The organism is Alteromonas oceanisediminis (genome assembly GCF_018474025.1).
GTDB classification, from domain to species: domain Bacteria; phylum Pseudomonadota; class Gammaproteobacteria; order Enterobacterales; family Alteromonadaceae; genus Alteromonas_E; species Alteromonas_E oceanisediminis.
In genome coordinates this window covers 562-58,232 of record NZ_JAHCTA010000002.1, presented here as the reverse complement: position 1 = coordinate 58,232, position 57,671 = coordinate 562, and the positions used below count along the sequence as shown (strand labels likewise).

Annotated in this window: 56 protein-coding genes, 1 tRNA gene and 1 pseudogene (1 of these 58 running past the window's edge); 30 read left to right on the top strand and 28 right to left on the bottom strand. The window is 48.0% G+C overall.

Features of this window, described 5'->3' with window-relative positions; genetic code table 11:
- Both KIU71_RS03450 and KIU71_RS03445 read right to left on the bottom strand, forming a co-directional pair.
- A protein-coding gene (locus KIU71_RS03450) for a lipase chaperone family protein (protein WP_214129788.1) crosses the window boundary here: on the bottom strand, positions 1–228 show its start. The gene continues 726 nt to the left of window position 1, outside the view; only the first 228 of its 954 coding nucleotides appear in the window; its start codon is at positions 226–228; its stop codon lies beyond the left edge, outside the window.
- 8 nt (positions 229–236) lie between these two features.
- Positions 237–1,166 carry a lipase family alpha/beta hydrolase gene (locus tag KIU71_RS03445; protein WP_214129787.1) on the bottom strand — a complete coding sequence of 310 codons (930 nt, stop codon included), beginning with the start codon at positions 1,164–1,166 and terminating at the stop codon, positions 237–239.
- Between the two features lie 368 nt (positions 1,167–1,534).
- Between KIU71_RS03445 and KIU71_RS03440 the strand changes: the two genes are divergently transcribed.
- Positions 1,535–1,927, top strand: coding sequence for a BlaI/MecI/CopY family transcriptional regulator (locus KIU71_RS03440; protein WP_214129786.1), 393 nt, complete (start codon positions 1,535–1,537; stop codon positions 1,925–1,927).
- A complete protein-coding gene (locus tag KIU71_RS03435; protein ID WP_214129785.1) occupies positions 1,920–3,086 on the top strand; it encodes a M56 family metallopeptidase in 1,167 nt (388 codons plus the stop codon). Before KIU71_RS03440 ends, KIU71_RS03435 begins: the two co-directional genes overlap by 8 nt.
- A gap of 58 nt (positions 3,087–3,144) precedes the next feature.
- Here KIU71_RS03435 and arcB read toward each other — a convergent pair whose 3' ends face one another.
- The 3 genes from arcB to KIU71_RS03420 all read right to left on the bottom strand — a co-directional run bounded on the left by arcB (position 3,145) and on the right by KIU71_RS03420 (position 6,964).
- The gene (arcB, locus tag KIU71_RS03430) at positions 3,145–5,511 is read right to left on the bottom strand and encodes an aerobic respiration two-component sensor histidine kinase ArcB (protein ID WP_214130147.1); all 2,367 of its coding nucleotides are present in this window, start codon (positions 5,509–5,511) and stop codon (positions 3,145–3,147) included.
- A 107-nt stretch (positions 5,512–5,618) separates the two neighbouring features.
- Positions 5,619–6,458: an N-acetylmuramoyl-L-alanine amidase gene (locus tag KIU71_RS03425; protein WP_315853238.1), complete on the bottom strand. Its 840-nt coding sequence runs from the start codon at positions 6,456–6,458 to the stop codon at positions 5,619–5,621.
- A 5-nt stretch (positions 6,459–6,463) separates the two neighbouring features.
- The gene (locus KIU71_RS03420) at positions 6,464–6,964 is read right to left on the bottom strand and encodes a 3TM-type holin (protein WP_214129783.1); all 501 of its coding nucleotides are present in this window, start codon (positions 6,962–6,964) and stop codon (positions 6,464–6,466) included.
- A 690-nt stretch (positions 6,965–7,654) separates the two neighbouring features.
- Here KIU71_RS03420 and gltB point away from each other — a divergent pair.
- Both gltB and KIU71_RS03410 read left to right on the top strand, forming a co-directional pair.
- Complete coding sequence (gene gltB, locus KIU71_RS03415; protein WP_214129782.1) at positions 7,655–12,121, top strand: glutamate synthase large subunit; 4,467 nt, start codon at positions 7,655–7,657, stop codon at positions 12,119–12,121.
- Between the two features lie 18 nt (positions 12,122–12,139).
- Entirely contained in the window at positions 12,140–13,555 is a 1,416-nt protein-coding gene (locus KIU71_RS03410) for an FAD-dependent oxidoreductase (RefSeq protein ID WP_214129781.1), read from the top strand.
- Positions 13,556–13,562: 7 nt separating this feature from the next.
- On the opposite strand, the gene KIU71_RS03405 is transcribed toward KIU71_RS03410, so the two are convergent.
- The 11 genes from KIU71_RS03405 to KIU71_RS03355 all read right to left on the bottom strand — a co-directional run bounded on the left by KIU71_RS03405 (position 13,563) and on the right by KIU71_RS03355 (position 21,405).
- Entirely contained in the window at positions 13,563–13,835 is a 273-nt protein-coding gene (locus tag KIU71_RS03405; protein ID WP_214129780.1) for an HPr family phosphocarrier protein, read from the bottom strand.
- A gap of 16 nt (positions 13,836–13,851) precedes the next feature.
- On the bottom strand, positions 13,852–14,697 hold the full coding sequence (gene rapZ / locus KIU71_RS03400; RefSeq protein ID WP_214129779.1) for an RNase adapter RapZ: 846 nt from the start codon (positions 14,695–14,697) through the stop codon (positions 13,852–13,854).
- Positions 14,698–14,723: 26 nt separating this feature from the next.
- Positions 14,724–15,167 (bottom strand): PTS IIA-like nitrogen regulatory protein PtsN, encoded by a 444-nt coding sequence (ptsN, locus tag KIU71_RS03395; RefSeq protein WP_214129778.1) that lies wholly within the window; start codon positions 15,165–15,167, stop codon positions 14,724–14,726.
- Between the two features lie 27 nt (positions 15,168–15,194).
- Complete coding sequence (hpf, locus tag KIU71_RS03390) at positions 15,195–15,482, bottom strand: ribosome hibernation promoting factor (protein WP_214129777.1); 288 nt, start codon at positions 15,480–15,482, stop codon at positions 15,195–15,197.
- Between the two features lie 25 nt (positions 15,483–15,507).
- Complete coding sequence (locus KIU71_RS03385) at positions 15,508–17,013, bottom strand: RNA polymerase factor sigma-54 (protein WP_214129776.1); 1,506 nt, start codon at positions 17,011–17,013, stop codon at positions 15,508–15,510.
- Between the two features lie 77 nt (positions 17,014–17,090).
- Positions 17,091–17,816: an LPS export ABC transporter ATP-binding protein gene (gene lptB, locus KIU71_RS03380; protein ID WP_214129775.1), complete on the bottom strand. Its 726-nt coding sequence runs from the start codon at positions 17,814–17,816 to the stop codon at positions 17,091–17,093.
- On the bottom strand, positions 17,816–18,358 hold the full coding sequence (gene lptA, locus KIU71_RS03375; RefSeq protein WP_214129774.1) for a lipopolysaccharide transport periplasmic protein LptA: 543 nt from the start codon (positions 18,356–18,358) through the stop codon (positions 17,816–17,818). Before lptA ends, lptB begins: the two co-directional genes overlap by 1 nt.
- A 1-nt stretch (position 18,359) precedes the next feature.
- Positions 18,360–18,932, bottom strand: coding sequence for an LPS export ABC transporter periplasmic protein LptC (lptC, locus tag KIU71_RS03370; protein ID WP_214129773.1), 573 nt, complete (start codon positions 18,930–18,932; stop codon positions 18,360–18,362).
- Positions 18,929–19,483 carry a 3-deoxy-manno-octulosonate-8-phosphatase KdsC gene (kdsC, locus tag KIU71_RS03365; protein WP_214129772.1) on the bottom strand — a complete coding sequence of 185 codons (555 nt, stop codon included), beginning with the start codon at positions 19,481–19,483 and terminating at the stop codon, positions 18,929–18,931. The genes lptC and kdsC overlap by 4 nt, the downstream gene beginning before the upstream one ends.
- The gene (locus KIU71_RS03360; protein ID WP_214129771.1) at positions 19,480–20,448 is read right to left on the bottom strand and encodes a KpsF/GutQ family sugar-phosphate isomerase; all 969 of its coding nucleotides are present in this window, start codon (positions 20,446–20,448) and stop codon (positions 19,480–19,482) included. Before KIU71_RS03360 ends, kdsC begins: the two co-directional genes overlap by 4 nt.
- Positions 20,449–21,405, bottom strand: a complete 957-nt coding sequence (locus KIU71_RS03355; protein WP_214129770.1) for a calcium/sodium antiporter — start codon at positions 21,403–21,405, stop codon at positions 20,449–20,451.
- Positions 21,406–21,750: 345 nt separating this feature from the next.
- Here KIU71_RS03355 and KIU71_RS03350 point away from each other — a divergent pair, with 345 nt between their 5' ends.
- The 7 genes from KIU71_RS03350 to murA are packed head-to-tail and all read left to right on the top strand — an operon-like array spanning position 21,751 to position 26,401.
- Positions 21,751–22,551, top strand: coding sequence for an ATP-binding cassette domain-containing protein (locus KIU71_RS03350; protein WP_214129769.1), 801 nt, complete (start codon positions 21,751–21,753; stop codon positions 22,549–22,551).
- The gene (gene mlaE / locus KIU71_RS03345) at positions 22,548–23,339 is read left to right on the top strand and encodes a lipid asymmetry maintenance ABC transporter permease subunit MlaE (RefSeq protein WP_250207239.1); all 792 of its coding nucleotides are present in this window, start codon (positions 22,548–22,550) and stop codon (positions 23,337–23,339) included. Before KIU71_RS03350 ends, mlaE begins: the two co-directional genes overlap by 4 nt.
- 8 nt (positions 23,340–23,347) lie before the next feature.
- Entirely contained in the window at positions 23,348–23,815 is a 468-nt protein-coding gene (gene mlaD, locus KIU71_RS03340) for an outer membrane lipid asymmetry maintenance protein MlaD (RefSeq protein WP_214129768.1), read from the top strand.
- Between the two features lie 4 nt (positions 23,816–23,819).
- Positions 23,820–24,485 carry an ABC transporter substrate-binding protein gene (locus KIU71_RS03335; protein WP_214129767.1) on the top strand — a complete coding sequence of 222 codons (666 nt, stop codon included), beginning with the start codon at positions 23,820–23,822 and terminating at the stop codon, positions 24,483–24,485.
- 2 nt (positions 24,486–24,487) lie between these two features.
- Positions 24,488–24,805, top strand: a complete 318-nt coding sequence (locus KIU71_RS03330; RefSeq protein WP_214129766.1) for an STAS domain-containing protein — start codon at positions 24,488–24,490, stop codon at positions 24,803–24,805.
- 44 nt (positions 24,806–24,849) lie between these two features.
- Complete coding sequence (locus KIU71_RS03325; protein ID WP_214129765.1) at positions 24,850–25,107, top strand: BolA family protein; 258 nt, start codon at positions 24,850–24,852, stop codon at positions 25,105–25,107.
- A gap of 28 nt (positions 25,108–25,135) precedes the next feature.
- Entirely contained in the window at positions 25,136–26,401 is a 1,266-nt protein-coding gene (murA, locus tag KIU71_RS03320) for a UDP-N-acetylglucosamine 1-carboxyvinyltransferase (protein WP_214129764.1), read from the top strand.
- A 1-nt stretch (position 26,402) separates the two neighbouring features.
- Here the strand turns inward: murA and KIU71_RS03315 are convergent, their stop codons facing one another.
- Positions 26,403–27,539 (bottom strand): HD-GYP domain-containing protein, encoded by a 1,137-nt coding sequence (locus tag KIU71_RS03315; protein WP_214129763.1) that lies wholly within the window; start codon positions 27,537–27,539, stop codon positions 26,403–26,405.
- Positions 27,540–27,744: 205 nt separating this feature from the next.
- Here KIU71_RS03315 and KIU71_RS03310 point away from each other — a divergent pair, with 205 nt between their 5' ends.
- The 3 genes from KIU71_RS03310 (at position 27,745) to KIU71_RS03300 (ending at position 29,708) form a co-directional block, all read left to right on the top strand.
- The gene (locus KIU71_RS03310) at positions 27,745–28,470 is read left to right on the top strand and encodes a 1-acylglycerol-3-phosphate O-acyltransferase (RefSeq protein WP_214130145.1); all 726 of its coding nucleotides are present in this window, start codon (positions 27,745–27,747) and stop codon (positions 28,468–28,470) included.
- 33 nt (positions 28,471–28,503) lie between these two features.
- Positions 28,504–28,890: a ribonuclease E inhibitor RraB gene (rraB, locus tag KIU71_RS03305; RefSeq protein ID WP_214129762.1), complete on the top strand. Its 387-nt coding sequence runs from the start codon at positions 28,504–28,506 to the stop codon at positions 28,888–28,890.
- 86 nt (positions 28,891–28,976) lie between these two features.
- Entirely contained in the window at positions 28,977–29,708 is a 732-nt protein-coding gene (locus KIU71_RS03300; protein ID WP_214129761.1) for a choice-of-anchor H family protein, read from the top strand.
- Here the strand turns inward: KIU71_RS03300 and KIU71_RS03295 are convergent.
- Positions 29,705–29,923 (bottom strand): hypothetical protein, encoded by a 219-nt coding sequence (locus tag KIU71_RS03295; protein ID WP_214129760.1) that lies wholly within the window; start codon positions 29,921–29,923, stop codon positions 29,705–29,707. The genes KIU71_RS03300 and KIU71_RS03295 overlap by 4 nt on opposite strands.
- 1 nt (position 29,924) lies before the next feature.
- Entirely contained in the window at positions 29,925–30,794 is an 870-nt protein-coding gene (locus KIU71_RS03290) for an SPFH domain-containing protein (RefSeq protein WP_250207238.1), read from the bottom strand.
- A gap of 316 nt (positions 30,795–31,110) precedes the next feature.
- Here KIU71_RS03290 and KIU71_RS03285 point away from each other — a divergent pair, with 316 nt between their 5' ends.
- Positions 31,111–31,698, top strand: a complete 588-nt coding sequence (locus tag KIU71_RS03285; protein ID WP_214129759.1) for a GNAT family N-acetyltransferase — start codon at positions 31,111–31,113, stop codon at positions 31,696–31,698.
- Positions 31,699–31,714: 16 nt separating this feature from the next.
- On the opposite strand, the gene KIU71_RS03280 is transcribed toward KIU71_RS03285, so the two are convergent.
- Entirely contained in the window at positions 31,715–32,371 is a 657-nt protein-coding gene (locus KIU71_RS03280) for a hypothetical protein (RefSeq protein WP_214129758.1), read from the bottom strand.
- Between the two features lie 117 nt (positions 32,372–32,488).
- On the opposite strand from KIU71_RS03280, the gene KIU71_RS03275 reads away from it, so the two are divergent.
- Positions 32,489–33,091, top strand: a complete 603-nt coding sequence (locus tag KIU71_RS03275) for an IMPACT family protein (RefSeq protein ID WP_214129757.1) — start codon at positions 32,489–32,491, stop codon at positions 33,089–33,091.
- Positions 33,092–33,110: 19 nt separating this feature from the next.
- On the opposite strand, the gene KIU71_RS03270 is transcribed toward KIU71_RS03275, so the two are convergent.
- The 3 genes from KIU71_RS03270 to pepA are packed head-to-tail and all read right to left on the bottom strand — an operon-like array spanning position 33,111 to position 37,826.
- Entirely contained in the window at positions 33,111–35,888 is a 2,778-nt protein-coding gene (locus tag KIU71_RS03270) for a valine--tRNA ligase (protein ID WP_214129756.1), read from the bottom strand.
- The gene (locus KIU71_RS03265; RefSeq protein WP_214129755.1) at positions 35,881–36,315 is read right to left on the bottom strand and encodes a DNA polymerase III subunit chi; all 435 of its coding nucleotides are present in this window, start codon (positions 36,313–36,315) and stop codon (positions 35,881–35,883) included. Before KIU71_RS03265 ends, KIU71_RS03270 begins: the two co-directional genes overlap by 8 nt.
- A 5-nt stretch (positions 36,316–36,320) precedes the next feature.
- Positions 36,321–37,826 (bottom strand): leucyl aminopeptidase, encoded by a 1,506-nt coding sequence (pepA, locus tag KIU71_RS03260; RefSeq protein WP_214129754.1) that lies wholly within the window; start codon positions 37,824–37,826, stop codon positions 36,321–36,323.
- A 212-nt stretch (positions 37,827–38,038) separates the two neighbouring features.
- Here pepA and lptF point away from each other — a divergent pair, with 212 nt between their 5' ends.
- Entirely contained in the window at positions 38,039–39,148 is a 1,110-nt protein-coding gene (lptF, locus tag KIU71_RS03255) for an LPS export ABC transporter permease LptF (RefSeq protein ID WP_214129753.1), read from the top strand.
- Entirely contained in the window at positions 39,148–40,209 is a 1,062-nt protein-coding gene (lptG, locus tag KIU71_RS03250) for an LPS export ABC transporter permease LptG (protein WP_214129752.1), read from the top strand. Before lptF ends, lptG begins: the two co-directional genes overlap by 1 nt.
- A 12-nt stretch (positions 40,210–40,221) precedes the next feature.
- On the opposite strand, the gene KIU71_RS03245 is transcribed toward lptG, so the two are convergent.
- Positions 40,222–40,734, bottom strand: coding sequence for an RDD family protein (locus KIU71_RS03245; protein WP_214129751.1), 513 nt, complete (start codon positions 40,732–40,734; stop codon positions 40,222–40,224).
- 172 nt (positions 40,735–40,906) lie between these two features.
- Positions 40,907–42,973 (bottom strand): annotated as a pseudogene (locus KIU71_RS03240) (hypothetical protein).
- Positions 42,974–43,275: 302 nt separating this feature from the next.
- Here KIU71_RS03240 and KIU71_RS03235 point away from each other — a divergent pair.
- The 9 genes from KIU71_RS03235 (at position 43,276) to KIU71_RS03195 (ending at position 52,416) form a co-directional block, all read left to right on the top strand.
- Positions 43,276–43,362: transfer RNA gene (locus tag KIU71_RS03235), tRNA-Leu, on the top strand.
- Positions 43,363–43,775: 413 nt separating this feature from the next.
- Positions 43,776–44,573 carry a DUF1206 domain-containing protein gene (locus KIU71_RS03230; RefSeq protein ID WP_214129750.1) on the top strand — a complete coding sequence of 266 codons (798 nt, stop codon included), beginning with the start codon at positions 43,776–43,778 and terminating at the stop codon, positions 44,571–44,573.
- Between the two features lie 183 nt (positions 44,574–44,756).
- Positions 44,757–46,517: a GGDEF domain-containing protein gene (locus KIU71_RS03225; RefSeq protein WP_214129749.1), complete on the top strand. Its 1,761-nt coding sequence runs from the start codon at positions 44,757–44,759 to the stop codon at positions 46,515–46,517.
- Positions 46,518–46,587: 70 nt separating this feature from the next.
- Positions 46,588–47,460: a hypothetical protein gene (locus KIU71_RS03220; protein WP_214129748.1), complete on the top strand. Its 873-nt coding sequence runs from the start codon at positions 46,588–46,590 to the stop codon at positions 47,458–47,460.
- 158 nt (positions 47,461–47,618) lie between these two features.
- Positions 47,619–48,146, top strand: a complete 528-nt coding sequence (locus KIU71_RS03215) for a sigma-70 family RNA polymerase sigma factor (RefSeq protein WP_214129747.1) — start codon at positions 47,619–47,621, stop codon at positions 48,144–48,146.
- A complete protein-coding gene (locus tag KIU71_RS03210) occupies positions 48,143–48,844 on the top strand; it encodes an anti-sigma factor (RefSeq protein WP_214129746.1) in 702 nt (233 codons plus the stop codon). The genes KIU71_RS03215 and KIU71_RS03210 overlap by 4 nt, the downstream gene beginning before the upstream one ends.
- 349 nt (positions 48,845–49,193) lie before the next feature.
- Positions 49,194–50,774: a DUF4331 domain-containing protein gene (locus tag KIU71_RS03205; RefSeq protein WP_214129745.1), complete on the top strand. Its 1,581-nt coding sequence runs from the start codon at positions 49,194–49,196 to the stop codon at positions 50,772–50,774.
- A 10-nt stretch (positions 50,775–50,784) separates the two neighbouring features.
- A complete protein-coding gene (locus KIU71_RS03200) occupies positions 50,785–51,285 on the top strand; it encodes an Ig-like domain-containing protein (RefSeq protein WP_214129744.1) in 501 nt (166 codons plus the stop codon).
- Between the two features lie 51 nt (positions 51,286–51,336).
- The gene (locus KIU71_RS03195) at positions 51,337–52,416 is read left to right on the top strand and encodes a tetratricopeptide repeat protein (protein ID WP_214129743.1); all 1,080 of its coding nucleotides are present in this window, start codon (positions 51,337–51,339) and stop codon (positions 52,414–52,416) included.
- Positions 52,417–52,511: 95 nt separating this feature from the next.
- On the opposite strand, the gene KIU71_RS03190 is transcribed toward KIU71_RS03195, so the two are convergent.
- Complete coding sequence (locus KIU71_RS03190; protein ID WP_214129742.1) at positions 52,512–53,063, bottom strand: redoxin domain-containing protein; 552 nt, start codon at positions 53,061–53,063, stop codon at positions 52,512–52,514.
- A gap of 170 nt (positions 53,064–53,233) precedes the next feature.
- Here KIU71_RS03190 and KIU71_RS03185 point away from each other — a divergent pair, with 170 nt between their 5' ends.
- Positions 53,234–53,677 (top strand): hypothetical protein, encoded by a 444-nt coding sequence (locus tag KIU71_RS03185; RefSeq protein ID WP_250207237.1) that lies wholly within the window; start codon positions 53,234–53,236, stop codon positions 53,675–53,677.
- A 41-nt stretch (positions 53,678–53,718) separates the two neighbouring features.
- Here the strand turns inward: KIU71_RS03185 and KIU71_RS03180 are convergent, their stop codons facing one another.
- Positions 53,719–54,750: a patatin-like phospholipase family protein gene (locus KIU71_RS03180; protein ID WP_214129741.1), complete on the bottom strand. Its 1,032-nt coding sequence runs from the start codon at positions 54,748–54,750 to the stop codon at positions 53,719–53,721.
- A gap of 344 nt (positions 54,751–55,094) precedes the next feature.
- Entirely contained in the window at positions 55,095–56,171 is a 1,077-nt protein-coding gene (locus KIU71_RS03175) for an MBL fold metallo-hydrolase (RefSeq protein WP_214129740.1), read from the bottom strand.
- Positions 56,172–56,365: 194 nt separating this feature from the next.
- Here KIU71_RS03175 and KIU71_RS03170 point away from each other — a divergent pair, with 194 nt between their 5' ends.
- A complete protein-coding gene (locus tag KIU71_RS03170; RefSeq protein WP_214129739.1) occupies positions 56,366–56,569 on the top strand; it encodes a hypothetical protein in 204 nt (67 codons plus the stop codon).
- 41 nt (positions 56,570–56,610) lie between these two features.
- Entirely contained in the window at positions 56,611–57,414 is an 804-nt protein-coding gene (locus KIU71_RS03165) for a substrate-binding periplasmic protein (RefSeq protein ID WP_214129738.1), read from the top strand.
- Positions 57,415–57,671: the final 257 nt, after the last annotated feature.

Genomic DNA, 57,671 nt, shown 5'->3' with positions numbered 1-57,671 from the left:
AGCTCGCGTCTCGTGATCAATGATGAAGTCTCGGGTATTCTCTGGCGTGGCGTTTGCGCTACCAGTAATGCTTGCCAGTGAATTAGACGCTTTGTCACTTGTGTCACGCCAAGCATCCTCTTCAGCCAACTGTTCATTGCCACCAAACCAATAGTCAGCCCCCAACAATGCACTGGCTAACAGAAAAACAATCAGCGCTAGAAGACGTCCCTTTGTTTTGCCTCGCATGAATGGACTTACAAACCAAGACCTTTCAATCTATTGGCATGGCGTACATACACCTGTGCTGGGTCAGTTTCAAATAGGTGCGTGATCCCAAGTGTTTGATTTACTTCATCCAGATGATTCATACGATAGTTGTCTTTAAGCACATTGCCTAGATGCGAACTGCAGCTGGACACAAGCCCATCGTTTGTTTCAGAAAATGCCAATCCAGTTAGCGCCAATAATGGGTCAGCCACATCGAAAACATTGGTATAAGTTTTACCACCACTCCATGAAAAATATTGAACGCCATTAGATTCACGCTGACGACCATCATTGGCGCAATAACGACTGGGCAATCCTTCTGGATAGCGTTGATTAAATTGGTTTGCTCCCTCCGTGGAGAGAGAACGTAGCGCTGCGAGTGAATCGGTTGGCAGCTGAGAAGGATTTGATCCCGATAAAAGCTCAAGAATATTTACGAAACCGTTAAAAACAGTGGCTGTAGTACCTTGCAGTACATCACTTCCACTTAAACCGGTCAAAACAATGTCTGCCACGGGGCTACCGCCGTTTACACCTGCCACCGTTGTCACCGAGGCAACTTTACTCGGCGCGACACTGGCGACATATCGCGCCGTTGGGCCACCGTGACTATGCCCTATTAAGTTCACTTTTTCGGCTCCGGAATGCGCCAGTACCTGATTAACGTACGATAGTAATTGTTCGCCCCTGACCTCGGTTGAGTTGGCAGGCGATACCGTTGCCGCATACACTTTCGCACCTTTGCGCTGCAATTTGTATGGGATCTTGTAGAAGTAATCGACCCACAGTACATCGTCGAAACCAAATAAACCATGCACCAATACAATTGGGTATTGCGTTTTGGCATAGGTTGATGCGTGAGATAAGGGCGCCCACAACAAGGCAACAGACATCATTAACAAAGCAAATTTTTTCATCGGGTTGTTCACTCCAGTGCTTATCACGAACTGAGAACAGGTCAGACAAGTGTTAAAATTGTGTTAACTATTGGTTAAATTTGCATTTTGCGCAACCCATGGGATGCGGATGATCACTGTAAAGGTAAGAAAGTTCTGCGCTAGTACACTTAGCGCACACGCTATACCGTCAAGGTGGTAGGGGTTTGAGCCGTATTTCATTTGCCATTGAGCTTTTCAAATAGCACTTTATCTAATTCATCTATAGCTAGCATTTTATGTATGAATGGTGCGTTTCGCGTTAGATAAATTTTTCATCGTAGTCCTTGCAATTAAGAATTACACATGTAATCTTATTTGGACTACAAACGTAATCATAGGTGAGTGAGATGAATGCAAAGTCCGATATCCCGGATATATCCAGCGCAGAGTATGACGTATTGGATGCTGTTTGGGATGGTTATCCTGTGACTTCAAACGAAGTGGTCAGCCGCCTGAATCAACGCAAGAGCTGGCATAATAAGACGGTGAAAACACTGTTAGGCCGCTTGGTCAAAAAGCAGGTACTCGCCTTCGAAAAACAACAACGCAAATACCTTTATCGCCCGTTGATCGCCCGAGAGGAATACACCAAAAACGAGACAACCAGCTTCGTGAGTAAGTTATTTAACGGTAAGATCGCACCAATGGTGGCAGGCTTTGCCAACCAAAACACGTTATCGAAACAGGATGTCAAAGAGTTAAAAGCGCTGATTGAAGAGTGGGAGAATCATCATGATTGATTGGTTGATGGATCAGCAAATTGTGCTTAGCGTGACGATTCTAATGGTCAGTAGCCTGTGTCTTTTCTTAATGCATCGATTGGATGGCACCATAGCGTATGGGCTGTGGATATGTGTCCCCCTGTCTCTCGCACTACACAACCTTCCACTGCAAACTCAAACACCGATCGGAGGTTTTACGCACTACGTCGTTGGCGTAACCAAGAGTCTTCCACCTGCTAACATGAACGTTATGTTTACCGTTTGGCTCAGCGGTGTGGCATTGTTAATCCTGTGGCTGGTGATGCATTACGTTCAGTGGGCTCGTTCTGTTGGCCCGCAGTGTAATAGTGCACCGGTAGCATTTTATTCCTCACGGGCAACTTCGCCGCTTCTGTTTGGATTTTTTAAGCCGATTATTTTGCTGCCTAATCACTTTCATTCACAGTACACCGCAACTCAGCAACAATTAATTCTTGAGCACGAAGCTTCTCACCGCGCAAACCGCGACCATTGGTGGAATGCTCTGGCGCTGGTGATATTGATTGTGTTTTGGTTTAACCCATTAGTCTGGCTTGGCTTTCGTCAATTTCGACGTCATCAGGAGCTTGCATGCGATCAAAGGGTACTCACTGGCAAGACTGAGCAGCAACGAATTTCATATGCAAAAGCGCTGCTGTATTGCGCGGAGCACGCGACTAGCAACATCACTTTAAACCCAACATTTGGAGCGAAAAATACCATGATCCAACGATTAAAACTGATCAAGCAACCCAGCCGTCCAAACAGGCTGATTGTCACCGCCGCCGTCATTTTTGCTATGGCAATAACTACTCATACAGCACTGGCTAAACTGGATAATCGCACGATAGATGCTGATGCAATCAACGCCGCAACACCCACGGTTCGGATAGAACCAATATACCCTGCCACTGCGCTTGAAACAGGTCAGGAAGGCTCGGTGTTGTTGCAATTTGATATAACAAAAGCTGGTAGCACGGCCAATATCGATGTGGTTGAGTCATCGCCGCAAGGGGTTTTCGACGAGAGCGCCATTACAGCATTATCACAGTGGCAATTTAAACCACGTATTCAAGGTGGACAGCGGCTAGAACAGCACGCGCTTTTAGTTCAGCTCGACTTTAGACTGGCTCCACCTGCCACGCAATCTGGCGACTAAACCGTCTGCAGCCCCATGAAAAGGTGCTGCCTTTTCATGGGGTGATCTTTATTGCCAATCAATCATCAACCGCTTGTTCATTCAGCCAGTCATTCAGTGTGACCATATCTTTTACCACCGCAAGTTGCAGTTCCTCTAGCCAGTCATGCACATTTTGCCACCATGCAGGATGGTCGCCTTGCTGAATTTGATTGGCAATGCGTTGCACGCGCGCCAAGCCCACCGAGCCTGCCGCACCTTTAATCTTGTGCGCTTGAGAGCACACTTCCGGTTTCTCGTCGGCGCTAAGGTTGAGCTGTAAGATTTCCATGTATTCTGGCATTTTTTCCTGAAACACCTTCACGCTGGTGCGCACCATTTCTTCCCCAATGGTATCAACCAGCATTTGTAGCAGATCCAGATCAAGCACATTGCTCACGTCTTTGCTGGCCGACTGCGATGCCGTCACATCGCGTTCACGTGATGCACTGGGATCAGCTGGTTCATATGCGAACAATTCGTTAAGTACCTCGATGATTCGGCTCTTTTTCAATGGTTTCGCAATAATGTCGTCCATACCGTTCTGCAAATATTCTTCACGCTTTTTAATCACGTTTGCAGTCAATGCAACGATGGGCGTTTGCATGACCAAATCTTCTTCGTGCAGTGTGCGAGCGACGTCAAACCCGTTCATGTCCGGCAGTTGAATATCCAGCAAAATGAGGTCGTAGGTCGTTTCGCGTGCTTTGTCTATCGCATCCTGACCCGTCATGGCAACGTCCACTTTCTGCCCTAACTTTTCCAACAGCGCCTTTGCCACCATCACATTAAGTTCGATATCTTCAACCAACAAAATATTCAGGCTGCCAACATTCAGCTCTTCCAATTGAACGGGTTTTGTTGAAATCGCGACCGGCAGCTCAATCACAAAGCAGGAACCTTTACCCACCTGACTGTGGACGGAAATTTTCCCTTTCATCAAGTCGACCATCTGTTTGCAGATGGCCAGGCCAATTCCCGTGCCGGTGGCCATTTGGTGATCCGGATGATCCACCTGATAATACATGGCAAAAATCTTTTCCAACTCATCTTGTGGAATACCGATGCCCGTGTCTTCTACCACAAATTTCACCAGTGATACTCCCGATTCAGGAACGCTGGCCGAAACGGTTAGTTTCACCCGGCCTCGCTGCGTAAACTTCACGGCGTTAAACAGAATATTCCAAAGGATCTGCCGCAAGCGTGTGCCATCCACTTCAACCAGATGCGGTAACGGTTCAACCACCGTGGAAATAAATTCCAGTTCTTTGTCAGCCGCAAGCAGGCGAATAATACTGGCAAGCTCTTCGGTAAACTCATTGAGTGAGACCGTTTTCAGCGACAACTCTAATTTGTCTCTGTCGAGGCGATCGAGATCGATAATATCGTTAAATATATTCCCCAGCGTTATGCCACTGGCATAGATCGTACTTACCCAGGCAAACTGTTCTTGAGTTAGCTCCGTGTCGCGCAACATACGGCTCAGACCAACGATACCATTGAGCGGCGTTCGAAGCTCATGACTGATGGTGGCGATAAAGCGCGTTTTGTCTTTGCTGGCTTTCGCCGCCGCACTCTCAGCCTGTTTCCGTTCAGTCATGTCGCGACCAAAGGCCAGCAGGCCAAGTCTATTTCCGTCGTTGTCAAAGAAAGGTACTTTGCGCATTTCAAAATAACGGCGCCGCCCATCAGCAAACCGAAGCCATAACTCTTCAGTAATACTCGCGTTGCTTTCCAACACTTCATGATCACTGGCCACCACCTGACGCGCTAAATCTTCTTCATAGACATCGTGTGGCGTCAGGCCCAGCAACTCATCTTGTGATTTTCCGGTGAGCTGCTCAGCCACCCTATTGCAGCCTGCAAAACGTCCTTCTTCGTTGCGGTAATAAATCAAGTCTGGGGAAGCATCAATAATGGAGCGTAGCAAAGTAGACAGTCGGCGCGCCTGCAACTCTTTTTCAGATTTGTCTTTAATCTCTTTCTCAAGCTCAACGAACACAGACTCACGTTCAAGTTGAGCACTTTTGCGTTGCTCGATTTCATGGTTAAGCTGGCGTATATTGTGTTGCAACTCACGGTTCAGAAACACATCTTCTTCTCGCAGTTTTTCCATTTGCTCAACCAGATCCTGCAAGTGCGTTCTGGAATGCTCCAATTGCTTCACCAGTTCACTGAAAAAATACAGCACCCAGGGAGCACTCAACATGGTCAATACAATCGCGCTGACGAAGTCATCAGGTTCAATATTGCTATTTAAGCTGACACGAATAATGTAGGAACCACCAATGGTGAAGACTAAGCTGCCGATCACAAACAAAATGCTGAGCTTAACCGTGCCAATGCGTTCGACAAACTGGGCAAAGCGAATCGCCCATGAGGTTTTTTCTGGGTAGTTTTCTTGCATGAATACTGACTTGATCATTACGCGTGTTCGCATGGTAACAGCATTCTACTCATTCTCACATTGGCACATGCATACCCGGACGACGCCCAGCGAGGCTTAACACTTCATCATTTCAAATATCGGCTGCTTACCCAACCCGTAACAGACTGTTCGACCTTTACCCAGCCATCTTTTCTCTCAAGCACTTTCACTGCAGTACCGCCCAGTAACGGTGCACCAATGGCGGGATATTGCACACCCGCGCCGCCGCGAATGTTAAGTTTTGGCGCGGTCACAACACGGCGGTTCAAAACCGCCCCATCATGAGATGGTGCCTCATTGCTGTCGCGTGAGTCGAGCAATGTGCTGCGCAGTTTGTCGAGCGGGAAGGCGGGTCCTGGGTCACGCTTGCGTCCCGGAGACACCTCTTCATGGCCTAATACGTGTTTTATCGGATAGACGTGGATCAAGGTTTGGCAAAGCGAAAATACAGCGCGGATCTGAGGTTCTGTGTAAGCGTGCCAGTAGCTGGGTTCAGTTTCATTGCGGTGTATTCCTTTGAATATCGATTGCCCGCTATACGCTCGGTTGAACCAGCTTAAGTACTGCCCGTCGTCGTTCATACTGAGCGGTCCTGCATTATCGATTTCGATGCCGATACTGTACTGATTCAGACCCGTTCGGCCCCGCCACTCACTTTTACCCGCATGCCAAGCGACATGATTAAACGGAACCAATTGAACCATTTCACCGTTTCGCCCCACCACAATATGCGCAGATACCCGGTTGTTCGGATCACACATGGTAGTAACGGCGGAGTCTAGCGAGCTGCCAGCGGTGTAATGAATAATGACCGTATCAGGTAACTGATTGTCAGTACTAAAATGATTGCCGTGGTTTGTACTCGGTACTTGAGACACCGCTTTGCCCAGCAGAAGATGCTGGTTGATCAATAGATTTGATGCCACAACCATTACCCCAGAGGCCTGGCATCATCCAGCAAGGACGAGCGTTTTACCTCACCCGTCACGGCGCGCGTCATTAAGTTGTTGGCGCCACGCTTCTCAAATGAGCGGCCAATGGCCCATGTTGCCACAATACCTCCCCAGGCGGCCCAGAATTCACCGGGCAAATCAAAGGTGGTGGCTGTACTGCTGGTTAACATCGAAACCAGCGGAACCACGAAGTAATTCAATCCAATCATCACAAGACCAAAGTAAACGACCGTGGGGCGAGCGCGTTTGGTGTAGTTATCGCCTTGTTGCAGCTCAGCGACAAGAATGCGTTCTCGCGCTTCCAGATTCTTGCGCATAGTCTGCTCAATCTCAGAATCACGGGCGGCCATAAGGCGCTGTAAATCAAGCTTGAAGTTCTGCTTTTCTTCTTCCGACAAGTGAAAACGATCAATCGTATCGCCCACTTTTTCAACGATGCTTCCAGCGCTGCCCGCGAAAATTTCCGTAAACCAGCTCATGTGTATCTCCGTTACCATTTCGGTCGTAACATAACTGCAGCAAAAGTGCATGTTGAATATGCTACCGAATAAAATTTGGCATTAAGCATAGACCAAGTTTTCAAATAGTACACTTTTTGACCAATTTCAATAATTAAGCGGCTAACCGCAATGCGCTCAGCGGCGGTCATTTTCTGCATTTGCTCCGCTGAAATATCGTATTTGACCAGCGGCGCCGCAGACTCGCCGCATTGGTTTATATTGAATATTCATTCACAAAATACCGCCTAACTGCCCATACTTATTCATTAGTCAGTGTTCAATTGATAATTGATTACAGTTGTGAATTTTTTGTAAATGTCGACCTAAATTGACGGAAACACAGCGCTTTGAGAATTTGGGGTGTCTTTTGCTTCTCAGACAAAAACACGTTAACCACTGTATTCATTGATTTTTATTTTTTCTTCCAACGCCACTCACCGATTCACTTCATTATCAGATTGATTTTAGAGGTGGTTGCCGGTATGTTGGTAAGTCCGCTGTATAAAAATGAATAAAAATGCGGAATTGCAAGGGCCAAGTATCCTCATAAGCACAACGACAACCACAATCAGAATTTAAGCAGCATTGCAGTGTTAGGTGCGTGCGGTCGTGCGTGTCTGAAAAGTCAGCAGCCTCTGCTCAATAGCACACAGGTGATAGGAGTTAGAAATGAGTTTATATAACCCTGCGGACTCGCGGGACAATTGCGGCTTCGGGCTTATCGCCCACCTCAATGGCGAAGCCAGCCATCGCCTCGTGACAACAGCCATCAAAGGGCTGGACAGAATGCAGCACCGCGGCGGCATCGCCGCAGACGGAAAAACAGGTGACGGCTGCGGCTTGCTGATGCAAAAGCCAGACGGTTTTTTTCGCGCAGTGGCGGAGCAAAAAGGCTGGCGACTGAGCAAAAAATACGGTGTCGGCATGGTCTTCCTGCCGAAAAATCCGGAGCGAGCAGAATACGCGCGTAATGTTCTCGAAGAAGAGTTAGGCAAAGAAACCCTTGGCGTAGTCGGCTGGCGAGAAGTGCCCGTTGATGAAAGCGTGTTGGGTGATTTAGCCCTGACGGGTGTGCCGCGCATTGAGCAAGTGTTCGTGAATGCACCTGCCGGTTGGCGTAAGCGCGATCTCGAACGGCGTTTATACATGGTACGTCGGCGTTCTGAGAAACGTCTTGCCAATGATGAAGAATTTTATGTCGCCTGTCTTTCCGGGTTAGTCACCATCTACAAAGGCTTGGTGATGCCGAAGGACTTGCCACTCTTCTATCAAGATTTAGCCGATCCTCGTATGGAAAGCGCCATATGCGTGTTCCACCAGCGTTTTTCTACAAACACATTGCCTAAATGGCCACTGGCACAGCCGTTTCGCTTCTTGGCGCATAATGGTGAAATTAACACGATTAAAGGCAACCGTGATTGGGCCATGGCCCGCACCGCAAAATTTGCCACACCGCTGCTTCCCGACCTTAAGGATGCAGCCCCCTTTGTGAATGTGGAAGGGTCTGATTCCAGCTCGTTAGACAACATGCTCGAACTGTTTCTTGCTGGCGGTATGGATTTGTTCCGGGCGATGCGATTGCTGGTGCCACCTGCGTATCAAAATAATAAAACCATGGATCCAGAATTAAGGGCGTTTTACGAGTTTAACTCGATGCACATGGAGCCGTGGGACGGACCTGCTGGCATAGTACTCACCAATGGTCGACATGTTGCCTGTAATCTGGACAGAAACGGACTACGCCCAGCACGGTACGTGATCACTGATGACGGTTTTATCACGTTAGCGTCTGAGATTGGCATTTGGGATTACTCGCCACAGAGCGTGGTCGAGAAAGGACGCGTTGGTCCGGGTGAAATGCTCGCGGTAGATACTTACACAGGGAAGATCTGGCGTTCAACCGAGATCGACGAAGATTTGAAGTCTCGCCATCCGTATCAGGAGTGGCTGCTTAAGCATATTCGGCGTTTGACGCCAATCGAACAGCTCGATGCCAGCTTAATTGGTCAACGCGTGTTTGACGATGATACGTTAGCAACGTACCACAAGCTGTTCAATTACAGTTATGAAGAGCTCCAACAAATCATTAAAGTGCTCGCTAAAGATGGTCAGGAAGCGGTCGGCTCAATGGGTGACGACACGCCCATGGCTGTCATGTCGTCCAAACAGCGCACTCTCTACGACTATTTTCGCCAGCAGTTTGCGCAGGTGACAAACCCACCTATCGACTCGCTACGTGAAAATCATGTGATGTCACTCGCCACCTGTATTGGTCGAGAGCAAAATGTTTTCAGTGAAACTAGCGGGTATGCGGATCGGGTATTGTTCGAATCGCCCATCTTGATGTACACGGATTTAAAACAACTGCGCGAATTTAATCCAGAGCATTATTACTCTGAAGTGGTGGATTTAAATTACACGGCTGAAGAAGGCTTGAAGAAAGCCATTGAGCGCGTGTGTGGCGAAGTAGAATATTTGGTTAAGCAGAAGAAAGCCGCCTTCGTGATCTTATCCGATCGCAATATTAAGCCAAACCGATTGCCGATACCTGCCGCAATGGCTGTCGGTGCAGTTCAGCAACGCTTGATTGCTAAGGCACTTCGCTGTGATGCGAACATCGTAGTAGAAACAGCAAGTGCTCGCGATCCGCATCATTTCGCCGTGTTAATTGGGTTGGGCGCAACCGCAATTTATCCCTTCCTTGCGTATGAAACTATTGAGCAAATGGCGGAAAATAAAGAATTCGACATTCCGGTGTTAGATGCGGTGTTAAATTATCGCAAGGGCATCAATAAAGGATTGTATAAAATTCTGTCTAAAATGGGCATCAGCACGGTAGCGAGCTATCGTAGTTCGAAGCTGTTTGAAGCGGTTGGCATCAATAGTTCGGTCATTGATTTGTGCTTTAAAGGCGTGCCTAGCCGCATTCAGGGCGCAAGTTTTGACGATTTTCAACAAGATACGTTGAATTTAAGCAGAGTTGCTTGGTTGAAACGCAAAAAGCTATCCCACGGTGGTCTGTTAAAGTATGTGCACGATGGTGAATATCACGCTTACAATCCGGATGTTGTGCAAACGTTGCAAGTTGCCGTCAAAAGCGGCCGTTATGAAGATTATCAAGCCTATAGCAAATTGGTGAACGAACGTGCGCCATCGCACTTACGTGATCTACTGGCGCTACAGTCTGGACATCAGCCAATTTCGATTGACGAGGTTGAGCCTGCTGAGCATCTGTTTCCTCGCTTCGACACCGCCGCGATGTCGATTGGTGCACTCAGCCCAGAAGCACATGAGGCATTGGCCATCGCCATGAACCGTTTAGGCGGTAATTCCAATTCGGGAGAAGGCGGCGAAGACCCCAAGCGCTTTAATACAGAGAAAAATTCACGAATTAAACAGGTTGCCTCGGGTCGCTTTGGTGTCACTCCGCATTACTTGGTTAATGCGAACATCATTCAGATCAAAGTTGCACAAGGTGCAAAGCCGGGAGAAGGTGGTCAGTTGCCCGGCGACAAAGTGAATAAATACATTGCTGAGTTACGCTATTCCGTGCCGGGAGTGACATTGATTTCTCCGCCGCCACATCACGATATCTACTCAATCGAAGACTTGGCGCAACTGATTTTTGATTTGAAACAGGTCAACCCGGAAGCCTTGATCTCCGTTAAACTCGTTTCTGAACCGGGCGTTGGCACAATAGCTACCGGCGTGGCAAAAGCCTACGCCGATTTGATTACCATCTCAGGCTATGATGGTGGCACGGGTGCTAGCCCACTCACGTCGGTTAAGTACGCAGGCAGCCCGTTCGAACTGGGTTTAGCTGAAACGCAACAAGCGTTGGTTGAAAACGGCTTGCGACACAAGGTGCGCGTACAAACCGACGGTGGCCTCAAAACTGGACTGGACGTCGTAAAAGCAGCCATTATGGGCGCCGAAAGCTTTGGTTTTGGCACCGGCCCGATGGTGGCGTTAGGCTGTAAATACCTACGTATTTGTCACTTGAACAATTGCGCGACGGGTGTGGCAACACAAGACCAAAAACTTAGAGACAGCTATTTTATCGGTTTACCCGAGATGGTCATGAACTACTTTAAATTCGTCGCTCAAGAGGTACGTGAGATTTTAGCCTCTTTAGGTGTTCGCCGACTGGATGATCTTATCGGCCGAACTGAGTTTTTGAAGCTTCTTGATGGTCAAACTGCGAAGCAAAACCGGTTGGACCTTTCGCCCCTGCTTGCTAAGGCGTCGGCGAAAGAGCATACACGCCTGTTTTGCTCCGAGATTACCAATACACCGCTGGACGCAGGTGATCTTAATCAGCGTATTCTGAGTGATTCTGCCAGCGCGTTGGAAACGCGTCGTACGAGTCATTTGACTTATGCGGTGAGAAACACTGACAGAAGTGTCGGTGCAACACTGTCTGGCGCCATTGCCAAACGCTACGGCAACCTCGACTTTGATGATACACCAATCAATATCACGTTGAATGGCACGGTGGGCCAAAGTTTCGGTGTGTGGAATGCCGGCGGCGTTCATATGCATTTGGTCGGCGATGCCAATGACTATGTGGGTAAAGGCATGACGGGCGGTAAGCTGGTGATCAGTGTACCGCCAAACATTCAGTTTGATAGCCACAATAGCGCCATTATGGGCAACACCTGTTTATACGGGGCTACGGGCGGCAAGCTATTTGCTGCGGGTCGAGCGGGTGAGCGTTTCGCGGTGCGTAACTCTGGCGCCATTGCCGTGGTTGAAGGAATTGGTGATAACGGCTGTGAATACATGACCGGCGGCATCGTAGCAATACTCGGTCAGGTCGGTGTCAATTTTGGCGCGGGTATGACCGGAGGATTTGCGTATATCTTTGACGAGCATGCCGACCTGCAGCATCGGGTGAATCCTGAGTTAGTCGAAATTCTGGACATCGAGCAAAAAGGTATTCTTACCGAGCACTTGCGTGGCTTGATCAACCAGCATTACGAAGAAACCGGCAGCGAGTTCAGCTTGTCGTTATTGACCAACTTTAGTGATGCGCTAAGCAAGTTCAAACTGGTGAAACCGAAAACCAGCGATGTCAAAAACTTACTGGGGCACATTAGCCGCTCTAGCGCTGAACTGCAGCTTCAGGCGCAATAGCAAGAGGATTAATTATTTATGGCAAAGAACGTTTATCAATTTGTCGACGTGGAAAGAATTGATCCGCCGAAAAAACCCATCGTTGTGCGCAAAGAGGACTTCGGTGAAATTTATCAACCGCTGACTCAATCGCAAACTGAAGGTCAGGCTGATAGATGTCTGGACTGTGGCAACCCTTACTGTGAGTGGAAGTGCCCGGTACATAATTACATTCCGCAATGGCTTGATCTTGCTAATCAAGGGCGAATTATCGAAGCCGCTGAGCTTTCTCACAAAACCAACAGCTTACCGGAAGTGTGCGGCCGAGTATGCCCTCAGGACCGCCTCTGCGAGGGCGCCTGTACATTGAATGATGATTTTGGCGCGGTGACCATTGGCAGTATCGAGAAATACATTACTGATACTGCATTCAAAATGGGCTGGCGGCCAGATATGTCGGGCGTAACATGGACGGATAAGAAAGTGGCAATTGTTGGCGCGGGTCCGGCCGGATTGGCTTGCGCCGATGTACTCGTGCGCAATGGCGTTAAGCCGGTGGTGTATGACCGCTACGAAGAAATTGGTGGCCTACTCACGTTTGGCATCCCTTCATTTAAGCTTGAAAAAGAGGTTGTGAAGCTACGCCGTGAGATTTTCACCGATATGGGTATTGAGTTCAAACTGAATACGGAGATCGGTAAGGACATTGAATTCCAAACACTGCTGGATGAAAACGATGCCGTGTTTCTGGGCATGGGAACCTATACGGCGATGGCCGGCGGGTTTGTGAACGAGGAAGCGCCCGGCGTTTACAAAGCGCTGCCCTTCCTAGTGGCCAACATCAATCGTCTGATGGGATTTGAAAAAGATCCAAACGACTTTATCGACATGCGCGGCAAGCGTGTTGTCGTATTGGGTGGCGGTGACACGACCATGGATTGCGTTCGTACCTCTATTCGCCAAGGCGCGGCGAGCGTCACTTGTGCATACCGTCGGGATGAAGACAGTATGCCGGGCTCACGCCGCGAAGTGGTGAATGCGAAAGAGGAAGGCGTAGAGTTTCAGTTCAACCTTCAGCCTATTGATATCGCAGTAGATGATCAGGGCAATGCGGTAGGTGTCAAACTTATTCGTACCGAAATGGGGCCGCCAGATGCTTACGGCCGACGCCGTCCGGTTGAAGTCGCCGGCTCCGAGCACATCTTAGAAGCCGATGCAGTGATCATCGCGTTTGGATTTCAACCGAGTCCAGCGGGTTGGTTTGGCGATGCAGGTATTATGCTGGACGAAAAAGGCCGCGTACGAGCACCGGCAAAAGGCAATTTTGCGTTTCAGACGTCCAATCCAAAGATATTCTCAGGTGGTGACATGGTACGCGGTAGTGATTTAGTGGTGACCGCTATCGACGAAGGCCGCAAAGCTGCGGAGGGAATGCTCGACTACATGGGTGTCTGATGACACCCTACTCTTCCTCGTGAAACTTATCCTCAACCAATGATTTTACCGCATTGAATGCGGCCTGGGCGTCTTCTCCCTCACAGGCGACGGTAACAGTTTCACCCTGATGACTTTCCAGCATCATCAATCCAAGCACACTGGAAGCGTCCGCCGACTTATCTTCCTTGTGTAAGGTGATCGTCGAAGAGAACGTGTTGGCGAGTGTCACTAGCTGGGTCGCTGCTCGCGCATGTAAGCCTAACTTATTAACAATGGTGAGAGGTTGCTCAATACGCATTATCGTGCCTTGGTTCCTACCGATTAAGCTCTCGGTGACGAGTTTGTACATCCGGATGGATATCAGAAAACGTTTTCGCTAAATTTTCAACGGCATAAACAGAACGATGTTGCCCGCCAGTACAGCCAATGGCGATAGTCACATAACTGCGATTATTGCGCTCAAGGTGCGGCAACCACGTGCTGATCAGATTTTGTATTTGCCATACAAATTTGGTCACGATGGGCTGCGACCCTAAAAACTGTTCCACCGGACTATCCAATCCGGTCAAGTGCTTCAAGTCAGGTTCCCAATGAGGATTAGGTAAAAACCGCGCATCAAACACGTAATCAGCGTCCTTCGGGATCCCGTACTTAAACCCAAAGCTTTCAAAAACCAAGACAAGCCGAGAGCTCTTTTTCCCTAAGATACGTTCACGTATGAGTTCCGCCAACTGGTGAACAGACAATTTGTCGGTATCGAGGTATAAATCGGCTCTTTCGGCGATCGGCGCAAGTAGCTGTTTTTCAGCGATAATCGCGTCCGTAAGGGACTTATTTTGCTTCGACAGAGGGTGTAGGCGACGTGTTTCACTGAAACGCTTAACCAACTCATCGTCACTCGCATCGAGGTAGATGATGGTCATGTCCCACGCGTCGGGAAGATAGTTCAGGATTTCCACCAACTCACTTGGCTGCTTAGGCAAGTTCCGCACATCAATGCTGACGGCCACCAGATCGTAATCATCAACCACAGCATGGGTGAGCGTTGGAAGCAAATTAACCGGTATATTGTCGACACAATAGTAGCCAAGATCTTCAAGCGCACGAAGCGCAATAGACTTCCCTGACCCACTGCGGCCACTGACGATAATCAATTTCATGAGGCACTTTTCATCGGGATAAACAACTAAGACAATGCTTGCACAATATCATCACTGGTTTGTGCTTTGCGAATCAATTTTACCCGCTCTTTATCGGCTAACTTTCCGGCGATGCCAGAAAGCATTTGTAAATGGACATCGTTCTGATCGTCAGGCACAAGGAGCGCGAAAAAGATGTCGACAGGTTTGTCGTCAATCGCGTCGAAGTCAATCGCGGGCTCGCTCGTTACCACTATCGCCATGACGCGACCTAAACCGGATAAGCGGCCATGTGGGATGGCGATACCGTTTCCGATACCCGTGCTGCCTACACGCTCTCGACTCATCAGAGCATTCAACACCGTATCTTTATCAATGTCGCTATTATTATCAGCCGCAAGTTGGCTGATAATTTCGAGAATTCGTTTTTTGCTGTTGCACTGAACCGCACATTGCGTGCGGTTAGTGCTTAAAATGGCTTGTAAATTCATAAGTAATATTAATTAGGGCTTTCGGCCCTAGTGCTTCTTAAGCTTTTCCTTATGACGAATAACCTGTCGATCAAGCTTATCAATCATGCTGTCGATAGCGGCGTACATATCGGTATTCTCTGACGAAGCGAACACTTCCGCACCGCTCAAATGAACTGTTGCTTCTGCTTTCTGATTCAACTTTTCGACGTTAAGGATCACATGGACATTGGAGATGTGGTCAAAATGTCGTTCCAATTTGGTAAATTTAGTATCCACATAGTCACGCAATGAATCGGTAATATCGACGTGATGGCCAGTTAGGTTAATTTGCATATTTCGCCTTCCTTCTTGTTAGAGCCTACAACAAACTCTTACGTTGATTAGACGGTGGAATCGCAAGCGATTCACGGTACTTTGCTATTGTTCGCCGCGCCACTTGAATACCTTGGTCGGCCAACAATTGAGCAATCTTACTATCACTTAGCGGCTTGCTGGGTGTTTCAGCTGCCACTAACTTCTTAATCAGTGCACGGATCGCCGTTGATGAACACTCTCCGCCACTATCCGTTGCAACATGACTGGAGAAGAAGTACTTCAGCTCGTAAATACCACGCGGCGTATGCATATACTTTTGCGTAGTGACTCGTGAGATGGTTGATTCGTGCATATCCACCATTTCTGCGACATCGTTAAGCACCATTGGTTTCATCATTTCAGGGCCGTGTTCAAAAAAACCGACTTGTTGCTGTACGATACAATTGGCAACTTTCATGAGAGTATCGTTACGGCTTTCCAGGCTTTTGATAAACCACTTGGCTTCCTGCATATGAGAGCGGATAAACTGTGAATCGCTGCTGTTACGGGCATTTCGACTCATTGCTGCGTATTGCTGATTGATACTCAGTTTCGGCAAACTATCGGGGTTGAGTTCTACCTGCCAGCGACCGTTTTTCTTCATCACCGACACATCGGGGATCACATACTCGGGCTCTTTGGTCACCAATGCACTGCCGGGCCGTGGGTTCAGCGTCTGCAATAGCCGCATCGCCTCACGCAGTTCATCTTCTTTCAACCGACTCTTGCGCATTAACGTGCGATAGTCTTTGCTGCTGAGGAGATCGGCGTATTCTGTTAGCAATTGCTTAGCTTCGGCAACCCACGGTGTATCCGGTGCAAATTGATTGAGTTGAACCAATAAACACTCTTGCGGAGTGCGTGAGCCCGAACCAATAGGATCAAACATTTGAATGCGCTTCAACACACAAAGCACTTCATCTTCTTCTATTGGCTCATCAGCCACCTCGTCGTTGTTCACTGACTCAAGTATGTCTTCGACTGAGGTCGTTAGGTAGCCCGATTCTTCAATGGAATCAATGATCGCAATTGCAATAGCGCGGTCGACCTCACTGAATGGCGTTAGGCGCATCTGCCAGAGCAAATGATCCTGAATATTGTCCGTTGTTTCACCTTGAAATACGTAGTCCTCATCACCACTGCTACCGCCGCTGCCTGAGGTCATCGGCGCCGGTGCTGAGGAGGCGCTATAATACTCATCCCATGTACTATCGATGGGAAGTTCGTCGGGTAAATCGCCCTTCTCTAATGCGTCACCTGACTCCAGTGAGTCAGCGTTGATTTGCTCACTGCGTTGATCATCCTTGTCTTTAGAGGCGTTAGTCTGCAAGTCGCTGCTGCTATCAGCCTCAACGGGTTCGTCCAACTCCAGCAGTGGATTTGAATCCAGCGCTTCCTGGATCTCTGTTTGCAGATCCAGCGTCGAAAGCTGCAGCAGCTTAATCGCCTGCTGAAGCTGTGGTGTCATGGTAAGTTGTTGACTGAATTTTAGCTGTAATGAGGGTTTCATTTAATGCTCTTATAATCCCACAACATATGCTTTTTGGCCTTTTTGTTCATGCATTATCAAGTAGTGCTGCTCCTTAACTATAGCTTGAATTGCTCACCGAGGTATACATCTCTGACTTTTTGATTCGCCAGTACTTCGTCTGCACTGCCTGAGGCAATTAACTCGCCATGACTGACTATGTAGGCAGTTTCACAGACATCAAGAGTCTCTCTTACGTTGTGATCAGTGATAAGTACACCTATCCCGCGCTCGCATAACTGTTGAATGATTTTCTTAATATCGTTCACAGATATTGGATCAACGCCTGCAAAAGGTTCGTCGAGTAAAATAAATTTCGGGTTTGCCGCCAGCGCTCGCGCAATTTCAACGCGCCGCCGTTCACCACCGGAAAGGCTCATACCCAAACTATTGCGAATATGGTTGATATTGAACTCATCCAATAATGCATCGGCCTCCTGCTCACGCTTGAGCGTGGAAAGCTCTTTACGCGTTTGCAAAATTGCCATGATATTTTCCAGCACCGTGAGTTTACGAAAAATCGAAGCTTCTTGCGGAAGGTACCCAATGCCTTGACGGGCGCGCTCGTGCATGGGTAACAAGGTCAGTTCTGATTGGTCAATAAATATCTTGCCTTCATCGAGCGGAACCAGCCCGACAATCATGTAAAATGTGGTCGTTTTGCCAGCGCCGTTGGGCCCTAGAAGGCCAACAATCTGCCCACTGTTGACCCGCACAGAAACATCACGAACCACTTGTCGCGACTTATAAGATTTGGCCAGATGCTCAGCAATAAGGGTTGCCATTAAAAGGGGTTATCCTGTGACTCGGGTTGTTTTTCATTCTGCGCTTTCTTAAAAGCTTCTGGACGAAAAACGGTTTTAACCCGGCGTTTCTCACCGTCGTTACTTTCCGCCAAGAGTTGCTCTTTTTCCATATCAAACTGGATCAGATCCCCCTGCACCATACTGGTATCTCTGACTAACTGTGCGTTGCCATCGAGCGTAATCGCACGCGTAACCACTTCATAGGTGATCGTATTCGCTTGAGCGCTTACACGGCTTCCATCGTCCATATCTTGGGCATAAATCGCAGGGTTGCCACGCGCAATAAAAATTTCACGCCCTTCACCGCCCGTGGCAATGACTTCAACTTCGTCAGCTTTAATCTCCATGCTGCCCTGCGTGATGTGCACATCCTCCCTAAATACGGAAGTTTTATTCTTCCCATCCACAAACTGGCTTTGTGCATCCACAGTAATGGGTTTGTTAAAGTCCGATTCACCAGCCTCCACGTTCAACGCAAAGGCGCTGGCAGTCAGTGTCAGTAGCAACATCATTTTTTTCATATTAAGACGCCTTTTTCTGAGGCAAATAAACGGTTTGAACATGTCTTTTCAGTTCATACTCTTTGGTGTTGAGATCAGCTTCGAAGCCATTACTTTGAATTTCATAATCTGCGCCCTCAATGATCACCGGTTGATCAGACAGCATCTTCTTGGTATCCAGCATGACCTGAATGTATTGCGTTCTGATAGTCTTTACAAAATTATCATCACTGAGCGTTTGAATGACCACATCCCGTTCGAGCTGGATCCGGTCATCATCGTATAACGTGCCTTCTTGTGCTGTCAGTTGCCATGGCTTTTGCTGCTCTTCCATATAAATGGTGTATTGGGGCTGTTTGAAAAATACAAAGCCCAATTGATCATAATGCTCCATTTCGCTGGCGAAAACACGGTGGGTCAATCGGCCATCCTCATCATATAGCGCACTACGCAGGTTTTTAGCTTGATAGGTGGGTTGCCACGCATCCTGCGCCGAATCATCCGCCATTTCTTGCTCATCTTTAAACCAAGTAGGCAGATACGTTGCCAAGGCCAAAATAAATAACGCAGAGATACTGTAGGTGATTCGGTTCACAAACTGGCTCCTGAAAAATCATATAGCGCGCCGCGTGCATCAAGAATTAAGTCGCACACCTGCCTTACGGCACCGAAGCCGCCACGTTCAGACAGCACCCAGTTTGCGTGTTGCTTCACTAAGGGGTGCGCGTCGGCAACAGCGATGGCTAAGCCGGCCGATTTGAACAAACCTAAGTCCGGCACATCATCGCCCACTGCCGCAACCTGCGAAGGTGTCAAAGTGGTTTGTGATAAAAGGGATTGCATCGCATCCGCTTTATTTTCACTGCCCTGAACAATGTATTTAACATTCAACGCTTGCATGCGTCGAGCCACGATTTGCGATTGTCGGCCTGTGACGATCGCCACATCGACTCCACTTCGAACTAACGCTTTAACACCAAAACCATCCCGGGTGTGAAACGCTTTAAATTCTTCGTTGTGCTCACCTAAATAAATACGACCATCGGAAAAAACACCATCAACGTCGCACACTAACAGTTGAATGTTACTGAGCTGAGCGATAATACGGCTGTCTATTTCCCCATAAAGCGTCGATGTTGTTTTCATACCACCCCCGCCTGCAGCAACAGATGCATATTAAATGCGCCCACCGGAATACGCTGCTCGTCTACCACGAATAGCGCACTGATTTTGTGTTTTTCCATCGTATTTAACGCACTTACCGCCAATGTCCGTGGTGCCACGCAAATACTGTTTGGGGTCATGACTTGACTCACCGGCGTGCTGTGTAAGTCAATTCGGTCGTCTAAAATACGCCGTAAATCACCGTCGGTAAAAATACCCACCAGCTGATCGCGCTCGCCCACGACACCCGTCATTCCCAGCCCTTTTGCTGATATTTCCAGCAACGCCTGAATAATGGTTGAGTCACCTTTGACTAACGGTATTTGCTCACCACGCAACATAATATCATCGACAGAGAGCAATAACTTTCGACCTAAACTGCCACCAGGATGGGACAGCGCGAAATCGTCTGAAGTAAACCCGCGTGCATCCAATAGGGCAACCGCTAAAGCATCCCCCATGACGAGTGTTACTGTGGTGCTCGTCGTCGGTGCCAAGCCTAATGAACATGCTTCCTGATTGACGGCAATGTTAAGCACAACATCCGCATTTTTGCCCAGTGTACTGGTGGTGCTATTGGTCATGGCGATAATGGGAATTTTCAATCTTTTCACCACAGGTAAGAGATTGATTAATTCCGCTGACTCACCTGAATTGGAAATTGCTAATAACACATCAGACTTGCCCAACATGCCTAAATCACCGTGATTCGCCTCGCCCGGGTGCATGAAGAATGCTGGTGTACCTGTACTCGCAAAGGTAGCCGCAATTTTGTGACCAATATGCCCTGACTTACCCATACCGCTCACCACCACTTTGCCCTGACATCCCATCAACAGCTCGCAGGCAGCGTTAAAATCGGCGTTGATACTGTGCGTCAGGTCATTAAGTGCTTGGGCTTCAATATCGACAACGCGTTTTGCCGACGCTAAAAAATCAGTCATCATTTACCTAAAAAGTAACCATTGGTAACCAAAGAAAATCAGAAGAAATGCCGTCGCTTCGAACCGGTTAATTTGACGCCTGCCGCGTAAATCTAGACTAAATAGCAACAGTAACAAGGTGAGGCCAAGCATCACAAAGATATCCCGCTGCGCCGCATCCGGATCGATAATACCCGGCGATAATAAACCAGGCATGGCTAATACGGCTAGTAAATTGAAAATATTTGACCCGACGATATTACCCATTGCTAAATCATCTTCACCTTTGAGAACGCCAGCCACACTTGCCGCCAGTTCAGGCAAGCTGGTGCCTAAGGCAATGATCGTGAGCCCGATCACGAGTTGACTGATACCGAGGTAGGTGGCGATATCGACTGCCGACTCAACAATAAAATGCGCACTCACCGGTAACATCACCAGCCCCAAAATAACCCACATCACTGCACTGGACGTCGCAACCCCCGTGGGTATCTCATCTTCAGTTTCTTGCAGAATGGGATCGTTGCGCTCTGATGTCATTGACAGGTAAGCCATACCGACCAATACCATTATCAAACCGACAATCAGCAAAATACCATCTTCACGGCTGATAAACTGGTCGAAAATCAGCCACGAGGCGACCAAGCAAATGCCGAGTAAAATAGGCATTTCTCGTTTGACGGTGCGCGAGCTCACCAGTAACGGGCGCACCAGCGCAGTAATACCCAGCACAAGTGCAATATTAGTGATGTTCGAACCCAGCGCGTTGCCTACCGCTGTATCGCGATTCCCATCCAAAGACGCTGTCGCCGACACGACGATCTCTGGTGCAGAAGAGCCCATCGCTACGATAGTCAGACCAATCATCATTGGCGAAACGCCGACATTACGCGCCAGCGCAGAGGCTCCGTATACGAAACGATCGGCCGACCAACTCAATACCGCTAAACCCACAATGAAGATAGTTAATGAAACTGCCACAGATTCCTTCAATGCTGAAAATTGTTAAAAGGTCGATAGCCTGCCCATTGACACACTGGATCTATCGGTTCAAATACGTACTGATGTTCATTATGACATTAATTTAATCAGAGTTGGATGAACGATACTGGAATTAATCCCGTTCTAAGGTTATAGCATAGACAATGACGCTCATTGTTAGTGCGAAATTTCAGCACAAAATGGGATTATCGAAATTTTCGAATATAAGTTGTTACTTTTTATCTTTGTCGATGCAACTTGAAAACACGTACAATGTCACAACATTACGCGGCTAATAATCTTTTGCTACACGCTGCACAGGATGAGCACTGAACATAGGTCAGTATGGAAAACGTAGTCACAATAAAAAATATGACGTTCTCACGTGGATCTCGCACAATCTACGATGATATATCGCTGGACGTTAAACGAGGTGCCATCACTGCGGTAATGGGCCCTAGCGGTATCGGAAAAACGACGCTGCTGCGACTGATCGGCGGTCAACTTGCACCAGACAGTGGTGAAGTCATGTTTAAGCAGAAGAACGTTCATCAGATATCACGCAATCAATTGTACGATTTACGTCGTGAAATGAGCATGTTATTTCAAAGTGGTGCGCTGTTTACCAACATATCAGTGTTCGATAATGTCGCTTTCCCGTTGCGTGAGCACACGCAATTGTCTGAGTCGGTCATCAAAACGTTAGTCGCACTGAAGCTCCAAGCTGTCGGCCTGCGAGGCGCAGCTGATTTAATGCCAAGTGAACTTTCCGGTGGTATGGCACGCCGCGCAGCGCTTGCCAGAGCGATTGCCCTTGACCCAGAATTGATCATGTACGATGAACCTTTTGCCGGGCAAGACCCTATCTCCATGGGCGTATTGGTAAAGCTGATCCGCGCATTAAATGACTCACTTGGTGTAACCAGTATCGTCGTTACGCACGATGTCACTGAGGTGTTATCTATTGCCGATTACGTTTACATTCTGGCTGAACAACGCATCATCGGCGCAGGTACTCCCGATGAGATACGAAACAGCGACTCCGCACTAGTCCAGCAATTCTTGCAAGGCAATGCTGATGGTCCAGTGCCATTTCACTACAAGGCACCTTCAATGGAAGCACAATTACTGGGCGGCTCATCATGATCTCGGCATGCGTGAATTGGGTCGCTGAGGTTGGCAGAAACACGATAGAGCGCTGCGCTGCCATCGGGCGTGCGGGTTTGATGTTGTTTGGCGCCATCGTCGCATTACCTAAACTAAAAAATGTCAGGCTGACTATCCAGCAAATGTACGTGGTTGGTGTTCAGTCTTTGTTAATCATTATTGTGTCAGGTTTATTCATTGGCATGGTAATGGCGCTTCAAGGCTACACTATTTTAGTGGATTATGGGGCCGAAGGCAGTCTAGGCCCGATGGTGGCGCTTTCTTTATTGCGCGAGTTAGGCCCTGTGGTAACAGCGCTGTTGTTTGCTGGCCGAGCCGGTTCAGCACTGACGGCAGAAATTGGGCTAATGAAAGCCACAGAGCAGTTGAGCAGCTTGGAAATGATGGCAATTGACCCTTTGCGTCGCGTTGTCGCGCCGCGTTTTTGGGCAGGCATGATTTCCATGCCAATGCTTGCGCTTATTTTCAGCGCTGTTGGCATTCTCGGCGGGCATTTAGTGGGTGTTGACTGGCTTGGCGTTGATTCAGGCAGCTATTGGTCCATCATGCAGTCTACCGTGGATTGGAATGAAGATGTGTTAAACGGTGTGATCAAAAGTGCTGTATTTGCGCTGGTGGTCACATGGATTGCGATTTTTAAAGGTTACGATGCTGTTCCTACGTCGGAAGGCATTAGTAAGGCAACAACAGAGACAGTGGTATTTAGTTCACTCGCAGTACTTGGCTTGGATTTTGTATTGACTGCAATAATGTTCGGTATTGAATAGGATTTGAGATGACTTCGCGTAAAACGGAAATCTTAGTTGGGTTATTTGTCATTCTAACAGTAGGTGCCATTCTCCTGCTGGGCTTGAAAGTGGCAAATCAGGGCATGCAAGCGCGGGGGGAAACCTACACGCTAAAAGCTAAATTTGATAACATAGGCGGGCTTAAAGAGCGCTCAGCGGTTAAGGTGGGGGGCGTGATTGTCGGGCGTGTGGAATCCATTTCTTTGGATAGCGATGACTTCACTCCCGTTGTTGTACTGACGATCAATAAAAACTACGACAGCTTTCCTGAAACAACCTCAGTCGCCATTCTGACATCAGGGTTATTAGGTGAGCAATATGTTGGTTTGCAACCGGGCTTCAAATTCGGCGATATTGGCAATTTGACTGACGGCGATTTCATTGAAGATACCAAGTCAGCACTCGTGCTAGAAGATCTTATTGGCCAATTCCTGTTTAGTAAAAACAACGATTAATTTAATGATAAGTGGAGTAATCAACGTGAAAAAATGGTTTTTATTGCTGGTCGCAAGCGTGTTCTTCGCCACAGCAAGCGCGCAAGAAGCGACTGTCGACTCGTCCGACCCGTTTATCATGGTGCAAGAAGTCGCGTCTAAAACGTTTGATCGCATGAAACGTGAACAGGCTGAGATTAAAAATGACCCTGAAAAACTACGCACCATCATGGCTGAGGAATTATTGCCGTATATCGATTATAAATTCTCAGCGTTCATGGTGCTCGGCAAACACTTTAAGTCGGTGCCAGAAGAGAAATTAGCCGAGTACGTGCAGGTTTTTCGTGAGTACCTCATTACAAGTTATGCCATTGCGATGGGATACTATGATAATCAAAGTGTGATCTTTGCACCGTCAGCCGAATTTGATGACAAAAAATCGGTTACCGTGCGCGCCGTGATTAAAGATGGTAAGCGTCCTGACATCAACATTGCTTTCAAAGTGCGTAAGAGCAATCGTAGCGATGATTGGCGAGCTTACGACATGGTGGCGGAGGGCATCAGCATGCTGTCTAGCAAACGTAGTGAGTTTGAATCTATCTTACGCCAAGAAGGCATCGACAAGGTTCTTGAAATCATGCGAGATACTATCGAGCAGCCGATTAAGTTAAACAACGAAGAAGCAAACTGATCGTGGACTCTCGGTATTCAGTCGAGGCTGCGGATAGTCAAACAGTGATGATCCGTGGCGATTTAACCATGTACACCTTGCGCAAAGATTGGTGGGAGGCTCATGCAGGTGATGTCCTTCCATCCCTCGACAAAGAGCAAACAATAACCGTTGACCTAACCGACCTTAAACGGTCCGACAGTGCAGGGTTAGCTTGGTTGATCAATCTTGTTCGAGATACCAAAGCGAATGGCGTGTCGATTGTTTTTAGCCATATACCGAATGAACTTGTCAATCTGGCCAAAATAAGCGACGCCTCTGCGCTTTTGCCGCTAAAATAGCGATTCCTCCCCTTACTTTCACTTGAAACCGTCTGGAATATTCAATGACTAACGAAGAAATCGAACTTTTGCTTAAGCAGGCACTCAACTTATCAGATGTGCACGTGCGCAGCGAAGGCACTCATTTTCAGGTTATCGCCGTGAGCGACGACTTCGCCGATATGTCTCGCGTCAAGCGCCAACAGGCAGTTTATGCGCCGTTGAAAGAAAAAATCACTGACGGCAGCATACATGCTGTTACAATAAAAACGTTTACTGAAAAAGATTGGAAGCGTGAGCGCATGTTTAACATGCCAAGCTAATGCTTTGCTGACAGAATAAGAAGACTTAATGGATAAACTGGTTATACATCAAAGCCCGCCGCTGACTGGCGAGGTGACAATTTCGGGTGCTAAAAACGCCGCTCTTCCCCTGTTAATCGCTAGTTTACTGTCTGATCAACCCTGCCGGTTCGAAAACGTGCCGAGTTTACGTGATATCAACACCAGCTTGTCCTTGTTGGCCGAACTGGGTGTCACGGTCAATCGTGTAGGTGATGGGGTTGTCGAATTGAACGCTGCGACACTGGAGAGTGTGACAGCATCGTACGAGTTAGTCCGCACGATGCGGGCCTCCATTTTGGTACTGGGTCCGTTACTGGCTAGGTACGGAAAAGCCAATGTTTCGTTGCCTGGTGGGTGTGCCATCGGTGCACGTCCGGTCAACCTACACCTGTCCGGGCTTGAAAAAATGGGCGCGGTTATTGATGTAGACGAGGGCTATATTCGGGCCAGCGTCGAAGGTCGACTTCAAGGCGCGCGTATCTTTATGGATATCGTCAGTGTCGGTGCGACTGAGAATTTGATGATGGCCGCGGCATTAGCCAAAGGTGAAACCATTTTAGAAAATGCTGCGCGCGAACCGGAAATTGTCGACTTGGCAGATTGCCTCAATCGTATGGGCGCCAAAGTCACGGGTGCCGGTACAGATAATATTCGAATTCAAGGCGTAAGCGAATTGCGCGGTTGTATTCACCGTGTACTACCCGATCGCATCGAAACAGGCACATTTTTAGTCGCTGCGGCAGCAACGGGCGGGAAAGTACGCTGTCTTCAGGCTGCACCAAAAACCCTCGACGCAGTCATTGATAAGCTAGAACAAGCCGGTGCCAGCATCACGACAGGTGAAGACTGGATTGAACTTGATATGCGCGGTAAACAACCAAAGGCCGTCAATCTAAAGACAGCTCCGCACCCCGGGTTTCCAACAGATATGCAGGCCCAATTTGTGACACTTAACTGTGTTGCGCAAGGCACTGGCGTGATCACCGAAACCATTTTTGAAAACCGTTTTATGCATGTGCCTGAGCTACATAGAATGGGCGCAGACATCTCGCTTGAAGGGAATAGTGCAGTGTCTAAGGGCAGCTCAAAACTGCGCGGCGCACCCGTCATGGCGACGGATTTACGAGCGTCAGCCAGTTTGGTCATTGCCGGGTTACTGGCAAAGGGTGAAACGACGGTGAACCGTATTTATCACCTTGACAGAGGTTATGAGTCGATTGAAAAGAAACTCAGTGGTCTGGGCGCGATCATTCAACGCGAGAAAGAGGCCTAAGCTACTGGGTTAGTAAGGCCGTCATCGCTTGGTTAAAAATGCGGATCCATTTGACACTAAATTGTCCTTTAGCGCTTCGATTAATGGCAATGACGGCTTCTTTTTTCGACAATTGATTCTCGCCATTGTGCGCGCGAGGGTGAGTCATCGCATCGTACGTGTCCAAGATTGCCATTAGTTTCGCCCCTTCGCACATGTCAACTTCCTTGATCCCCAGCGGGTAACCAGAGCCATCAATACGCTCATGATGTTGCATAACCATCTTTCTCGCCCCATCCCATTGGTCGAGGTGTTCTAGCAAACGCGCGCTTTTGTACACGTGCGAGCGCATCAGATTGAACTCAAGGTCTGAGTACTTTTCCGTTTTATGCAGCAACTTCAACGGCATAAAAGCCATGCCAAAGTCGTGTACATAACACGCCACAGCCAATTGGTCGGCGTCAACCTGATTGCCTGACACGGTATTCACATAGCTGGCCAGTTTTGCAATACGATCGCCGCGCCCTTCCCAATAGTTTGAGCGACGCTCAATGGCTTTCATTAGATCACGAAAGAACAAAATGTCCTGTTGTTTCTCTTGGCTGAGATCTTTCGGGATGCCTGTGTTGCCTAGCACCGAGGGTTTTGCTTTCACCGTTGCGTCGTTGCTGTCCGCAGTGCCAGCTAAATCCAGTGAAGGGTCGAGTAACAACACAGCGTCAGCCAGCAGACGCTCGTGCTGATTGCCATTGTCAGGTTGAATTCGTGAAATCGCTAGAACAAGTTTTTCATGCAAACCGCCATCGTAACTTGCTTTACCCGTTTGTATGCAGGACTCAACGAAAGTTTTCACTCTGTCCATTGTGAGTAACACCAGGTCGCTCATGGTGCTGGTATAGTGTATTTGGCCCTTACGCAAATAGTCGAGTAAATCTTCGACGTGTTGCAGTAGCGGGATCATTGGGCTGAAGCTGACGAGGCCAAGATCGCCTTTAATCGTATGCAGAGAACGAAACAACGAGCGTTGCAGCTCATTGTCATCGGGCCTTAGTTCAAGTTCAATTAACGTTTGCTCACTGGCTTCGTAAAGCTCGTTAATCTCCTCCATTAAATCACCCAGAATGTCGTCATCAAGCTCGTCGGGGATAAATTCCTGCATTCGTGTTAAGTGCCCTTTAATTGGATGAAGTCAATTATGTTGACAGAATTCATACGCTGTATCGACCTTGTTTGCGCTACACTTTAGCACAGCACCTCATTTATGTAGCTAACTGTTGCACTGTGCAATGTAAATAGTGGTGCGTAGCACTGTAGATTTTTTTCAGGTTGCGTATACTGCCGCAAAAACCTTATTGAGCGTACACGTGTTAGCTGCTATTCGAATCATTGCGATCTTTTTTTATTTTCTGATCATTAATCTTCTACTCATCGCCGTCTGCATCGTGCGGCCGTTTCACCGCAATAATGTGCATATTGCGGGTCAGGTGTACAGCACGATGTCGTTTTTCTTAGGCACCAAACTGGTCATGCGAACCTCTGGCGCTATCCAAGCTGACGTGCCCTATGTGTTTATCGCTAATCACCAGAATAGCTACGACCTGCTGACAATCTGCAAGGCGGCACTGCCGGGCGTAGTCACCGTGGGTAAAAAGAGCTTGAAATGGATCCCTCTGTTCGGACAGCTTTATTGGTTGTCGGGCAACATTTTGATCGATCGTAAAAATACCGGAAAGGCCCGCGACACCTTGTCGCTGACAGCAGAAAAGATGCGCGAACGACGCTTGTCGGTGTGGTTCTTTCCAGAGGGAACGCGCAGTTATGGGCGCGGTTTGTTGCCATTTAAAACGGGCGCTTTTCGGCTGGCGATGAACACCAATGAAAAAATCGTTATGGTGTGCGCAAGCAGTACGCACAAAACCATCAAATTGAATCGATGGAATAACGGTACGGTATTAATTGACATATTACCTCCATTGACCTTGGATGACAGTAAAACAGCCAAAGAATGGGCTGAACACTGCCATACCATCATGAAGCAGCATATCGAAAAACTTGACGATGAGGTCGCGCAACTTGCCGCAACGCGATAAACTGATGGTGGTGGTAGTAGACTGGAATTAACTATGAGCGCGGAACAAGAACGCCAAGAGTGGCATGAGTTTAATCAAGAGACGATAGATGCACTGCGTGAAGACGGCAGTCAGATGGATGCAATCTACACGGTAGAGCATCATCTCGCTAGCGCAGATTTTGATGCGTTGGAGAAGGCCGCTGTCGATACCTTTAAGGCAGGCTTTGAAGTGACTGATGCAGAAGAATTAATGTTAGATGATGGCGGCATCGTATTTTGCTTCGATGCGGTGGCTGAACGCAAACTCGAACGTGGCCCGCTGGATAAAGACACCGACAGTCTTTTAAAAATAGCGCAAAAACACGGTGTACACTATGACGGCTGGGGCACCTACTATATTGGCGATGACGCGCTTGAGCGCGACATGGACGATGCCTAAGCCAGTCAGTTAGCTTTCAGCAACGATTCAGCTTGAGCGTTGCACACTGCTCCTAACGAAAATCATTGTTCGGTTAGGAGCACTTCATGAAATATGTTGTTTGTCTGTTTGTCACCGCCTGTCTGCTTAGCATGTCGGCGAGCGCCGCAGAAAAACCTTCCCCGGAAAGTCAGGTAAATAGTGCTGAATTTCAGTTTGGCGTACCGTTTACATCACCTGACAGAGAGACTCAAAATACGCGAAACTGGTTGCAGAAAAATGTGCAACTTGGGTCGCGCGAACCCGCAATAGTCGGCAAGGAGCGTGAAGCCATTCCGGCGAATACGGACTTCTGGATTTTCGATAGCTGGGTCAGCCTCACCAATGACATTGACTATGACGGCTACCATTCCAGCATTACCGTTGAGTTTGACGCTGATACGGTTTACCACCGCGCCTATGTTTATGCCATCTTGTATCTGAGCCGAACCGACGTGTATGAGTCGTATCATGTCACTTCAGTGTTCGCAATCGACGGCGATGCCAGTACAGACAGTTTTGTCGTTGAAAGCTCCTTATTGCAGGGCTACCCCAGCGATGAATACGATATTCTTATTGAGCTGTATGATGCAGACACCGACGAACTTGTCGCCTTCACCGATGCATACGACGATGCTGACCTAGCGTTTGCACCGCTTGAAAGCGAGAATTATGAGTATGTCGAAACCACGGTTGTTTATGTGGAAGAGCACGGCGGTAGTGTATCTACACTGTTAGCACTGCTGCTGGCGGTAAGTGCTTACCGCATGCGCGTTCGACTGCGCACTGTGCAGCGTTAAGCCTCTTTGGGAGCGCTATCGCTGTCGGGATCGTTTTCCTCGACATCGATAACGACCTTCTCCACCAGCTTCACTCGCCCCTGCTCTACCAATGCGTTGCGCAAAACATACTCGATTTGAGCATTGACGCTGCGCAGTTCGTCATCTGCCCAGCGTTGCATCGCGGCCAACACGTTTGCATTGATGCGCAGCGGATAGGCTTTCTTTGATGCCATGCTAGTACAAGCTGCCGCTATTGATGACCGGTTGTGCATTTTTATCACTGCACAAAACCACCAATAAATTACTCACCATAGCCGCTTTGCGTTCGTCATCTAATTCAACAATCTGCTTTGCATTAAGCTGTTGTAGCGCCATGTCCACCATACCCACAGCACCATCTACAATGCGGCTGCGCGCAGCGATAATTGCAGAGGCTTGTTGGCGCTGGAGCATCGCACTGGCTATTTCCTGCGCGTAGGCAAGATGGCTAATGCGCGCTTCATGCACCGTAATACCCGCTTTGCCCAAACGCTCCTGTATTTCAGCGGTCAGCCTATCTGACACTTCGACTGGATGACTGCGCAACGCAATTTCAGCCTCTTCATCGTCGCGCGGATCATATGGATAACTGCTAGCCAGAATACGCAGCGCAGATTCACTTTGAATCGTGACATAACTCTCGTAGTCATCCACTTCAAATACCGCTTCAGCGGTGTCAGTGACCTTCCACACCACAATAGCAGCGATCTCGATAGGGTTTCCCTGATTGTCGTTGACCTTGATTTTTGCACTTTCAAAATTGCGAATACGCAACGATACTGCCCGGCGCATAAATAAAGGTATGGTCCAACGCAGGCCAGAACGCTTCTCTGTACCCACATAATGACCAAACAGAGTTAACACTTTGCCCTGATTTGGCTGCACCATGAAAAAGCCTAACCAACACGCTACTACAATCGGCATGGCAATAATAAAGATGAACTTACCGCCCTCAGACGGTGCCGCGTTCGCCGCAATCCCCCACAAACAGCCTAGCGTTAATGCCAAAAGCACCAGCGCCGCAATATAGCCATTAAAAGACAACCCTTTACGTTCTTGAATCATAGCAAAAGCCTTATGTGATATCATTTTGATATCACTCTAATTGTAGCGCACTGTCTTTGTCAACCTGTTAATTGATAAGTCGATCAATCAAATACAGTATGCTCATTTTTTACGCAAAAGCGCCAAAGGCCTTCCTGTGCACACCGATCCGGTTCAACTCTTTATCCAAGCGTGGAAAATGATGACAGAGCGGCTGCCATCGCCTTAATATGAAGTATCCGAAACCTTTACTTGCTGCCTCTCAGATACGCCAAATCTGTTCTATAACCTATGGATCCAGAACGCCCCCAACGCGACAGACGACGGGTTCCACAGCATGTTAACGGCGGCCGACGCTCGAGGACGTGAACACGCCCACCCAATCGGTGGTATAATTTGCCCAACGTGGTGTCCCGCTGAGTGGGAACAATTAATCCGACACCACGGTCTTGCCGCGTTGGTACCCATGATCAGTATGGAAGCCGACGAACTACTGCCGCCGCGGAGGCCTCTTGCTGAACTGGAGATTTTACGCGTTAACGACGATAAAAGTGCACGCGACTTAGCGGTGCTAAATGCTCATGCGTATCATATGCCAGTTGAGCTATTTGATTGCATTTCAAAGAAAACGTTTTGGTCGAACGATAGTTATGCTTTCGTCGGATATATAAACGGCCAACCGGTTTCATGCGCCGCTGCGCTTCACGTAATGGGCACGGTTTATATTGCATTAGTTGCGACCAGTGAAGATGCTCGCGGTAAAGGCTATGCGGAAACCGTCATGCGCAAAGCCATATCGGTCGGGCAGAAGATGATGGGCACTGAGCGAACTACGCTGCATGCCTCCATGATGGGGCAACCCCTCTACGAAGCTATGGGATACTCGTCGTCGGTGCACCTGACCCTGATTGGACCGGAGAGCTGATACGCTGTGTTGCGCACTATTGAGTCGTGGCGGGAACTAACGTGGGCAGGGTCATCTTCGAGAGTGCTTCGATTAGCTCGGTATGATTGGATCTGACGGCGTGAAAATACGCGTACGTTTGCAGTGTATACGCTGAAAATTCAGGCGTGTTAAACAGCGAGGGAAGCGTAACACCATCGGCAATAGCAAAGCGGAAACGCCCTTTTAGCATTAACGAGTGGTAAGTACTGAGCTCTTCAATATAGTAGGGCCGTGCCGTATATTGCTGTTTGCGGATAAAAAAATCCGCGATAGTGGGCGCCAAAAAGTGAGTACCTGGTTCAAATAACGCCGTGTCTGAGCAGACTTCCTGGCGGAAGCAAATCAAATAGATCGACTTTTCAGTAGCCAACGATCGGATTAAAACATAGGGTGCTGTCTCGCTTGGTTGCATCTCTGGCGCGAACATCAGTCCATCCACGTTACCTTTAGTCAGCTCAATCACACCTCTTTCTAAAGGAATACTGACCCACTCGATCTGATAATCTAGCTGTTGGTATAACGCTTCAAATCGCGGGATAAAGCGCAGCTCAGTGTCTTGATCATGAGGTAATATTAGCCTAACAGTGGACTGAGCAGGTATGCTTGGTTGAGCGGCCTGTGAACACATCACGACCATCATTGAAACCGACATTACACGCCAAATAAGCGTTCTCAGCATTGCAGTTTACGGTGTAGTGTGATGATTGATTAAGTGTAGTGCAAGTTTAGTAACGAAACAACCGAGTGCAGGCAGTATGGAATACGGCAAATGAGTTACCCAATCCCCCGCGATACGTTGGAAACCAGCTTGAGCGTCAAAAAGAGTGTCTTCCACGCCTGTGCAGGTTTAGCCACTGATCGTGCGGCAGCAATGACATTACTGGCGGAATGCCAATCGCGCTATCCTGATGCACGCCATCATTGTTGGGCTTACTTGTTGGGCAATCCCAACAGCCCTTCCAGCGCTGCCATGTCTGACGATGGTGAGCCCAGCGGTACCGCTGGTAAACCGATATTGAATGTACTTCAACACAAAGGTGTCGGCGATATTGTGGTAGTGGTTTCGCGCTACTTCGGCGGCATCAAACTCGGTGCCGGAGGTTTAGTCAGGGCTTATTCAGGCGCCACGCAACAGACCATGGAACGCTTGACGTTAATCACCCGTGTAACACGCATTGATTGCACAGTGCTTTGTGACTTTAAGCATGAGCAGTACCTGCGCCTATGGGTAACACAACAGCAGGGTGAAGTACGCGAATGCGAATACTTCAACCACGTAGTGATGCATTTAGCACTACCTGAAAAAGCCATCTTGCAGATTGATAGCGTCTTGGCGCCCCTAGAGCACGCCAAACGCATCAAAAACACGTAACACGCCCACAGATTACAGGCTATAGAGCGCGGATTGTCTTTTCTTGCTCCTGCAATTTGTGCAATTGTTGACTGGCGTCTGCCAGTTTAGCTTTTTCCTTTTCTATCACTGCCGCAGGCGCTTTGCTGACAAAACTCTCGTTGTTTAACTTTCCTTGCGTACGCAACACGTCCTTTTCAATTTTGTCCATTGCTTTGGCAATACGCGCCAATTCAGCGTCTTTGTCGATAAGCCCAGCCATGGGTATCAGCACTTCCATGTCACCCACAATCGCACTGGCTGAGGGTGGTGCTTTCTCATTGACGGCAAGCACTTTCACATCGTCTAACTTGGCCATTCGTGTGAGGTACAACGACATAGCTTCAAAGCGTTGCTCATCTTGCTCGGAGGCGTTGCGCAAGATCACCGACAGCGGTTTGTTCGGCGATATATCCATTTCGCCCCGAATATTACGAATGCCAACAATCACTTTTTTGAGCCACTCGACATCACCCAATACCGTGTTATCAAGCTGTTTTGGTTTAGCTGGGAATGACTGGATCATAATACTGGCGTTATCATGCATCTCGCAATCCGTCAGCGGGGCAACGCGTTGCCAGATTGACTCGGTAATAAATGGCATCACCGGGTGCAATAAGCGCATTAACTGCTCCAGCATATTCACCAGTGTGTGGCGCGTGCCACGCTTTTGTGCCTCAGTGCTATTCTCTGCATTCAAGATTGGCTTAGTCAGCTCTAGGTACCAATCGCAGAATTGGTTCCAGGTGAACTCGTAGAGTGCTTGCGCAGCTATGTCGAATCGATACTGGCTGATGGCCTGTTCAAATTCACCGACCGTTTGGTAAAAACGCGCCCAAATCCATTGATCGGCCATGCTAAGCTCAATACTGTCAGCACTTGCCCCCTTGCCCGTATCTGCATCTTCTGTGTTCATCAGAACAAAGCGCGACGCATTCCAAATTTTATTACAGAAATTGCGATACCCTTCTACCCGGCCCATGTCAAAGTTGATATCTCGGCTGGTTGAAGCCATTGCAGCGAACGTAAATCGCAATGCATCAGTACCATAGCTTGCAATGCCTTCGGGGAATTGCTTACGTGTGCGTTTAGCGATTTTTTCTGCTTTTTGTGGCTGCATCATGCCACCGGTGCGTTTTTCGAGCAGCGCATCAAGGCTGATACCGTCAATCAAATCGATGGGGTCGAGTACATTCCCTTTTGATTTTGACATTTTATCGCCCTGTTCATCGCGAATTAGGCCGGTAATGTAAATCTCTTTAAACGGGATTTTGCCGGTGAATTTTTTTGTCATCATGATCATGCGGGCAACCCAGAAAAATATGATGTCAAAACCGGTCACTAGTACCGAACTGGGTACAAAGGTGTCTAACTCTGGGGTTTCGTCCGGCCACCCCATCGTCGCGAAAGGCCACAGGGCTGATGAGAACCAAGTGTCGAGCACATCTTCATCCTGCGCAAGTTGTACATCGTCAGCTAAGTTGTTTTCAGCCCGTACCGATGCTTCATCACGCCCGACATAAATGTTTCCTTCATTGTCGTACCAGGCAGGGATACGATGCCCCCACCACAATTGGCGTGAAATACACCAATCCTGAATGTTATGCATCCACTGATAGTAAGTCTTATTCCAGTTCTCAGGTACAAACTTAATCTCGCCGCTTTCCACCGCGTCAATCGCAGGCTTAGCTAGCGACTCAACAGCAACATACCATTGATCCGTTAGGTAGGGTTCAATCACCGCTCCTGAACGATCACCGCGCGGTACTTTTAGCCCATGCGGCTCTACCTTGACCAAAATTCCTTTCTCATCAAGATCATTGACAATACGCTCTCGCGCCTCAAAACGGTCGAGTCCACGATATGCCTCAGGTACCTCTTGGTTTAATTTGGCATCATCCGTAAGAATGTTAATCATCTCAAGATCGTGGCGTTTGCCCATGTCATAATCGTTGAAGTCGTGAGCAGGCGTAATCTTGACGCATCCAGTACCAAATTCCTGATCAACATAATCATCTGCAATGATGGGGATCAGCCGCCCGGTTAGCGGCAATTTAATCATCTTACCGATATAGCCTTGATAACGCTCGTCATCAGGATGCACTGCTACTGCGGTATCGCCTAACATCGTTTCCGGGCGCGTTGTTGCGACGACAAGTTCTCCGCTACCATCCTCAAGAGGATAGCGCATGTGCCACATATGCCCGGCTTCTTCTTCATTGACCACTTCAAGATCAGATACCGCGGTATGCAGTACAGGATCCCAGTTGACCAAACGTTTGCCTCGATAGATCAGGCCTTCTTTATGCAACTGCACAAACACTTCAGTAACCGCTTTGGATAAATTCTCGTCCATCGTAAACACTTCGCGATCCCAATCGGGTGAAGTGCCTAACCGGCGCATTTGCTGGGTAATATTGCCACCAGATTCGGCTTTCCAGTCCCACACTTTTTCAATAAACGCCTCGCGCCCCAAGTCATGCCGACTTTTTCCCTGCGCATCAAGCTGACGCTCAACGACCATTTGAGTGGCAATACCAGCGTGATCGGTTCCGCATTGCCATAACGTGTTATCACCTTTCATGCGATGGTAGCGGGTTAGCGTATCCATAATGGTGTGTTGAAAAGCATGCCCCATGTGCAGGCTGCCAGTCACATTGGGGGGCGGTAGCAATATGCAGTAAGGTTCGCCCTCACCCGACGCTTTGAAAAGGCCATTGGATTCCCAATCGGCATAGCAATCTTGTTCAATGGCTTGGGGGTTGAAGGTTTTATCCATTATGACTCTCTTTTGGCATTGGCTGAAACTGCAACTGGCAGCCAGCCCTTTGGTAATGTTTATAGCGTTCGCGGGCGGCTTGTTTGCCCGCTTCGTCGGTAGGCACAAATTCGACAATCAGCTTGGTTTTGTGCGTTGGTGTGAGCGCTTGAGTCGTGAAATTAAACATAACGTAAGCGCTCTCATTCGCAGGTTGCCAGACGATCATGACGGGTGCACCGTTAGGAGGCCCTTCGCCACGCAAATTATGCGGGATAAATGCGTCTGTGGGCTGTTGCCACAGATGCTCATCCCAGTGTTCGGCAGTGACCTTATCTTCGCAAACAAGCACACTTTGCTGGCGTGCACGGTAATGTTTCAGCACCAGCTGTGTTGCCGCGGTGGTGATATCGTCGTCTTCGAGCTGGTAGAACGTGACCTGTGTCATACCACCTAGTCTTCGGTCTTAATGCCAGCGCGATTAAGCAAAAACTGCGTCAACATGGGTACTGGGCGGCCTGTAGAGCCTTTCTCTTTGCCAGAAACCCACGCCGTTCCAGCGATATCCATATGCGCCCAATTGTATTTTTTAGTGAAACGTGACAAGAAACAGGCCGCCGTTATTGTACCCGCCGGGCGCCCGCCTAAATTAGACATGTCCGCAAATGGGCTTTCAATCTGATCCTGATATTCATCCCACAGCGGCAGTCGCCAGGCTTTATCTGAGCTTTGTTCAGACGCACTGACTAATTCATGTGCCAGAGGGTTGTGAGTACTGAGTACGCCCGTTGCGTGCTTACCCAACGCAACGACACAAGCACCTGTCAGGGTTGCGACATCAATCACAGTATCCGGCATAAACCGCTCAACGTAGGTTAAAGCGTCGCACAATACTAAACGCCCCTCGGCATCGGTGTTCAGCACTTCCACCGTTTGCCCAGACATCGTCGTTAAGATATCGCCAGGACGATATGCCTTGCCATCGGGCATGTTCTCACAACCAGCCAGTACACCAATCACATTGAGTGGTAAATTCAGCTCGGCGACACTGTGCATTACGCCCAGCACACCGGCAGCGCCGCCCATGTCGTACTTCATTTCATCCATACCATCACTGGGTTTGATCGAAATACCACCGCTATCAAAAGTTAAACCTTTACCCACCAACACAATAGGTGCGTCATCAGGCTCTCCACCTTTATGATGAATAATGCTCATCAATGATTCGTTGTCTGAGCCGCGCCCAACGGCCAAATAGGAGTGCATACCTAATTGTTCCATTTGCTTCTCATTAACAACTTCAACGTCAATACTGCCGTATTCCGACTTGAGTTGCTGAGCTTGCTCCCACAGGTACGCGGGGTTGCAAATGTTGGGTGGCATATTGGCCACATCTTTGGTTGTGCGCATACCTTTGGCTATTGCCAAGCCATGCTCAAGGGCTCGCTCACCAATCGGTAATTCTTTTCGTGTGGGTACGTTAAAGACAATTTTGCGCAACGGTCGGCGCGGCTCACCTTTCTTACTCTTAAGTTGAAGAAACGTATACAGCGAGTCTTGAGTGGCTTCGACCGCCTGACGTATCTTCCAATACACATCGCGCCCTTTAACATGCAGGTCGGAAAGGTAACATACCGCCTCCATTGAACCCGTTTCGTTCAATGTACGAATGGTTTTGGCGATGATTTGCTTGTATTGGCGCTCGTCAAGTTCTCGCTCTTTCCCGCAACCAACCAATAATACGCGCTCACTGAGCACATTTGGCACATGATGAAGTAGCAGCATCTGGCCGGCTTTCCCTTCTAGATCGCCTCGGCGCAACAAGCTACTGATATACCCATCGCTGATTTCATCCAATTGCTCAGCCACCGGACTCAGTCGGCGTGGTTCGTAAACACCAACAACAATGCAGGCACTTCGCTGCTTTTCTGGGCTGCCGCTTTTTACACTAAATTCCATAATAATCTCTCGCTGAACACACCGGTTTTTCGCGTAAAATTGTCAATTTGAGACAATTTGAATTAACCTATCGGTGTTGCTTGTGATTTAATACGCGGGCGATTAAACGCTATTATTTTCGGCCGCGTGTCGACTTAACGTGTCAAAAACCTGAGTTTACTTAAATCTGTGACTTCTTTCACTAAAATTCCCAGTTTCCCTACGGCGGTGTTGTGCTGATATTTCGCTATTTACTCAAGGAAAGCCTGAAATCACAAGTTGCCATTTTCTTCGTATTGATGGCAATTTTCATCACCTTGCGTTTTGTTCGCGTGCTTGGTGATGCTTCTGATGGTGATATTCCCGCCAGCCTTGTGGTGGGTTTCCTCGCGCTTTACAGTCCCGTCTTAGCTTCCCTGGTTTTGCCCATCAGTGTGTTTCTAGGCATCATGCTCGCTTACGGTCGCCTGTATGTAGACAGCGAAATCACAGTGATGAAAGCCTGCGGGATCAGCGAGTGGTACATCACTCGCGTGATGCTGGTCTTGTCAGTGTTGATGATGCTTATTACTGCTACGGTAACGCTCTGGTTATCGCCGCTCAGCGCTGAAAGTGAGTACCAACTTCGGGATAAGGCGACATCTGAGGCGGGCATTTCAGCCATTATTCCCGGCCGCTTTCAACAAACGGGTAACGACCGAGCTGTTATTTTTGTTCACGATGTGAATTCGGATGCTGAGAAACCGCTGAAACGCATCTTCTTATCGCAACATCAGCAAGACGATGATGGCGAAACAACCGTTCACGTCGTTTACGCCAACGAGGGAGATGTTACTGTCGGGTCTAACGGTGCTCAAACACTGGTGCTCAATGAGGGAAAACAGTATGAAGGTAACGTTGCTGCAAAAAATTATCGCATTGTTGAGTTTGACGAATATCAAATTCAAATTAGCGAACAAGCGCCAACCGAATCAAACCGGAAAATGGTGGCGGTTCCCACATTAGCCTTAATCGATGACGGTTCTGTTGAAGCGATTGCGGAGCTTCAATGGCGTATTGCAATTCCTTTATCCTTGCCCTTTCTAGTGTTGATTGCTGTGCCATTGAGCGCGGTTGATCCGCGTCAAGGCCGTTTCGGTAAAATGTTCCCAGCTATTCTTCTGTACTTAGGCTACTTTTTACTCCTGCTGGCCAGCCGCCGTGCGCTTGAGGATGGCAAAATTCCAGTGCAAATTGGACTCTGGTGGGTACATGGCATCATGCTGATCATCGGCGTATTACTCATTGCGCGAGATCGTAAAACCGGCTCCTGGTTCCGCTCTTTATGGAGTCATCGAACATAATGTTGAGAATATTAGACTTCTACATCGCTCGTACTTTGTTGGGCACAGTGACGTTAACGCTCAGTATTTTGCTCGGCTTAAGCGCGTTGATAAAGTTTGTTGAGCAGTTGCGTAAACTTGGCGAAGGTGACTACGACATGGCGATTGCGCTGGTGTACGTGTTACTCAGTATTCCCAGAGACTTAGAGCAGTTTTTCCCAATGGCTACGCTGCTTGGCGGGCTAATTGGTATGGGCATTCTGGCCAGCAACTCTGAACTCGTGGTCATGCAGGCTTCTGGATTAAGTCGTTGGAACATCATTGGCTCAGCGATGAAATCATGCGTGCTGATGATATTGGCAGTCATGGCTATCGGAGAGTTTGTTACGCCCGTCAGCGAGTCAAAAGCAAAAGAGATTCGCACAGAGGCAATTTCAGGCGGTAGTCTCTTTTCATCAGAGCAAGTGGTCTGGGCAAAGGACGGTGATAATTTTGTGAGTATTGGCCAGGTCGTCTCTCGCGAACAATTACGCGACGTTACCGTGTATGGCTTTAATCAAAATCTCAATTTGGCTCAGTTGACCTTCGCCCGTGAAGCACGGTTTACACAAGAGTCGTGGCAGCTGAGCCAAGTCAGCCATACGTACTTTGAAGAACTGCAAATCAGGCGCGAGAATGTTGAGAACATGCGCTGGGAATCCACTTTGACACCAGACAAACTTGGCGTGGTCGCGATTAAACCGGAAGCTTTATCGATCAGAGGATTGAACGATTATGTGCGCTATCTGGATAACAACGCGCAAGACTCGTCACGTTATGAGTTGGCACTCTGGCGAAAAATTTTACAACCGGTTTCCGTGTCCGTGATGTTGTTGATGGCGTTAAGTTTTATTTTTGGCCCGTTACGCAGTGTCACCATGGGTGCGCGAGTGATCATGGGTGTGTTAACTGGCTTTTCATTTTTTATTACCAACGAAGTCTTCGGCCCGCTCAGCTTGGTATATCAGTTACCCCCCTTTATTGGTGCCTTATTACCCAGCGCTGTGTTTCTGTTGGTGGCAGGATTTCTGCTTAAACGATAGAACGTGGTGCTTCTAACGCCATGACTTGTGGTCATTTTCCTGCTGACTGAGTGACAATACTTCTATTTGTGATGCGCGGTCTTGAAGGGCAAGCTTATGTTTTACATCTATCAGTACCAGCAAGGTTCCCAACCCCAAAAAACTGGTTACCATCCTGAGCAGAAGTCGCCCGTAACCCACGGGCTGCTCAGTCATCGAAAACAATCTTAGCCGCCAAGCTCGCATGCCAATCGTTTGTCCACCGTGTTTCCAAAACCACAAAAAGAAGCCACACACCCAGAATCCAACCCATAATTGGATCACCGTAGTGTAAAACAAAGACTGCTGGATAATGTCACTCACCTGCTCAACACCATTCTTATTCAACACACCGGTTTCAAACAATACAAGCAAGGTAATAATCATCACTAATGCAGCACACATACCAACCGCTATAGCGACAAGGGCATCGTAAACAATCGCAGCAAGGCGACGAAAAAAACCGGCCCGCGGTGCATTGGCGTAAGGAACCGTTGTTTCAGACATAAATTGACTACCAGAAAATCGATGGGAAATAGCGTTTCGTCTTACAGTCTGACAAACAAAGCCTTATTGTGTCACGCTTTTTTAGGGCGTTTTGATCTTCCAAAAAAAAGCGGAGCTCAATGGCTCCGCTTTAGTTACTGCTTCAACTCATCACTGAAGCACGCAAATGCGCTTAGTGATTTCCAAGATATGATGGTATCAATGCAACAGACTCAGGTGCGGTGAAATCAATACTGGCATCAGCCGCGATGTTACCACCAGCGCTGTCGAGAATATTATCAAACCGCATGACGACGCCGTTCGATTTCTCAGCAACATACAGGTGCGAGCCAGAGAACATAATGTCAACTGGGTTGCCTAAGTTACTAGCAGGGCCACTAATGTTCGCCTGCACTTCAGTTAACCCATCGGCGTTACCCGCCCCCGGTAGTACATAGATTTTACCGTCTGTGGCACTTGCCGCACTGCCCACATCAGATACGATCAATGTGCCCGAGGCCGGGTCAAAGTCGATTCCATGAATGTTGGTTGGCGCAGCAAACGCAACACCGCCGCTGGCAGGAACGATGGTGCGATCCTGACCGACAATTTCGATCATTCCGCTGTTAACGTTTAACACAACTTCCTCAAATACGGCGATAGTCCCGTTGGTCAACGCGACAAAGGCCGTATCGGTGGCAGCATCGTAATCAACATCCCATGGGCGTGCACCATCATCGGCAACCAGTGAAATGCTGGGGGCAATATTACCCGCGCCGCATAGCGGAAATGCATGGATAGCAGGCGAATCGGCATTGTTTTCAGCAACAAAGATTAGACCCGCATCTCAAGCAACATCAAGACCTTTGGGTGTTACCAGCAAGGTATTTTCACCGGCGATCATGCGGTCTCGCGACGCTGTAAAGCTATCGTCGTTGCGCTGCTTGGCAACGCGGTTAGCAATCAACACACCGCCAGTTGGCGCTGAGGCACTGTCGAAAGTCGCATAGGCATCGCCTGCAACATCAAAGGTCACGCTTTCGATGCTCTGTGCATAATCGAACGAGGTTAACACCGCGTTTAAAGGTGAGCTAAAGCGGTTTACGGCGCCAGTAGTAAGCCCAGCTGTACCAGGGTTGCTGCTGACTGCGACGCCGGTGAACGCAGTGCCAGACGCTGTGATGTCTGACACGTCAGCCACGCTTTCACGCTCCATAACTTCAACGAGAGACTCTGGTTTTGATGTTGAAGTGACTAGGTCCGGTGCGACATCGCCGCTCGCACCAGCAAAAATGTTCGCAAAGACCAGTACCGCGTCATTGGATTTTTCCGCCACACGCAAGTCGCTGCCCGTTAGCACGATGTCGACAGGGTTACCCAGCATCGTTGAGGGGCCTGAGATTTGTCGTGCAACGCTGACGTTACCATCCGCTGAAGCGGCATTCGCAATAACGAAGATAGCGCCATCTTCGGCAGATTCTGCATCGCCAACATCACTGATAATCAGCGTATCATTCGCTCGGTTGTAAACAATGCCATGACTATTCACAGAAATGGGTGATTGAGCATCATCACTGGGCGTGATGGTGCGCGCTGGTGTGGGATCGAAACCGCCACTCACGTAGTCGTCATAAACTGCAACGGTACCGTCAGTAAGCGCAACGAATAAACGATCGCTCACATCATCATAATCCACATCCCAAGGCTTGGCACTGGTGGCGGTTTCAGCCAATGGTGCAACATCACCTGCGGCGACACTGCCAAACACACTGACCCGCATACCGTTGAAATCGGCAACCATGACGAGACCGGCGCTTTTCGCAAAATGAATGCCTTTTGGATTCACTAACCCAGTGGCTGCACCAGAGATTTCTCGGTCCGACTGTGTAGAGAATTCACTGCCGTCTGCACGATTTGCAACATTACAGATAGTACGAATGGTGGGTAAGTCTGAATCAGCGGCGTGGATTAAATTGTTCATTGAATCGAGCGCAATACCTTCGTTGCCACCCGTATTCAGGCGTTTTAGCTTGGCTGCGTTTTGATTAATAAGATCAGCGGTTCCTGCGTTGTCGCTGCCATTGTTTGATAGCCAAAACTGTGCACTCGGGAACGCTGGACTACCACCAGGCCCCTCTCCCCCAGGTGCTCCATCAGCGCCGGGAGGCCCTTGAGGACCAACCTCACCGTCGTCGCCATCACAGCCGCTCAGTGCGAAAATAACCGCCAAGCCGAGCGCGGCCGCTTTGAAGTTTTTCATTTAATTTGTCTCTGGATTAGTCCAAATCATGGTGCATCTCCTTGTTCAAGGTGAATGTTCAAACTGCGCAAAACAGCTTTTTTTGTTTGCTGCTTTGAAAGCCAAACGGCCGAACAGGAGTGCTGGATGCAGTATCTATGGAAATGTGTTAAAAATTTGTTTAATCTGAGTAAGATTTAGCCAACCATATGGAATTTTTGACAAATAACTTGCATGACACTTTGCGATGACTATAATCCGTGAACTCAACGTTGAGCGGCGTTTTTCTTATTCCTCGTTGAGCAGCAAAGCGGGTTACCTAAGCCAGAGTGGCGGAATTGGTAGACGCAGCGGATTCAAAATCCGCCGCCCGTGAGGGTGTGCCGGTTCAAGTCCGGCCTCTGGTACCATACTTTGCTTCCTCCGTTCTAAAATCCTGTGTGCCGGCTCGAGAGCGAGTCCTATCAACCCCGGCCTCTGGTACCATACTTTGCTTCTTCCGTTCTAAAATCCTGTGTGCCGGCTCGAGAGCGAGTCCTATCGTCAGCGAGTCCTATCAACCCCGGCCTCTGGTACCATACTTTGCGACTCTATTCCCATCATCGGTTTAATCTGCCATTGCAATTGGCATTGCCATGTATGCTAAAGTTCGGTTCTGGTAATACCGCCTACTACCTACAGAACCTGCGTTTCAAAGAGCCTGGAATAAAAAGTCATACAACTAGAGCACGCTCTAGCAACCAAAACAGAAAAAAGCGTATGATGTTGCTAAATAAACGCACGTACTTGTACGTAGTCTTCTGCCACTTTGGGAGTTTAGGCATTGTCCAACCAACAGAACGCATGGATCAAAGTTATTGGTAGAACCGGGTACGCCGCAAAAGCCGTTGTGTATTTTGTGTTAGGGATATTAATTATTTACGCGGCATTAAGCCTTGGTAGCACCGAAAACATTACAAAAAAATCTGTTTTTCAAGAAGTGTTGAATTCTCCATTTGGTTACGCGTCGTTGTTCACATTAACCGGTGGATTAGGGTGCTACGTCGTCTGGCGACTTGTTCAAGGAACGTTGAATCCCAGTGGTTTAGATATGAGCAAAACAACCGATGTTGTCCATCGAGGGTTCTATTTTGTCTCCGCGATTGCTTACAGTTTTGTTACCTATGTTGCGTTGGAGACCTTGCTGAATTTGAAGTCTGAGGAAGGCAGTGGTCAATCCTTTAATATTGACGAAATCTTGCAGGAGACGTGGATTACGGTTGGTATGTGTTTGGTGAGTACGCTGATCATTCTTTACGCAACGATTCAATTTAAACATGCCTTTAAGCGCGACTTCACAGATAAGTTTGTTGATTCCATGCCCCACTCCCGTGTGAAAATTGTCAAATTGATGGGGAGCATGGGTTTCTCAGCACGAGGCGTTGTGTACACGTTAATTGGTGTGTTGTCCATCAACGCCAGTATCTATGCCGGAGCTGACAAACCGAGTGGTTTGTCAGAAGCTTTAAGCACGTTGATGCAACAACCGTATGGAAAATGGCTGGTTGCCGTTGTTGGAGTGGGTATGCTGGGCTTCTCAATTTTTTGTGGGTTAGAAGGCCGGTATAGAAAAACCTATTAATCGAATCCGCAACCCCCCATTCTGATGAACAGAACTAAGCCGAATACCTTTTCTTCTTTCGTTGTAAACAATCACGGTCTCTCAATTCATTCACTATTTTTGCATCTTGTTGTTTAAAAAGCAGAAAGAGGTAGTGGCTGCATGGTTTTCTCGCTATATTAGAAGAAAAAAGTGTCGCCTGTTATGCCCTGTATTCGTCAATTGATTGTTTTTTCTGCTTTATTCAGTGGCTTGTTGGGCGCGAAGGCCTCCGATCCTGTAGATGCGTTTATCGATGACGTGCAAACCGTCACATACGATTGCCCAGATCCATCCCAATATGATCAGTTAGAGTCGTATCTTTCATCAGACACGTTGTCGGCTGCTCAGCGATTTGCGTTGTCTACCGAAAAATCACATTTTCTCCTCTGTCGCGGAAAGACCGCTGAAGCACATGCGTTACTGTTTGACCTTATCGATCAAGACGACGTGAACACAGACTCTTACTACTATGCCTCTGCTATTTATCAAGTAGGCTTTGGCTATGATGTTTTAGAGGAGCCTCAGCGCTGCGATTACTACGCTCAAGCGCGCGAGCTGTCATCTCCTGAACAGCATAGCGATGTGTTCTTAAGTGCGTCATTAGGTATGATCACAAACTGCATGCAAAACCTGCCACTGAACGAGCGCTTAGGCCGAATGTTTCGCGTTTTAGAGCGCTACAGTGAAACCGATAATCACGCCGCACTGGCGCATATTCACAACAGTATCGGGCTGGTGTACGGCGGCCTGGGGCAGCACGTATTAGCCGCTGAACAATTTATCAAAGCCCACGAGTTAGGATTGGAAAGCTATACCGGTAGCAACCAACTGACGATCCTTATCAGTGCGATTACGTCTTTACTGGCTAGTGGTCAGTTTGAAACGGCGTATGAATATATTGTTGAATTCGAAAAAATTAATCGCGATGTAGCGACGCCGTTAACCAATTTTTATTACTACCATGCACTCACTGGCTACTACTATCGAACCAACAAAATTGACGAAATGAAAAATGTTTTGCCTGAGTTCAAACGCACTGCCGATGAAATGTCCAACAGCTTCATTACGGCGATGGCATCGTGGTATTCCGTAGTGCCTTGTGTGTATGAAAAAAATCAGGCGTGTATGCGTGAATACATACGTGAACTTGAAAACACTGGCGGCAAAGGGGCGAACCGCTTTGCTAACAACCCTGACTATCTCGCACTGAAAACGAAAATGTATTTAGCGCTTGGCGACCTCTCCCAAGCCGAAATAGCATTCGACAATTACGTCGCAAGTGCCAAACAAGACTTTCAAAATGACCAAGATTCAGCGAGCATTCTCAGCGCGGCTAATCTATACAGTCAGATCAACACCCTGGAATCTGAAATAAAAGCAACCCGGCGAACACGTAACAACATCATTATTTTTGGTCTTCTAACCTCCGGGCTGATTATTGCGCTGAGTGTTTATTTTATCCGCAAGCGCTACATGGCGCATAAGTCCATCGATCCCATCACTCAGGTGCTAAACGCCGAAACCGCAATGGCTAAGATTGGTAAACACGACGCGCCTGCGCGGGGCCGTTCACACGCGTTAGCGCTGTTCGACGTGAGTCATTTGCGGCAGCACAATAGCGTGCCGGGATTCACCAAAAGTGATTATGTGCTCAGAAAAATTGCGGCTGCATTGCAGAGCGTGACGCGCGATTCGGATATTCTTGGTCGCTACGGCCCTGAGCAATTCATCATCTTTTTGCCTAATATTGAAGAGCAAGGGTCAAAAGCCTTTCTCGACCGCGTGCAAGCCATACTGAGTGCGAGCTTTATTGATGATGACGGCACCGGGGCTGTTAATGTTCATTCAAGCATCAGTGTGTTTGTGTCAACCGACAAACTGAATAATCTGGATGAAATCGTGCAAGACATGCAGATAAGTTAATTTTTTTGATTAGTAACCAATACAACTGAGCGAAATCGATAGATGTATTGTGAAATAGAGGCATCACAAAATGCTTAGCTTTCGTTGCTTAATTGTCATCATTGCTGGTTTGAGCTTTACGTCTTTTGCTGATGAACGGATAGAACATGACATTCAATTTATCACTGACTCGCTAGCCCTTTTACAGGTAATGCAAGGTGAACGGCAGCCGCAAAGTATTATCGAGGGCACGAATTCGCTGTTGTTCGCTCAGTTAGATTTATCTGATCGTGTAACGTTTCTGCCATTTAAGCGGCATGATGCTGCATTAAAGTCAGAGAGCCCCACCTGCACATTTTTTAGAGTTAAAACCGTTGAAAGAGAGGGGCGTTATCTTTTTAGCCTACCTGTAGACATCTTTTTAAGCCCTCGCTTGTACCAAATCGCGTCAGGGCTTTCGATCCCTAACACTTATCTGGATAACCAGCGCGACATCGTTGAGTTGGCGGATTTCTTCAACAACAGCCAACGGAATGCGACTCTAGCTACCATGCCCAACGCCTCATATGGGCAAGCCATCGATGAAGCGTTAGCCAAAATCGTGCGTTCTTCGGTGTACCAGATCAGCGCCAATGATTCCTATTCGGGCTTGATACAACTGTTCCTGAAACGACGTGTCGAGTTCATGTTAATGTATCCGGCGAATACAGGGGGTTTAGAAACCCTTCAATCAACTGAATTGCGCAGTTACGGCTTTGCGTCGGTGCCAGCGATTATTGAAGGTCATCTAATGTGTAACGAAACACAGCAGACACAATTATTCATCGCTCAAGCAAATAACGCGCTTCGTCAATTGTATCGCTCGACTGAGTTCGAACAAGTACTCAAGCGTTTCACCCCAGTTGCAGACCAAGCATTGATTGACGAAAAGTTATCGGCGTTGAAAGAACAAACCTCTTTTTAAGTCTTTGCGGGTGAGAGTTAACTATCTAATTTGCATGTTTCTCGCTATATTTTTGCATTAATAAAAATTTACCATCGATTCCTTGAAAGTTTTTGCATCCACATGAGCTTTATAGTCGTTTGGTTTTTGACTGCAGAGGGATCGCCAAAGGAGTCTGTATGGAACATGAAGAGTTGTTTCCTCTGTTGTGCGCAACGGCTGAAGGTAAGAAAGAGGCGTTTGCGTCGCTTTACACCAAAACCAGTGCGCAAATATATGCTGTCGCATTGAAAATGTTAAAGCGCAAAGAGCTTGCAGAAGAAGCCACACAAGATACATTCATTAAAATCTGGCATGGTGCGTCCAGCTACCAGCGTAGCAAAGGCACGGTATTAACTTGGATGGTGAGTATTGTTCGGTACCGCGCGTTAGACCTAATGCGTTACCATAATATTCGCAATGAAGTCGCGCTAGGGCCTGAGACTGACTCGCCACAAACCAGTATGGCGTTGCCTACGGCTGAGAAGCGCAGACTCGCTGAATGTATGGATGAGTTGGAAGACGCTCAACGACAAGCGATTCATCTCGCTTTTTATGGCGGCCTATCCCATCAGGAAGTTGTACAGCATCTTGACTCTCCGTTAGGAACGATAAAGAGCTGGATCCGCCGCGGGCTACAGAGTTTACAGAGGTGCCTGTCACTATGAATTATAACCAAGAGTCATTGCGCAACGCGCTAGCCGCTGAGTACGTGCTGGGCACACTCCGCGGCGGTGCTCGTCGCCGCTACCAGCAGCTTATTATGACAAGTCAATCCACCGCTGAGACAACGTGGCTGTGGGAACAATATCTTAATGGAATGGGCGAATTCGTCCCTCCCGTGGAGCCAAGCGATATTGTCTGGCAAACCATTCAGCAGAAGCTGGGCTTTGTCGAGCGGCCTTCTAATGTGACGCCGCTACAGAACGAAAGAAGTCCCAAAAACAGTAAATGGCGAGGTCCTGCGCTGTTTGCTTTTGCTGCGTCGTTATTGATTGCTGTTATTTGGACAAGTGTTCAACCTGTTTTGTCGCCACCGGTCACACACATTGCTGTGGTCAACGATGCAGATACTAACCCATTGTGGTTAATTGAGATTTCTGATCAGCAATTGCGTGTGCGCAGCACCGACCAAGTGATTGCGCAAGCTGATAAAGACTTTGAATTGTGGATTGTTCCCGCGAATGGTGGTGCGCCAATTTCACTGGGTGTGCTGCCTAAAGATGGCGAGTTGAAAGCGCCAGCAGCCGAGAGTTTGAGGTCAGTACCGATCATGGTGCTCGCTGTTAGCTTGGAGCCACTAGGCGGCTCGCCGAATGGTCAACCCACCGAGGTGTTGTACACAACCAACTTAATCACTGTATAACCCCTTCCAAGACGCAGTGCTGTTATCTAAGCCTGCGTCTTTTCTCATCAATACAAGAACTTAACCTGCCAGTTGCTGTTGGCTTGATTGTTGCTCTTCTCTGTCCAGCACATTGTTGCGAAATTGGCGGTGATTGTTCCTACCGTTTGAGTTCATGTCGTTCAACCGCTGTGCTTCGTACCCATTAGCAACGGTTTTTATACAGGCCGGAAGTTAATGGAAAGCCACTTAATGACATTGTGAGTGAGTCAATCATTCATGTATGCAGAAAATATTTCACACATGCTGCATCCAATCGTGTACTACGATCGTTTGGCTTCTTGGAATTCATAGAAACGAAGGAAATAACATGCAGAACAAAACTAAGTTTGCAATCGCGCTAGTCTCAAGTGCCGTTGCATTTTCAATTGCCGCATCAAGTCATAGAGAAGCTCCTGCAGTGACAAAAGCTCCTAAAATCGATTCAACCGATTTTTACGCCTTTAACAGCTACGAGGAAGGTCGCGAAGGTTATGTGACAATGATCGCGAACTATATTCCGTTACAAGACGCTTACGGTGGTCCAAATTATTTTTCGATGGATCCTGAAGCACATTACGCCATTCACATCGATAACGATGGTGACGCTGTAGAAGATGTGTCTTTTGTGTTTGATTTTAGCCAACGGTTGGGCAATAACGGCGACGGTATTGCGTTACCTGTTGGGCCAGAAGATAACCGACGTACGGTTCAAGTGCCGCTCAAAAACGTGGGTGGAGTCAGCGCGGACTCGAGCGCAGCCGCAAACTTTTTTGAAGACTACTCTGTGAGCATGGTTGAGGGTGAAGTGAGCGCAGGCACACGCACCGAACTAACAGCGAATGAAGCAAATATGTTTGGTAAACCGCTTGATTTCATCGGTACTAAAACGTTTGGTAGCGTTGAAGGTTATGAGCAGTATGCCAATACCTTTATTTATACAGCGCAAATACCCGGCTGCGACATGCCTGCGAAAATTTTCGTAGGACAGCGTAAAGACCCGTTTGTTGTTGCATTAGGTAAAACGTTTGACCTTGTCAACTATGTGCCTGTTGAAGGTGATAGTGCGCCAGGTGCCGGAGACGGCAATGGCTTCCCCGGTGGCGTTACACAAAGCGATGCTAACGATGACCTGAACGACAAAAACGTGACCAGTATTGCTGTTGAAGTACACAACTCATGTATTACTGGCGATGGAAATGGCGTTATCGGCGCGTGGACAACGGCGAGTCTTCCACAGGCGTCGGTGTTAAATCCGAATGCAACGTTTGATAAGCCTGCAGTGACGGGTGGCGCAATGACTCAGGTTTCTCGCTTGGGTAGCCCATTGGTCAATGAGCTTGTGATTGGTTTGGGCGATAAAGACAAATTCTCGACCTCGCATCCATCAATGGACGGTCAATTTTTGGACTATGTCACTCACCCTACTCTACCTGAATTGTTGAATATTTTGTTCCTTGATGCAGTGAACACAACCTTGGGTGCGGAACTGCCAACACTAGCGCCAACCAATATTCCACGTAACGATTTGGTCACTGCATTCCTAACTGGATTTGAAGGTGTCAACCAGCTCGCTACGGTAACGCCATCTGAAATGCTTCGTTTAAATACCGGCATACCTGCCGTTCCTGCGAGCGAACAGTCAGCCTTTGGTGTTGCAGGCGATGATTTGGCTGGTTTCCCGAACGGACGTCGTCCTGGCGATGATGTTGTGGACATTGCACTTCGCGTAACGATGGGAGCTTTGTGTCATCCGATCCCAATCAATGGCGAGCCTACCAATCTCGGCATTTGTGAGGAAGCGGATGCGAATGTTGGTAATGTGCCGTTTACCGATGGTGCACCAATCGATGCATCTTACATGAACAATGCATTCCCATACTTAGCGACGCCACTACCAGGCTCAAACTAGGGGGTAAGGTATGAAGATTAAATTATTATTAGCCGGAGCTGCATTGCTCACGTTAAGCGGTTGTTTTGACAGTGATGACGACGACCCGGTGTTGCCAGAGCCTAACAATCCGCCGTCGGCGATTGACGCAACGTTTGTCACACAAACTGAAGTGCCGATTGACGACAGCGTTGAGGGCTCAGATCCTGACAACGACAGCTTAACCTTCGCGTTAGAGGAAGATGTCAGCAATGGATCGTTAACACTGAATAGCGATGGCTCTTTCACCTACACACCGGACCTAGAGTTTACGGGTTCGGACGAGTTTACTTTCTCAGTGTCAGATGGTGGAAGTGCTGCAGCGACGGGTACCGCCTCAATCACAGTAGAGGCGCTACAGGTGTTATTTTCTGAGTTGAGTCGAAGTGCCTTCGCGCAGCCTGCAACTGCAGAGCCGTTGCGTGTCAATGGGCGCATCGTTACCAACGATGTGGAAGACCCTAATGCCTATGACGATCTATTGATCGACTAAGTGCAAAGGAATTGTTTCGCCACGGATGGCGTTTTATTTAAGGAGTTACACATGAGAAATTTTAGAATATCGCTGTTGTTTTTTGCAAGTCTCAGCATGGCGTTTGTTTCGTTGATAGCGCTCAGCGTTGTTGTGGCAGAAAGAGCGTTTGCTCACGGTGACCATGCGCACGAGCATGAAAACCATAATAAAAACAGCGATTATTCCAAGCTTTCTTTGGCTGAGCTGGAACAAAAAGTTCTGGGCATACAATATTTATCGCCGCAACCTGCGGCGATAGAAGCTTTGCAAGCCAGATTAGATAGTATCTCTCTGTCTTCAGAAGCTGATCAGGTAGCTAAGCATTACTTGTATGCTCGCTTACAGCAGCACCATCATGATTTTGAACAGGCCAAGAAAACCTTGTCTAAGGCACTGGAGATTGGGCCCAATAATGTCAGTGCGCTGCTATTGATGGCATCAATCGAAAATAATTTGGGCAATCATGAAGCTGCGCTAGAAAAATGCCAGCAGTTGGTGGGATTGGCAGATTCGACCTTTGTAGCGGCATGTATTGTTGAAACAAAGGCGCAGCTAGCACCTGATGATATTCAGGCGCAGTACGATAATCTTTCACGAATCGCCACGCTCAATGCAGCTGCCACCAACGAGCATCACTATTGGATCAATGAAATATTAGCTGATTTAGCGCTTAAGCTTGATAAACCCACTGTCGCCGCCGAGCATCTTCAAGGTGCGCAGTTGTCAAAAGCGCCAGTGAGTTACATTGCACTGTGGGCCGATGCTCAGATGGCGTTGGACAATCATGCCCATGTACTTGACATGCTCACTCTGATGACCAAAGAACAGGCTGAAATAAATGATGCATTGTTGTTACGCCTAGCGATGGCTGAAAAGAAGGCTTCTGATGATGACCATTGGCACAACGCAATGCGCCAGCGTATCGCTGAGAGAAGCGACGAACACAACTATGCCCACGCGGCCGAACTTGCCCGATTCTATCTGTATGTCGATGTTAATCCACAAGAAGCGACACGTTGGGCAAAAGTTAATCTAAATCACGCTAAATCAAGAATGGATGTTGAATTGCTGGCGGCAGCCGAGAGTTTGCAGAACGCCCAGTCAGAATAGATATTTCAGTCAACGAACAGTTCCCCAAGGCAGTGGTGGAGCTAGCATACTGAAAGGATGCTTGCTCCGCCATTTTTCACACTAAATAGACCGAACTAAGCCGTACCACGAATGGGATAGTCGTTTTCACGAACGTATTTTATGCCGCCAATGAGTTGATCCAGATTTGGACGTACAAAGGGCGCGCTCGCAATCTCCGCAATTTGTATTTTTCGCTCTGCGTTTACTAGAAACATCGCAGGTTCAGCAAACACATGATCGGTTTCAGAGGCCGACATTGGCTCGGACAAAAACAGTCCTAGATTTTGCATTTCATCTTTGCTCAGACCTGCATACACAGAAAAAGCTACATCTGCAATCTTATCAGCGTAAAAGTCATTTAATTGCTCAACAGAGTCTGCACTCACCGCAACTAACTGAACGTTAAGCGCTGCAAAATCCTGCTCTCTGGACTGCAGTTGATTTAAATATTTTGCACAAATCGGGCAGTGCTGCCCCCGATATACGACGATCAAAAACCAACTTGGCTGTTCTTCTGACGATAAACCCGCAGTAACACGAGGGATCAACGATGTCGTTTCGCCATCTCGTGTAAGAACCTGAATATCAGAAAAAATTGCGCCGGCAAGTGATGTACGTGTGTTCATAGGGTCTCCTCATCGTTATTCACACACCATAACTAAGCGAAAACCATTCCAATTGCTATTAGCCGGTTTGTGACCTAAAAATATAAAACCAGGTAACACTGTGATCGTGCAGCGCGTAAACTATACTGACAGTATGTAAAACAGTGTTACACAGGCAAAGCTCTCGAATTATGCTTGAACATGGCCATTATGAGTCGGCAAGAAGCAAGCAACTCATTTTATTTGCTGCACGCGGGCCTTGGAACGACGAAACGCTGCGCCGCGGCACACGCATTCTGGGTGGACGTATCGCTGAACTTGATAAAAACCACCCTTGGGGGCAATTAAGCTGTTTATACGGCGAGAGTCTTATGCCACCATCAGCTTATGCCATCTTCGTCAAACAGATTAGGATACGACAACAGGCCGGTTTGTTAGCACTTGCGGTCGTTATCAGGGATTCAGATGTCGCGCGGACCATTAAGAATCAGTTGACCGCAGCCTATGAGGACGTGGGCGTAGACTACGCATTTTTTGATGACATTGACTCCGCACTTCCTTGGCTACAGCACAAAGACATCCGTTTTGAATCTGCCGCCGTCTGTGCGTTTTTTGACGCCAACACCTTTGTGTAACATTAATGAAATCGCTTAAACCACACTGTAGCGCCGCCTCGTTATGACACTTCGTAGGTTATCGGCTTTCCGGTTTTGGCGTCAATCCGATCCAGAGATGGGCCATCATATTGTTCCAGCAACAGTTGGATCACTTGCTCCCCGTATTGCTCAAACCAAAAGTCGCCTAGTAGTCTGAGCTTTCTTATATTAGTGGCGCTGATATCGTCCATGGCATCATCCGGAGCGGTGGGTAAGCCCGGCTGCTCCTTCAACTGAGCATTGACACGAATGTAGTTTCCATTTTCAATCAATGTGATGGCTTGATAAGCAACCACCATTTCATCAGACAATATGTCGATAATGCTGCCTTTACTCATCCACTGCAGTGCGCCCCACTCCGCCGAGTCCGGGCCATTGATTTTTCGCGTGCGATAACCGGTTCCTACAGACAGTACGCGTAGCTCAGAAAAAGATTCACTTGCCCAGACTCGTCTCGCTTCTGCTATGGCGCACAGTGTAGGATTATTCGCAATTACACCACCATCAATAAGCCAGTTTTCAAACTCGTTATCGCCTATTCTCATCGCTTTGGTTGGAAAATAAGTGGGCGCTGCGCTAGAGGCATCTGCCACATCAGCCGAACGCAGCGTTCGGTGTTCAGCTTTCGTCGATTTGAGCACGAACGGTCGTCTGTATTCTACGCCGTAGGTAACGGCCAACACGTGTTTGCCAGTGGCAACGTCGTTTAGGCAAGCGTTCTCAAAGTTACGTTGGAGCACATCAGATTTGCCCGCAGCTTGATATTTAGGAGCGTTGATGCCATCGAACTCTAACCAGCCTCGATTACGTTTAAAAATACTCTGGGCGTTCGATTCGCTATACAAAGCATTGATATCCTCCATGGATAATCGTGTGGTTGCCAGTGCCAACGCAATGATACTGCCTGTGCTGGTGCCGGCGTAAAAATCCACGCAATCGCGCAAAGTAATATTTTTTCGCGCGAACAACTCGTTTTCCACATGACACAAAAATTGTGTGGTTGCAGCCCCACGAATTCCGCCGCCATCCAGTGATAAGATAAGTTTGCCCATGAGGTAGTCCTTTGTGCATCGTGCAGCTGGTTAATATGGGTAGAGCATAGCTAACTTTGTCTATTCGTCCACTTTATGTACAACTGGGCTTGCATCCGTGGACCACGCTCACCCATGTTTTATCCAAGTCCAACCGATCCCAGAACGTCATTGGTACTTTCCACCGAAACAGGCCCGGCTTGGTATAGGGGATACTTCCAAGATGAGCGAACTGAATCCTTACTTGATGACACCCTACGATTCTTCGACGCAAAATCCATCACTGTAGGGCACACCCTTCAATTCAGCGTAAATAGCCAATATCAAGGGATACTGTTCGCTATTGATGTCAAGCATCCAAATGATTATCGAACCAGTTTCCCGTTTAAACGTTCCGAAGGATGACTGATTGAAGACGATGAAGGCAATGCATGGCAGCAATAATAATAGACGCCATCGTCAGCCAATCTCCTATGTATTGAACCCTCGTGCAGCAAGTAGTTCAGATGGGAAAGGCATTCCGCGACCGCGAAAAACATGGCTTGATGGTTCAATGTTCGTTTGAACAGTACCGGTAAACACTCAACCAGCGTTCGCGGTTCCTCACAATGCGCCAACAGGGCCTTGAAATGATCATGGTGGTGAGCAATGAGTTGCCTTACGCGCGAATGCAGTCCAACAAAAGGTTGACGATGTGCGGGAAGCACGTTCACGGTTTCAGGCAAATCGAGAAAAGGCGTTAAGGTGGTAAGATACTGTTTTAGTGCGTTTGCATTTGGCTCAGTGCTATAAACGCCGATATTCGGCGTAATTTGCGGTAAAACATGATCGCCTGATATAAGTATGTTCAAGCGCTCACTGTACAAGCAGACATGCTCAGGAGAGTGACCTCTACCAATAATGACCTGCCAATCATGGTCGCCGATATTAACATTCATCCCAGCCGCTAGTCGCTCGAACGAGAGCGGGATAGGTTTCACCACTTTCGCGACACCCGCTTTATTCGACAGCGCATTTTCGATGTATTCTTCAGACAAACCGCATTGTGTGTAAAACATCCGATCTTGCCACGGATCGGCACCTTGGCGACCGGCTACGATGGCTCTAGCAACATAGTACTCATCGTGGCTCATATACAATGGCGCGCGAAATTGCTCGACCAACGCGCCAGCCATCCCAATGTGATCCGGGTGCATATGTGTTACAAAAACACGGGTCAGACGTATGTGATAGCGTGTGAATACTTGCTGCCATAAATCAGCCGTTGTCTTGGTACCCAATCCAGTGTCAATAGCCGCATAGCCATCACCGTCTTTGAGCAAATATAAATTAATATGGTCGAGTTCAAACGGCAGCGGCATTCGTAGCCAAAAAATATGTTCATTGATTCGTCTAAGCTCGCCCGCCTCAGGCGGGTTGAGGGGAAGATCGTTGATTGCCATGGGATCGCTCTAATCATCTATCGAATTGTATTGAGGAGTATTTGCGCTGGAAATACAATTCACCCTAAATGATTATTCAGTATTGATTCGGTTGATATCGCTAAGTTTTACCTAACGTTGTAGTGGAGTTTGCTGAATTTTGTTATGGTTTCAGTACGATGTGGAACCCCTTCCACGGTGCAGAGAAACAATCGATGAAGTCAACAGAACAAAAACTATATGACTTAAAGCATGAGACCGATCGAACCCGAACTGTCGTGGCAGCTGTGGGTGATGAAAAAACCGCTGCGCTATTAGCGCAGATTGTGACGATGTTTGATGAAGCTATTGGTAGTCATACAGCGAAAAAACGCGTTCAATCCGGCCCTGACGCAGACTCGAAAAGCGACTGGGGTTAAAAGCGTTTCATTTTGTTCTTAGAATAAGGTGGTACATCAATTTGATCTTCAGACATTTAGCCAGTGCGACCACGCTAATCATTTATATTTTGATGACAAGCCTGCTCAGCAATCCGCTGCAAGCATCACCACAAAAGCTGGTTGTCGGTGCGCAAAATATTTACTACTTCCCTCATTACGATTTTAAGTCTGAAAGTGATAAAGGCATTGCTTGGGCGATCTTGCAGTCGTTTGGCAAGGCTTACGGCTATGACATTGAATATCTCCCGTTACCGATTAAGCGTATGCACCATGCGTTAGAAATGGGTCAGATTGACTTTATATTCCCAGATAATCGCACGTGGTATGAGAGCCCGAATGCTAACGCCAAGAAGTTTTTTAGCCAGCCCTTCTACGAAATTTTAGGTGGCGCGTTTGTACTTCAAAAAAACCGTGAGTTTACACCCTCTGATGTAAAAACATTGAGCATCCCGTTCGGTTTCTCCCCGGTGAAATGGCACGAACGTATTGCTTCAGGGCAAGTGGTGCTTGCTGACGTTTCTGAGTCGTTTGCAGCATTGAATCTCGTTGTGGCGGGTAGAGCTGATGCAACTGATCTTGAGTACAACGTAATCAAGTATCTCACTCAAAACCAGCCTAAATACAGCGACATCGTCATTGGACAACATCTACCTTACGATATTGTTGGATTCCATCTATCGACCATAAAGTACCCTGCCGTTATTCGCGAACTCGATAGTTTTTTAGAACAAAACGCCAGTTTGATCGCTGAGCTTAAAGAAAAATACAACCTTGTTGATCCGCATGCAGAAGTTAGAAATTTAGGTTTACCTGCACATCAATAGTTATCCTCGCCTGCTGCACGGATACCTCTGAGAGAATAACAGGCAAGAAACATCCCAACGTCATCCCGGCAGAGGCCGGGACCTGCTCAACAGCTTGAGTTATTTGAAAAAGGATTGCTGGCAACCCAAGGAGGTTGCAGCCTTCGCTGCAATGACGTTTCTTTGTTGCTGCACGGATACCTCTGAGGGAATAACAGGCAATAAAAAAGGGCCTACCGTGAGGTAAGCCCTTCTTCGAATGGGAGCTTGGCGATGTG

Excerpts from the sequence above, each read along its gene's own strand:
- KIU71_RS03445 (WP_214129787.1), bottom strand. The coding sequence starts at position 1,166 with ATGAAAAAATTTGCTTTGTTAATGATGTCTGTTGCCTTGTTGTGGGCG.
- KIU71_RS03440 (WP_214129786.1), top strand. The coding sequence starts at position 1,535 with ATGAATGCAAAGTCCGATATCCCGGATATATCCAGCGCAGAGTATGAC.
- KIU71_RS03435 (WP_214129785.1), top strand. The coding sequence starts at position 1,920 with ATGATTGATTGGTTGATGGATCAGCAAATTGTGCTTAGCGTGACGATT.
- arcB (WP_214130147.1), bottom strand. The coding sequence starts at position 5,511 with ATGCAAGAAAACTACCCAGAAAAAACCTCATGGGCGATTCGCTTTGCC.
- KIU71_RS03420 (WP_214129783.1), bottom strand. The coding sequence starts at position 6,964 with ATGAGCTGGTTTACGGAAATTTTCGCGGGCAGCGCTGGAAGCATCGTT.
- gltB (WP_214129782.1), top strand. The coding sequence starts at position 7,655 with ATGAGTTTATATAACCCTGCGGACTCGCGGGACAATTGCGGCTTCGGG.
- KIU71_RS03410 (WP_214129781.1), top strand. The coding sequence starts at position 12,140 with ATGGCAAAGAACGTTTATCAATTTGTCGACGTGGAAAGAATTGATCCG.
- KIU71_RS03405 (WP_214129780.1), bottom strand. The coding sequence starts at position 13,835 with ATGCGTATTGAGCAACCTCTCACCATTGTTAATAAGTTAGGCTTACAT.
- rapZ (WP_214129779.1), bottom strand. The coding sequence starts at position 14,697 with ATGAAATTGATTATCGTCAGTGGCCGCAGTGGGTCAGGGAAGTCTATT.
- ptsN (WP_214129778.1), bottom strand. The coding sequence starts at position 15,167 with ATGAATTTACAAGCCATTTTAAGCACTAACCGCACGCAATGTGCGGTT.
- hpf (WP_214129777.1), bottom strand. The coding sequence starts at position 15,482 with ATGCAAATTAACCTAACTGGCCATCACGTCGATATTACCGATTCATTG.
- KIU71_RS03385 (WP_214129776.1), bottom strand. The coding sequence starts at position 17,013 with ATGAAACCCTCATTACAGCTAAAATTCAGTCAACAACTTACCATGACA.
- lptB (WP_214129775.1), bottom strand. The coding sequence starts at position 17,816 with ATGGCAACCCTTATTGCTGAGCATCTGGCCAAATCTTATAAGTCGCGA.
- lptA (WP_214129774.1), bottom strand. The coding sequence starts at position 18,358 with ATGAAAAAAATGATGTTGCTACTGACACTGACTGCCAGCGCCTTTGCG.
- kdsC (WP_214129772.1), bottom strand. The coding sequence starts at position 19,483 with ATGAAAACAACATCGACGCTTTATGGGGAAATAGACAGCCGTATTATC.
- KIU71_RS03360 (WP_214129771.1), bottom strand. The coding sequence starts at position 20,448 with ATGATGACTGATTTTTTAGCGTCGGCAAAACGCGTTGTCGATATTGAA.
- KIU71_RS03350 (WP_214129769.1), top strand. The coding sequence starts at position 21,751 with ATGGAAAACGTAGTCACAATAAAAAATATGACGTTCTCACGTGGATCT.
- mlaE (WP_250207239.1), top strand. The coding sequence starts at position 22,548 with ATGATCTCGGCATGCGTGAATTGGGTCGCTGAGGTTGGCAGAAACACG.
- mlaD (WP_214129768.1), top strand. The coding sequence starts at position 23,348 with ATGACTTCGCGTAAAACGGAAATCTTAGTTGGGTTATTTGTCATTCTA.
- KIU71_RS03335 (WP_214129767.1), top strand. The coding sequence starts at position 23,820 with ATGATAAGTGGAGTAATCAACGTGAAAAAATGGTTTTTATTGCTGGTC.
- KIU71_RS03325 (WP_214129765.1), top strand. The coding sequence starts at position 24,850 with ATGACTAACGAAGAAATCGAACTTTTGCTTAAGCAGGCACTCAACTTA.
- murA (WP_214129764.1), top strand. The coding sequence starts at position 25,136 with ATGGATAAACTGGTTATACATCAAAGCCCGCCGCTGACTGGCGAGGTG.
- KIU71_RS03315 (WP_214129763.1), bottom strand. The coding sequence starts at position 27,539 with ATGCAGGAATTTATCCCCGACGAGCTTGATGACGACATTCTGGGTGAT.
- rraB (WP_214129762.1), top strand. The coding sequence starts at position 28,504 with ATGAGCGCGGAACAAGAACGCCAAGAGTGGCATGAGTTTAATCAAGAG.
- KIU71_RS03300 (WP_214129761.1), top strand. The coding sequence starts at position 28,977 with ATGAAATATGTTGTTTGTCTGTTTGTCACCGCCTGTCTGCTTAGCATG.
- KIU71_RS03295 (WP_214129760.1), bottom strand. The coding sequence starts at position 29,923 with ATGGCATCAAAGAAAGCCTATCCGCTGCGCATCAATGCAAACGTGTTG.
- KIU71_RS03290 (WP_250207238.1), bottom strand. The coding sequence starts at position 30,794 with ATGATTCAAGAACGTAAAGGGTTGTCTTTTAATGGCTATATTGCGGCG.
- KIU71_RS03285 (WP_214129759.1), top strand. The coding sequence starts at position 31,111 with ATGTTAACGGCGGCCGACGCTCGAGGACGTGAACACGCCCACCCAATC.
- KIU71_RS03280 (WP_214129758.1), bottom strand. The coding sequence starts at position 32,371 with ATGTCGGTTTCAATGATGGTCGTGATGTGTTCACAGGCCGCTCAACCA.
- KIU71_RS03275 (WP_214129757.1), top strand. The coding sequence starts at position 32,489 with ATGAGTTACCCAATCCCCCGCGATACGTTGGAAACCAGCTTGAGCGTC.
- KIU71_RS03270 (WP_214129756.1), bottom strand. The coding sequence starts at position 35,888 with ATGGATAAAACCTTCAACCCCCAAGCCATTGAACAAGATTGCTATGCC.
- KIU71_RS03265 (WP_214129755.1), bottom strand. The coding sequence starts at position 36,315 with ATGACACAGGTCACGTTCTACCAGCTCGAAGACGACGATATCACCACC.
- pepA (WP_214129754.1), bottom strand. The coding sequence starts at position 37,826 with ATGGAATTTAGTGTAAAAAGCGGCAGCCCAGAAAAGCAGCGAAGTGCC.
- lptG (WP_214129752.1), top strand. The coding sequence starts at position 39,148 with ATGTTGAGAATATTAGACTTCTACATCGCTCGTACTTTGTTGGGCACA.
- KIU71_RS03245 (WP_214129751.1), bottom strand. The coding sequence starts at position 40,734 with ATGTCTGAAACAACGGTTCCTTACGCCAATGCACCGCGGGCCGGTTTT.
- KIU71_RS03225 (WP_214129749.1), top strand. The coding sequence starts at position 44,757 with ATGCCCTGTATTCGTCAATTGATTGTTTTTTCTGCTTTATTCAGTGGC.
- KIU71_RS03220 (WP_214129748.1), top strand. The coding sequence starts at position 46,588 with ATGCTTAGCTTTCGTTGCTTAATTGTCATCATTGCTGGTTTGAGCTTT.
- KIU71_RS03215 (WP_214129747.1), top strand. The coding sequence starts at position 47,619 with ATGGAACATGAAGAGTTGTTTCCTCTGTTGTGCGCAACGGCTGAAGGT.
- KIU71_RS03210 (WP_214129746.1), top strand. The coding sequence starts at position 48,143 with ATGAATTATAACCAAGAGTCATTGCGCAACGCGCTAGCCGCTGAGTAC.
- KIU71_RS03205 (WP_214129745.1), top strand. The coding sequence starts at position 49,194 with ATGCAGAACAAAACTAAGTTTGCAATCGCGCTAGTCTCAAGTGCCGTT.
- KIU71_RS03200 (WP_214129744.1), top strand. The coding sequence starts at position 50,785 with ATGAAGATTAAATTATTATTAGCCGGAGCTGCATTGCTCACGTTAAGC.
- KIU71_RS03195 (WP_214129743.1), top strand. The coding sequence starts at position 51,337 with ATGAGAAATTTTAGAATATCGCTGTTGTTTTTTGCAAGTCTCAGCATG.
- KIU71_RS03190 (WP_214129742.1), bottom strand. The coding sequence starts at position 53,063 with ATGAACACACGTACATCACTTGCCGGCGCAATTTTTTCTGATATTCAG.
- KIU71_RS03185 (WP_250207237.1), top strand. The coding sequence starts at position 53,234 with ATGCTTGAACATGGCCATTATGAGTCGGCAAGAAGCAAGCAACTCATT.
- KIU71_RS03180 (WP_214129741.1), bottom strand. The coding sequence starts at position 54,750 with ATGGGCAAACTTATCTTATCACTGGATGGCGGCGGAATTCGTGGGGCT.
- KIU71_RS03175 (WP_214129740.1), bottom strand. The coding sequence starts at position 56,171 with ATGGCAATCAACGATCTTCCCCTCAACCCGCCTGAGGCGGGCGAGCTT.
- KIU71_RS03170 (WP_214129739.1), top strand. The coding sequence starts at position 56,366 with ATGAAGTCAACAGAACAAAAACTATATGACTTAAAGCATGAGACCGAT.